The organism is Rhizobium sp. 9140 (assembly GCF_900067135.1).
Taxonomy (GTDB): domain Bacteria; phylum Pseudomonadota; class Alphaproteobacteria; order Rhizobiales; family Rhizobiaceae; genus Ferranicluibacter.
Genome location: NZ_FJUR01000001.1, coordinates 2,212,433 through 2,268,426, shown reverse-complemented (window position 1 = coordinate 2,268,426; position 55,994 = coordinate 2,212,433). Strand labels below are relative to the sequence as shown.

Annotated in this window: 56 protein-coding genes (2 of these 56 running past the window's edge); 13 read left to right on the top strand and 43 right to left on the bottom strand. The window is 62.3% G+C overall.

Features of this window, described 5'->3' with window-relative positions; translation table 11 throughout:
• The 3 genes in view from moaA to mobB are tightly spaced (at most 49 nt apart) and all read left to right on the top strand, a layout consistent with a single transcriptional unit that may run on beyond the window.
• Positions 1-368, top strand: the end of a protein-coding gene (gene moaA / locus GA0004734_RS10705) for a GTP 3',8-cyclase MoaA (protein ID WP_175386485.1). The gene continues 682 nt to the left of window position 1, outside the view; 368 of the gene's 1,050 nt are visible here — the last part of the coding sequence; its start codon lies beyond the left edge, outside the window; the stop codon is at positions 366-368.
• A 49-nt stretch (positions 369-417) separates the two neighbouring features.
• Positions 418-1,071 (top strand): molybdenum cofactor guanylyltransferase MobA, encoded by a 654-nt coding sequence (mobA, locus tag GA0004734_RS10700; protein WP_092933578.1) that lies wholly within the window; start codon positions 418-420, stop codon positions 1,069-1,071.
• Positions 1,068-1,583 carry a molybdopterin-guanine dinucleotide biosynthesis protein B gene (gene mobB, locus GA0004734_RS10695; RefSeq protein WP_092933577.1) on the top strand — a complete coding sequence of 172 codons (516 nt, stop codon included), beginning with the start codon at positions 1,068-1,070 and terminating at the stop codon, positions 1,581-1,583. Before mobA ends, mobB begins: the two co-directional genes overlap by 4 nt.
• A gap of 9 nt (positions 1,584-1,592) precedes the next feature.
• Here mobB and GA0004734_RS10690 read toward each other — a convergent pair whose 3' ends face one another.
• Together GA0004734_RS10690 and GA0004734_RS10685 are read right to left on the bottom strand one after the other, a co-directional pair.
• The gene (locus GA0004734_RS10690; protein WP_092933575.1) at positions 1,593-2,327 is read right to left on the bottom strand and encodes a polysaccharide deacetylase family protein; all 735 of its coding nucleotides are present in this window, start codon (positions 2,325-2,327) and stop codon (positions 1,593-1,595) included.
• A gap of 122 nt (positions 2,328-2,449) precedes the next feature.
• Positions 2,450-4,630 carry an OmpA family protein gene (locus GA0004734_RS10685; RefSeq protein ID WP_092933573.1) on the bottom strand — a complete coding sequence of 727 codons (2,181 nt, stop codon included), beginning with the start codon at positions 4,628-4,630 and terminating at the stop codon, positions 2,450-2,452.
• A 357-nt stretch (positions 4,631-4,987) separates the two neighbouring features.
• On the opposite strand from GA0004734_RS10685, the gene GA0004734_RS10680 reads away from it, so the two are divergent.
• The 6 genes from GA0004734_RS10680 (at position 4,988) to GA0004734_RS10655 (ending at position 9,846) form a co-directional block, all read left to right on the top strand.
• Positions 4,988-5,770, top strand: coding sequence for an ABC transporter substrate-binding protein (locus GA0004734_RS10680; RefSeq protein WP_092933571.1), 783 nt, complete (start codon positions 4,988-4,990; stop codon positions 5,768-5,770).
• A gap of 120 nt (positions 5,771-5,890) precedes the next feature.
• Positions 5,891-6,694, top strand: coding sequence for an ABC transporter permease (locus tag GA0004734_RS10675; protein ID WP_092936174.1), 804 nt, complete (start codon positions 5,891-5,893; stop codon positions 6,692-6,694).
• Between the two features lie 53 nt (positions 6,695-6,747).
• Complete coding sequence (locus GA0004734_RS10670; RefSeq protein WP_092936172.1) at positions 6,748-7,608, top strand: ABC transporter permease; 861 nt, start codon at positions 6,748-6,750, stop codon at positions 7,606-7,608.
• A gap of 149 nt (positions 7,609-7,757) precedes the next feature.
• On the top strand, positions 7,758-8,024 hold the full coding sequence (locus GA0004734_RS10665; protein ID WP_092933569.1) for an usg protein: 267 nt from the start codon (positions 7,758-7,760) through the stop codon (positions 8,022-8,024).
• Between the two features lie 84 nt (positions 8,025-8,108).
• Positions 8,109-8,933 carry a methyltransferase domain-containing protein gene (locus GA0004734_RS10660; RefSeq protein WP_092933567.1) on the top strand — a complete coding sequence of 275 codons (825 nt, stop codon included), beginning with the start codon at positions 8,109-8,111 and terminating at the stop codon, positions 8,931-8,933.
• A gap of 40 nt (positions 8,934-8,973) precedes the next feature.
• Positions 8,974-9,846 carry an NAD(P)-dependent oxidoreductase gene (locus GA0004734_RS10655; protein ID WP_092933565.1) on the top strand — a complete coding sequence of 291 codons (873 nt, stop codon included), beginning with the start codon at positions 8,974-8,976 and terminating at the stop codon, positions 9,844-9,846.
• A 40-nt stretch (positions 9,847-9,886) separates the two neighbouring features.
• On the opposite strand, the gene GA0004734_RS10650 is transcribed toward GA0004734_RS10655, so the two are convergent.
• From GA0004734_RS10650 to GA0004734_RS10640, 3 genes are all read right to left on the bottom strand, one after another.
• Positions 9,887-10,375: an Lrp/AsnC family transcriptional regulator gene (locus tag GA0004734_RS10650; RefSeq protein ID WP_062596499.1), complete on the bottom strand. Its 489-nt coding sequence runs from the start codon at positions 10,373-10,375 to the stop codon at positions 9,887-9,889.
• A gap of 67 nt (positions 10,376-10,442) precedes the next feature.
• A complete protein-coding gene (locus GA0004734_RS10645) occupies positions 10,443-11,084 on the bottom strand; it encodes a uracil-DNA glycosylase family protein (RefSeq protein ID WP_092933563.1) in 642 nt (213 codons plus the stop codon).
• A complete protein-coding gene (locus tag GA0004734_RS10640) occupies positions 11,069-11,611 on the bottom strand; it encodes a thermonuclease family protein (RefSeq protein WP_245292392.1) in 543 nt (180 codons plus the stop codon). The genes GA0004734_RS10645 and GA0004734_RS10640 overlap by 16 nt, the downstream gene beginning before the upstream one ends.
• A gap of 153 nt (positions 11,612-11,764) precedes the next feature.
• On the opposite strand from GA0004734_RS10640, the gene GA0004734_RS10635 reads away from it, so the two are divergent.
• Positions 11,765-13,300: a sensor histidine kinase gene (locus tag GA0004734_RS10635; protein WP_092933561.1), complete on the top strand. Its 1,536-nt coding sequence runs from the start codon at positions 11,765-11,767 to the stop codon at positions 13,298-13,300.
• 19 nt (positions 13,301-13,319) lie between these two features.
• On the opposite strand, the gene GA0004734_RS10630 is transcribed toward GA0004734_RS10635, so the two are convergent.
• The 12 genes from GA0004734_RS10630 to dusB all read right to left on the bottom strand — a co-directional run bounded on the left by GA0004734_RS10630 (position 13,320) and on the right by dusB (position 28,881).
• Positions 13,320-14,396 carry an ABC transporter ATP-binding protein gene (locus GA0004734_RS10630; RefSeq protein WP_092933559.1) on the bottom strand — a complete coding sequence of 359 codons (1,077 nt, stop codon included), beginning with the start codon at positions 14,394-14,396 and terminating at the stop codon, positions 13,320-13,322.
• Positions 14,393-15,937, bottom strand: a complete 1,545-nt coding sequence (locus GA0004734_RS10625) for an ABC transporter permease (RefSeq protein ID WP_245292504.1) — start codon at positions 15,935-15,937, stop codon at positions 14,393-14,395. Before GA0004734_RS10625 ends, GA0004734_RS10630 begins: the two co-directional genes overlap by 4 nt.
• 208 nt (positions 15,938-16,145) lie before the next feature.
• Positions 16,146-17,159, bottom strand: coding sequence for an iron ABC transporter substrate-binding protein (locus GA0004734_RS10620; protein WP_092933555.1), 1,014 nt, complete (start codon positions 17,157-17,159; stop codon positions 16,146-16,148).
• A gap of 141 nt (positions 17,160-17,300) precedes the next feature.
• Complete coding sequence (locus GA0004734_RS10615; protein ID WP_092936168.1) at positions 17,301-17,735, bottom strand: diacylglycerol kinase; 435 nt, start codon at positions 17,733-17,735, stop codon at positions 17,301-17,303.
• Positions 17,736-17,757: 22 nt separating this feature from the next.
• Positions 17,758-19,383: a phosphoethanolamine transferase gene (locus GA0004734_RS10610; protein WP_092933553.1), complete on the bottom strand. Its 1,626-nt coding sequence runs from the start codon at positions 19,381-19,383 to the stop codon at positions 17,758-17,760.
• A 153-nt stretch (positions 19,384-19,536) separates the two neighbouring features.
• Positions 19,537-20,859, bottom strand: coding sequence for a GTPase HflX (gene hflX, locus GA0004734_RS10605; RefSeq protein ID WP_092933551.1), 1,323 nt, complete (start codon positions 20,857-20,859; stop codon positions 19,537-19,539).
• A gap of 79 nt (positions 20,860-20,938) precedes the next feature.
• Positions 20,939-21,181, bottom strand: a complete 243-nt coding sequence (gene hfq, locus GA0004734_RS10600) for an RNA chaperone Hfq (protein WP_018325164.1) — start codon at positions 21,179-21,181, stop codon at positions 20,939-20,941.
• A gap of 190 nt (positions 21,182-21,371) precedes the next feature.
• Positions 21,372-22,736, bottom strand: a complete 1,365-nt coding sequence (locus GA0004734_RS10595) for a nitrogen assimilation response regulator NtrX (protein ID WP_062596507.1) — start codon at positions 22,734-22,736, stop codon at positions 21,372-21,374.
• Positions 22,726-25,086, bottom strand: a complete 2,361-nt coding sequence (locus tag GA0004734_RS10590; protein WP_092933549.1) for a sensor histidine kinase NtrY-like — start codon at positions 25,084-25,086, stop codon at positions 22,726-22,728. Before GA0004734_RS10590 ends, GA0004734_RS10595 begins: the two co-directional genes overlap by 11 nt.
• Positions 25,087-25,262: 176 nt before the next feature.
• On the bottom strand, positions 25,263-26,717 hold the full coding sequence (gene ntrC, locus GA0004734_RS10585; RefSeq protein ID WP_092933547.1) for a nitrogen regulation protein NR(I): 1,455 nt from the start codon (positions 26,715-26,717) through the stop codon (positions 25,263-25,265).
• Complete coding sequence (locus GA0004734_RS10580) at positions 26,714-27,859, bottom strand: two-component system sensor histidine kinase NtrB (protein ID WP_092933545.1); 1,146 nt, start codon at positions 27,857-27,859, stop codon at positions 26,714-26,716. Before GA0004734_RS10580 ends, ntrC begins: the two co-directional genes overlap by 4 nt.
• Positions 27,856-28,881 (bottom strand): tRNA dihydrouridine synthase DusB, encoded by a 1,026-nt coding sequence (gene dusB / locus GA0004734_RS10575; RefSeq protein WP_092933543.1) that lies wholly within the window; start codon positions 28,879-28,881, stop codon positions 27,856-27,858. Before dusB ends, GA0004734_RS10580 begins: the two co-directional genes overlap by 4 nt.
• Here dusB and GA0004734_RS25950 point away from each other — a divergent pair.
• The 3 genes from GA0004734_RS25950 to GA0004734_RS10565 all read left to right on the top strand — a co-directional run bounded on the left by GA0004734_RS25950 (position 28,861) and on the right by GA0004734_RS10565 (position 30,798).
• Positions 28,861-29,001, top strand: a complete 141-nt coding sequence (locus GA0004734_RS25950) for a hypothetical protein (RefSeq protein ID WP_165910534.1) — start codon at positions 28,861-28,863, stop codon at positions 28,999-29,001. The genes dusB and GA0004734_RS25950 overlap by 21 nt on opposite strands.
• 76 nt (positions 29,002-29,077) lie before the next feature.
• On the top strand, positions 29,078-30,286 hold the full coding sequence (locus tag GA0004734_RS10570; protein ID WP_092933541.1) for a bifunctional 2-C-methyl-D-erythritol 4-phosphate cytidylyltransferase/2-C-methyl-D-erythritol 2,4-cyclodiphosphate synthase: 1,209 nt from the start codon (positions 29,078-29,080) through the stop codon (positions 30,284-30,286).
• Positions 30,283-30,798 (top strand): CinA family protein, encoded by a 516-nt coding sequence (locus GA0004734_RS10565; protein ID WP_092933539.1) that lies wholly within the window; start codon positions 30,283-30,285, stop codon positions 30,796-30,798. The genes GA0004734_RS10570 and GA0004734_RS10565 overlap by 4 nt, the downstream gene beginning before the upstream one ends.
• On the opposite strand, the gene GA0004734_RS10560 is transcribed toward GA0004734_RS10565, so the two are convergent.
• From GA0004734_RS10560 to GA0004734_RS10435, 26 genes are all read right to left on the bottom strand, one after another.
• Positions 30,777-31,235 carry a type II toxin-antitoxin system RatA family toxin gene (locus GA0004734_RS10560; RefSeq protein ID WP_092933537.1) on the bottom strand — a complete coding sequence of 153 codons (459 nt, stop codon included), beginning with the start codon at positions 31,233-31,235 and terminating at the stop codon, positions 30,777-30,779. The two genes, GA0004734_RS10565 and GA0004734_RS10560, sit on opposite strands and share 22 nt — an antisense overlap.
• A 9-nt stretch (positions 31,236-31,244) precedes the next feature.
• The gene (locus GA0004734_RS10555; RefSeq protein ID WP_092933535.1) at positions 31,245-31,817 is read right to left on the bottom strand and encodes an AAA family ATPase; all 573 of its coding nucleotides are present in this window, start codon (positions 31,815-31,817) and stop codon (positions 31,245-31,247) included.
• 52 nt (positions 31,818-31,869) lie between these two features.
• Positions 31,870-32,913: a phytanoyl-CoA dioxygenase family protein gene (locus GA0004734_RS10550; protein ID WP_245292391.1), complete on the bottom strand. Its 1,044-nt coding sequence runs from the start codon at positions 32,911-32,913 to the stop codon at positions 31,870-31,872.
• 151 nt (positions 32,914-33,064) lie between these two features.
• Positions 33,065-34,042, bottom strand: coding sequence for a lipoyl synthase (gene lipA / locus GA0004734_RS10545; protein ID WP_092933532.1), 978 nt, complete (start codon positions 34,040-34,042; stop codon positions 33,065-33,067).
• A gap of 216 nt (positions 34,043-34,258) precedes the next feature.
• On the bottom strand, positions 34,259-35,704 hold the full coding sequence (gene lpdA / locus GA0004734_RS10540; RefSeq protein ID WP_092933530.1) for a dihydrolipoyl dehydrogenase: 1,446 nt from the start codon (positions 35,702-35,704) through the stop codon (positions 34,259-34,261).
• Positions 35,705-35,810: 106 nt separating this feature from the next.
• A complete protein-coding gene (locus GA0004734_RS10535) occupies positions 35,811-36,458 on the bottom strand; it encodes an SGNH/GDSL hydrolase family protein (protein WP_092933528.1) in 648 nt (215 codons plus the stop codon).
• A 68-nt stretch (positions 36,459-36,526) separates the two neighbouring features.
• The gene (locus GA0004734_RS10530; protein WP_092933526.1) at positions 36,527-36,781 is read right to left on the bottom strand and encodes a hypothetical protein; all 255 of its coding nucleotides are present in this window, start codon (positions 36,779-36,781) and stop codon (positions 36,527-36,529) included.
• A 133-nt stretch (positions 36,782-36,914) separates the two neighbouring features.
• On the bottom strand, positions 36,915-38,273 hold the full coding sequence (locus tag GA0004734_RS10525; RefSeq protein ID WP_092933524.1) for a pyruvate dehydrogenase complex dihydrolipoamide acetyltransferase: 1,359 nt from the start codon (positions 38,271-38,273) through the stop codon (positions 36,915-36,917).
• 13 nt (positions 38,274-38,286) lie between these two features.
• Positions 38,287-39,708 (bottom strand): pyruvate dehydrogenase complex E1 component subunit beta, encoded by a 1,422-nt coding sequence (locus GA0004734_RS10520; protein WP_092933522.1) that lies wholly within the window; start codon positions 39,706-39,708, stop codon positions 38,287-38,289.
• A gap of 21 nt (positions 39,709-39,729) precedes the next feature.
• Positions 39,730-40,779 (bottom strand): pyruvate dehydrogenase (acetyl-transferring) E1 component subunit alpha, encoded by a 1,050-nt coding sequence (pdhA, locus tag GA0004734_RS10515; protein WP_092933520.1) that lies wholly within the window; start codon positions 40,777-40,779, stop codon positions 39,730-39,732.
• 149 nt (positions 40,780-40,928) lie between these two features.
• Positions 40,929-41,237 (bottom strand): FtsB family cell division protein, encoded by a 309-nt coding sequence (locus GA0004734_RS10510; RefSeq protein WP_092933518.1) that lies wholly within the window; start codon positions 41,235-41,237, stop codon positions 40,929-40,931.
• A gap of 158 nt (positions 41,238-41,395) precedes the next feature.
• The gene (eno, locus tag GA0004734_RS10505) at positions 41,396-42,670 is read right to left on the bottom strand and encodes a phosphopyruvate hydratase (RefSeq protein WP_092933516.1); all 1,275 of its coding nucleotides are present in this window, start codon (positions 42,668-42,670) and stop codon (positions 41,396-41,398) included.
• 86 nt (positions 42,671-42,756) lie between these two features.
• The gene (gene kdsA, locus GA0004734_RS10500) at positions 42,757-43,596 is read right to left on the bottom strand and encodes a 3-deoxy-8-phosphooctulonate synthase (protein ID WP_092933514.1); all 840 of its coding nucleotides are present in this window, start codon (positions 43,594-43,596) and stop codon (positions 42,757-42,759) included.
• A gap of 2 nt (positions 43,597-43,598) precedes the next feature.
• Positions 43,599-44,504: a VOC family protein gene (locus GA0004734_RS10495; protein ID WP_092933512.1), complete on the bottom strand. Its 906-nt coding sequence runs from the start codon at positions 44,502-44,504 to the stop codon at positions 43,599-43,601.
• Positions 44,505-44,620: 116 nt separating this feature from the next.
• Positions 44,621-45,193 carry a transglycosylase SLT domain-containing protein gene (locus tag GA0004734_RS10490; protein ID WP_092933510.1) on the bottom strand — a complete coding sequence of 191 codons (573 nt, stop codon included), beginning with the start codon at positions 45,191-45,193 and terminating at the stop codon, positions 44,621-44,623.
• Positions 45,194-45,278: 85 nt separating this feature from the next.
• Positions 45,279-45,596, bottom strand: a complete 318-nt coding sequence (locus GA0004734_RS10485; RefSeq protein ID WP_092933508.1) for a type II toxin-antitoxin system RelE/ParE family toxin — start codon at positions 45,594-45,596, stop codon at positions 45,279-45,281.
• Entirely contained in the window at positions 45,593-45,868 is a 276-nt protein-coding gene (locus GA0004734_RS10480) for a ribbon-helix-helix domain-containing protein (protein ID WP_092933506.1), read from the bottom strand. The genes GA0004734_RS10485 and GA0004734_RS10480 overlap by 4 nt, the downstream gene beginning before the upstream one ends.
• 107 nt (positions 45,869-45,975) lie before the next feature.
• Positions 45,976-47,604 carry a CTP synthase gene (locus tag GA0004734_RS10475; protein WP_175386310.1) on the bottom strand — a complete coding sequence of 543 codons (1,629 nt, stop codon included), beginning with the start codon at positions 47,602-47,604 and terminating at the stop codon, positions 45,976-45,978.
• 143 nt (positions 47,605-47,747) lie between these two features.
• Positions 47,748-48,350 (bottom strand): preprotein translocase subunit SecG, encoded by a 603-nt coding sequence (gene secG / locus GA0004734_RS10470; protein ID WP_092933502.1) that lies wholly within the window; start codon positions 48,348-48,350, stop codon positions 47,748-47,750.
• Positions 48,351-48,548: 198 nt separating this feature from the next.
• Positions 48,549-49,319: a triose-phosphate isomerase gene (gene tpiA / locus GA0004734_RS10465; protein ID WP_092933500.1), complete on the bottom strand. Its 771-nt coding sequence runs from the start codon at positions 49,317-49,319 to the stop codon at positions 48,549-48,551.
• 140 nt (positions 49,320-49,459) lie between these two features.
• Positions 49,460-50,929, bottom strand: a complete 1,470-nt coding sequence (locus tag GA0004734_RS10460; protein WP_092933498.1) for an aspartate aminotransferase family protein — start codon at positions 50,927-50,929, stop codon at positions 49,460-49,462.
• Between the two features lie 15 nt (positions 50,930-50,944).
• Positions 50,945-51,961 (bottom strand): NAD-dependent epimerase/dehydratase family protein, encoded by a 1,017-nt coding sequence (locus GA0004734_RS10455; RefSeq protein WP_092933496.1) that lies wholly within the window; start codon positions 51,959-51,961, stop codon positions 50,945-50,947.
• A complete protein-coding gene (locus GA0004734_RS10450) occupies positions 51,958-52,398 on the bottom strand; it encodes an EamA family transporter (protein WP_092933494.1) in 441 nt (146 codons plus the stop codon). Before GA0004734_RS10450 ends, GA0004734_RS10455 begins: the two co-directional genes overlap by 4 nt.
• Positions 52,399-52,524: 126 nt before the next feature.
• A complete protein-coding gene (locus GA0004734_RS10445; RefSeq protein ID WP_092933492.1) occupies positions 52,525-53,838 on the bottom strand; it encodes an FAD-binding oxidoreductase in 1,314 nt (437 codons plus the stop codon).
• Positions 53,839-53,858: 20 nt separating this feature from the next.
• Entirely contained in the window at positions 53,859-55,301 is a 1,443-nt protein-coding gene (locus tag GA0004734_RS10440) for a UbiA family prenyltransferase (protein ID WP_092933490.1), read from the bottom strand.
• A gap of 128 nt (positions 55,302-55,429) precedes the next feature.
• Positions 55,430-55,994, bottom strand: partial view of a phospholipase gene (locus GA0004734_RS10435; protein WP_092933488.1) — the 3' portion only. Its footprint extends 332 nt past the window's final position; only the last 565 of its 897 coding nucleotides appear in the window; its start codon lies off the right edge, out of view — the gene reads right to left on this strand; it ends in the stop codon at positions 55,430-55,432.

Sequence of the window (55,994 nt, the reverse complement as noted above, 5' to 3'; positions counted from 1 at the left end):
AGATGCGCGACCGGCTGGCGAAGATCTTCAGCCTGACCGACAACGCTTATGCCACGGGCGGCCCGGCGCGTTATATGACGGTCGCGGAAACCGGCGGGCGGCTCGGCCTCATCACGCCGATGACGCATAATTTCTGCGAAAGCTGCAATCGGGTGCGGCTGACCTGCACGGGCACGCTCTACATGTGCCTCGGGCAGAACGATGCCGCGGATCTTCGGGCCGCCGTTCGCGCATCCCCGGAAGACGCTCTTCTGTCGCAGGTGATCGATGAGGCGATCGGGCGCAAGCCGAAAGGCCACGACTTCATCATCGACCGCACGCAGAACCGTCCGGCCGTCGCGCGGCACATGAGCGTGACGGGCGGCTGACGTGACCGATCCTGCTCGTGCACACGATGACTATTGAGTCTTCCGATCCATGACATCTCCGGCGGCAGATGTACCGCGAACCATCCTCGGCGTCGTGCTCGCTGGCGGTCTGTCGCGCCGCATGGGGCGCGACAAGGCCGCCCTGCGCCTTGGCGGCATACCGCTCGCCATACGCGCCCTTGAGCGGCTGCGGCCGCAGGTGACCGCTCTCGCCTTCAACGGTGCTCCTGCTTTCCCGGGACTGGCCCCGGATATCGAAACCATCCCCGATGCGATGCCGGGGGTGTTCGGTCCGCTTGCGGGCATTCTCGCCGGACTGCGCTTGGCGCAATCTCGCGATATCCCGCTTGTCGCCAGCGTTCCCGTGGATGCTCCATTTTTCCCGTGTGCGTTCGTACGCCGACTTCTGAGCGCTCTCCAAGAGACGAACACCGTGATCGCCGTGGCGGCATCCAGGGATACCCTGCATCCCGTCTTCGCACTCTGGTCCTCTTCGCTTGCCGACGATCTCGAGCGTTTCATCGCAGCGGATGCCAAGCGACGGGTCCGCGGCTTCATCGAGCAGCATCCACATGTCGTCGTTGATTTCACAGAGACGAGCGACGCCTGCGAAGATATTGATCCCTTCACGAACATGAACAGGCCGGGGGATGTCGAGATGATCGAGCGGATGCTTTTCGGCGCGGGTACCATAAAACCATGACCGCACCGAAGATCTTCGGCATTGCCGGCTGGAAGAATTCCGGGAAGACCGGGCTTGCCGTCAGGCTGGTGACGGAACTTACGGCGCGGGGTTACAGGGTTTCCACCGTGAAGCATGCGCACCACGATTTCGACATCGACAAAATTGGCGCCGACAGCTGGCGGCATCGCGAGGCCGGGGCGCATGAGGTGACGATCGTTTCAGGCACCCGCTTTGCCATCATGCATGAGCTTCGCGGCGAGCCGGAACCGTCTTTCGAGGCCATTCTTGCGCGTCTCGCGCCTTGCGATCTCGTTCTCATAGAAGGCTACAAGCGCGAACCGATCCCGAAGATCGAGGCGCGACGGCTGGAGGCGAAGAACCGCGAGCCGTTGGCGCCCGGCGACCCGCACATCCTCGCCATCGCGGCCGATCACGCCGTTCCCGACGCAGGCCTTCCGGTGTTCGATCTTGATGATACCGGCGTCATAGCCGATTTCGTGGAGGCGACCTGCGGGCTCAAGCGGCGATGAAACGACGCGTCAGTTGACGGTCGCGTTGCTGCCTTCCTCATGGACGGCGTCGAGCCGAACGAAATCATATCCCTTCGCCTTCAAGGCGAGGATACCGGCCGCAACGCCTTCGCCGGCTGCATGTGTCGGCTGGTTGATATGCGAGATGATGACGTCGCCATCATGGGCGTTGGCGATCCGCCGCGTGGCCATTTTTGCACCCAGCAGCGATCCATCGTCGCCATTCAGCGAGTAGCCCGCGACATCGAACCCGGCCGCCCGGATCTGCGCGATCGAGGATGCTGTGTACTTCGCCGTAGCGCCGCGAAACCAGTGGGGTTGTGGTGCGCCGCTGGCGACCAACGCCTTCGCTCCGCCCATGACTTCGGCCTCGACAGCCTGCGCAGAGCCGGCTGAGACGATGCCGTAGACGGGTACCGGACGATCGATGGCCGGCACATGCATCGTACCATGGTTTTCCAACTCGAAGAGATCGGCATGCGCCAGGAAGATCGCGAATGCCTCCGGGTTCCGCGTCAGCCAGCGCTGCGTGATGAAGATCGTCGCCCGGATGCGGTTTTCGATGAGGACGGAGATGATGCGCTGGTCTGCCAGCCCCATGCAGGCGTCGAACGTCAGCGCCACGCGCGGTGTCTTGCTGCCTGCGGTAATATGCAGCTTCGGTTCCAGCAGGCCGTCGCGGGCCAAGGCCGGCGCAGCCGAGCCGAGGGCGGCGAGGAGCGGCAGGAGAAGAATTGTTTTCATGAGACGTCCAGACGAAAAGAACCCGGCGCGACGAGCACCGGGTTCTTCATCTTCATGGCCTTGAACGTGGCAAATTCTGGGCGGGCGGCCATGTCTGGCCGTCCGCCTCCCAACTCAAACCCTTACTTCTGGGCGACAGGCCGGACGAGCGGGGTAACGCGTCGAATGGTGACGCGGCGGTTTTCCTGCTCGGCTTCCGACGTGCGGACCTTGAGGAATCGCTCACCATAGCCTTGGGTAACCAGGTTTTCCGGCGGGATCTCGTAGATGTCGGTCAGAAGCGCGGCAACCGATTCGGCCCGTTCGTCGGAGAGAACGAGGTTCGACTGGTCGGAGCCGACCGCATCGGTGTGACCTTCGATCAGGAAGGTCTCGCCAGGATCCTTGTCGATCACCTCGATCATCGCGTCCGCGACCTTGCGCAGGGTCTTTGCCTGAGATGTCGGGACCTCGGCGCTACCCGTGGCGAAGGTGATGGTATCGAGATCGATACGGCGCACCTTGTCGCGGATACGGGCGGAGTTCCGGACCTCGTCCAGAGAATAGGTCCGCTCGACCCGTTCCACCGGCGGCTCGGCCAGGAAATCGTAATAGTCGCGATCCGGCTGCGTCGAGGTATCAATGATGTAGTCGCGCACCGGCACTGTCAGGCGCATGGGCGGCAGGTCCTCCCCGGCGTCATAGAGCGGCGGGCGCTTTTCGTCGCCGACGTCAGGCGCATAGACCATCAGGTACTCTTCGCCATCGCGATCGATACGCGTGCGCTGGATGACATCGCCGTAACGATTGTAGATCGTCACGACACGCATGCCATTCGGACGCTCGATGACCTCGCGGGTTCTCCCACGCGGCAGTTCCTCGTAATAGGTTTCGCGCGCATCGCGACGCAGGCGCGGACGATCGTCGCTGCGCACGACGATCTCGTCGCCGAAGTCGAGCACGGTGCGGTTGTTGCGCTGTTCCTCGATGCGTGGACGTTGACCCGTCAGCGCGTCGATGAGATCGCCGGCATCGAATTCCGGCGCCCGGTCGATGCGGCGGCCGCGTTCGTTGATGGCGGCGTTCAGCTCTTCACGATCCGGCCGGCGTTCGCGGTGGTCCGACTGCGCGTCTGCATCGGTGCGCGGCGGCGGCTGGTTGTCGCGTTCCTGGCGGACCTGTTCACGCTCGCGACGGCGGCGGTCTCGGGTGTCGTCATTACCGCGATTGTCGGCGTCCTTGTCGCTGTCGAGCACGGCGGCACCGTTCTCGACCGGCAGAACGACCGTCTCATCGCTCTTCGACGGGTCGCGCGCCAGCTTCTCGCGCTCTTCGCGCGAACGCTTGTCCACGACGTCCCGCGCGGGACGATCCCGGTTGGCGCCGTTGTCGCCCGCCTGCGCGGGATCCGTGGCGTCCGGCTCGCCGCCCGGACGTGCCGGGTCCTCTGCCTGCTGGCCCTCGGCCTCGCGCTGTTTGCGGCGCTCGGCGCGGATGCGAGCCCGCTCTTCGTCGGTCATGTCGCCGGCAGCCGGCTGACGGTCACCGGCTGCGGGCTGCTCGGCATTGTCGCCATTCTGTTGCCCGTTGAGGCGTTCCGCCTCACGCTTGCGGATGCGCTCTTCGCGCTGGCGCTTGCGTTCGGCGGCATCCGGTGCGTCGGTGTCCTGCCCTGTCTGGCGCGGCCGGGCCGCGTCGAGATCGGATGGCTTGATCTGCTCTTGCGTGTCGGCGCCGTTCTGCTTCTTCTGCTGTTCGGCCTCGCGCTGCTTGCGACGCTCTTCGCGGCTTTGGCGCGGCGCCTGCCCATCGAGGTCCGGCATCGGCTGGCCCTCGGGCTGTGCCTGCTCGCCATTCTGCTTCTGCTGCTCGGCCTCGCGCTGCTTGCGACGTTCCTCGCGGCTCGGGCGCGGCGCGTCCTCGCCGGCCGGTTGGGCATCGGGAGCCGCCTGCTCATTCTTTTGCTGCTGCTCGGCCTCGCGCTGTTTGCGACGCTCCTCGCGGCTCGGGCGGGGCGTGTCGTCGCCCGAGGGCTGGGCCTGCGGCTGCTCTTCACCCGATTGCTGCTCGGCGTCGCGCTGCTTGCGGCGCTCTTCGCGGCTCGGGCGGCCTTCGCCACTCTCGGAAGGCTCCGCCTGCTGTTGCGGCGCCGCTTCCTGCTGTCCTTCGGCAGGCCTACGCTTTCTGGGCAATTCCTCTTCCGGATCGGCCTGCGCCACCTGGAACGGCTTCATCTGCGCGTCGGCCAGGGCCGGCTGCAAGCCTATCGTCATTGTAAGCAACGGCATCGCTACCGTTGCGAAAAGCTTGGATCGAATGGTCATGGTGTCTCCTCCTGAGAGAGATCCCGTTCTTGTTCTTGTCAACCGGCACAGATGATCCGGACCGGTATACGTTTGAACGCCGCGTAACGGACGGTCGCAGCTGCGGCTGCGATCCATGGCCAGAGCGGTAGCAACAGGCGCATGAATTGGCGATGAATGCCGCGTTCACCCGGCGGACATAGGCTTTCCTCCTCTTCCCGCCAGAGCCTGTTCACGCTTTTCTCCCCGCGTGCTTTTCCTGTTGCATTTGCGAACGGGTGACGGAATATCGCAAGCGAAGCGACCGTTCACCGTCGCTTGCGAATGGCTCCGGGACACAAAGAACAAGCCGGGCCTGCGCCAACAGAGAGGATCGACATGCCTATCGCCAAACGTTTCACCATGGCTGCTGCCGCGGCCGTTTTCGCCCTGACCGCTAGCACAGCGCTCGCAGCCGGCGAGAAGATTACCATCGGCACCGAAGGCGCCTATCCGCCCTTCAACGTTCTGGAAGCCGACGGCTCGCTGACGGGCTTTGACATCGACATCGCCAAGGCACTCTGCGTGGAGATGAAAGCGGAATGCACCTTCGTCACCCAGGATTGGGATGGCGCGATTCCTGCCCTGATCGCCAAGAAGTACGACGCCTTCATCGCCTCCATGTCGATCACGGCCGAGCGCAAGCAGCAGGTGGACTTCTCGGAAAAGTACTACAACACCCCGCCGGCCATCGCCGTGCCGAAGGATAGCACCATCACCGAGGCGACCGAAGCCGGTCTCGACGGCAAGACGCTCGGCGCGCAGGGCTCCACGACCCATTCCAACTATGCCGAAGCGCATATGAAGAAGGCCGAACTGAAGCTCTACCCGACCTCCGACGAGTACAAGCTCGACATCGCCAACGGCCGTATCGACGCCGTCATCGATGACGTCGTCGTTCTCTCGGAGTGGCTGAAGACCACCGATGGCGAGTGCTGCAAGCTGCTCGGCACGCTTCCGATCGATCCTGTCATCAATGGCGAAGGCGCCGGCATCGCGCTGCGCAAGGGCGACAACGATCTGCGTGAAAAGTTCAACGCCGCGATCAAGGCCATTCGCGCCAACGGCAAGTACAAGGAAATCAACGACAAGTACTTCGCATTCGACGTCTACGGCGGCTAATTCCAGGGCTTGTTCGAAATCCTGCGGCGGGAGCTTGCCCTCCCGCCGTTTTTGTTTGACAAACGTCGACATAAGAAAGAGGCGCCCATCAAGAAGCACCTCAAGGGGACAAATCAGACGATGAGCGCAATCATGGCCGCGCTTTTTTCCGCCGCGTCGTGGCTCGGCGCCACGCTCGATCCGTGGTGCGGACCGATCGGCATTTTCCGCCTCCTCGCCGGGAACACGCTGCTTGCCTGCGGCGATGCCGGCTGGGGCGACGAGATCGGCTACGGCTTTCTCATCACCGCATCGCTGGCGATATCAACGCTGCCGGTCGGCCTCGCGCTTGGCTTTTGTGTTGCGCTGGGCAAGCAGTCGAGCGAAAAATCGCTCCGCCTGTCCTCCGATATCTACACCACCATCTTCCGTGGCCTGCCGGAACTGCTGACGCTGTTCATTGTCTATTACGGCCTGCAGATCGTGGTGCAGCAGGTTCTCGCAAGCGTCGGCTACTCCGGCCCTGTGGAGATCAATGCTTTCTTCGCGGGTATCGTCGCGCTCGGTGTCGTCTTCTCGGCCTATTGTTCCGAGGTGCTGCAATCCGCTTTCAAGGCCATTCCCAGAGGGCAATACGAAGCAGGCGACGCGCTCGGCTTCAGCCGGGGAAAGACCATGCGACTGATCGTGCTGCCACAGCTTTTCCGCATCGCCCTGCCCGGCCTCGGCAATCTCTGGATGGCGCTCTTGAAGGATACCGCCCTCGTCTCCGTCATCGGCCTGCCGGATATCCTGCGTCAGACCGGCGTTGCCGCGCGCGTGACAAAGCAGGCGTTCGAATTCTTCGGGCTCGCCTGCATCCTGTTCCTGCTGCTCGCCGCAGCATCCTCCGTGGTCTTCTCCGCACTTGAGCGCTGGGCGCGCCGTTCGGAGGTGGCCCGATGAGCGTGACACCGCCTCTTCCGCCCGCCGGCGCGCCGCCGGCGCTCGATACGGATATGCCGTCTCCCGGCGTCCGCCCGGTGCAAGCCTTCGTCTCGACGGACCTGCTTCCGCCGCAGCCTGCGCCCCGCAAAGAAGCGCGTCCCTACACTTTGTCACGTCTGTTCGGTCGCGTCCTTCTCGGCGTCTGGCTCGCGGTCTTCGTCGGCCTCGGCATGCTCATCGTCGGCGGGTTCGATCCGGAGAAATTCCAGCGTTACGGACCCGGCTACATCTCCGGCCTCGGCGTCACACTCGGTCTCGTCTCGACCTCCATCGTGCTCGGCGCGCTTCTCTCGTTGCTGGTCGCTCTCGGACGCATGTCGAAGAACAAGGTCGCGAACTGGATCGCCTACGTCTACGTCTACTTCTTCCGCGGCACGCCGCTCATCATGCAGCTCTTCCTCATCTATTACGGCCTCGGAAGTTTCCGGCCGCAATTGACGGAGATCGGACTCTGGTGGTTCTTCCGCGAGGCCTGGTATTGTGCCCTGCTGACCTTCGTACTCAACACGGCGGCCTATCAGGCGGAAATCCTGCGCGGCGCGATCGAGAGCGTGCCACGGGGCCAGCGCGAAGGTGCGGCCTCGCTCGGCCTGTCTGAGCGCGTTGCCTTCTTCAAGATCATCCTGCCGCAGGCGATGATTGTGGCGCTTCGACCCTACGGCAACGAGATCATCCTCATGATCAAGGCGTCGGCCATCGTCGCCATCGTCACCGTCTTCGACCTCATGGGCGAAACCCGCCGCGCCTTCTCCCGCACCTTCGACTATCAGACCTATCTCTGGGCCGCGATCTTCTACCTCATCATGGTCGAGGCGCTACGCAATCTGTGGGTCTGGCTCGAAAACCGACTGACCCGTCATCTCAAGCGATGAACGCAGAGAGCTGGCAGCACTCTTGATTCCTGGCTGCCAAGCGTCTGTTAAAACACAATATTCTTCGTCACGCAGCTGTCATTAAGACTTGCTTAACCATTCGGGCGCTTCATTCTAGAGACCGTCATTCAGCATAGATGAGGTTTCGCATGGCATCTGACATGGAACTGCAGCTGAAAGGGTACGGCCTCACCACGGCCGAGATCCTCTACCGAATGCCGGATCGCCAAGCGATCCTGCAGAGCTACCTCTGGCAGCATTACGACCTGGCGCCGCATTTCCCCGAAATGAAACGCTTCTTGAAATTCTGGCAGGAAACGCTCGATGGGCCGCTCCACTCAGTGCGCTACGTCCATCGCAAGCTGATATCGGCCGGCGACTGGCGCGCATTGCGAGGGGAATTCATCATCAACTGATGTCTCCATGATGCTGCTCCGCATGGGGGTTTCCGGCGGCGGATCGGGATTGCCATTCGGCAATGCCCATCCTACAAAGCACCCATGCAAAAGAAGATCGACGAAGAAGCTTTGGCCGAGGCCTATAACCGCGCTCTCGCGCTTGAAAAATCCGGCGATGTCGAGGCGGCGGTCTCTGCCTACCGGGACGTTTTGGTCCTCGATCCGGAAGATCATGGTGGCGCTGCCGTACGCATCGCCTCCATGGGACGCGGCGAGACGCCCGACAAGGCGTCGGACGCCTATGTCACGACCCTGTTCGACCAGCATGCCGATGTGTTCGAGGACGTTCTTGTGGAACAGCTCGGCTATTCCGTGCCGATGATGGTGCGCCAGCGGCTGCAGGCGCTTGGGCTTGGACCCTTCGAGAGCCTGCTCGATCTCGGCTGCGGAACCGGCCTCACCGGCGGCGCGCTGCGCGACATGGTCGAGAGCCTGACCGGCGTCGATCTCTCGGAAAACATGATCGAGATCGCCCATGAGAAGGATCTCTACGACGCGCTCTATGTCGGCGAGGCGGTGGATTTTCTCGAGGATAACGACGACGGACCGTTCGATCTCGTGACCGCGACGGATGTCCTGCCCTATCTCGGCGGCCTCGAAGCGCTGTTCTTTGCAGCAGCCGAGACTATGGAGCCGGGCGGGCTGTTCATCTTCTCGAGCGAAACCTTGCCCGACGACGTCTTCGCCGGCCGCCGTTTCATGGTCGGTCCGCACCAGCGATTCGCGCATGCGCGGGAATACGTGCTCGAACGGCTTGAGGCGACAGGATTCGATCTGGTCGATCTCACCGATATCGTCGTACGCATGGAAGACGGTGCGCCGATTGCCGGTCATCTGATCGTGGCGCGGCTGCGCAAACCGTCCTGATCCCGACGCTACAATCTATCTATCGCCTGAGGAGAGCCCCATGGCCAAAGTCGCCTTCATCGGTCTCGGTGTCATGGGATATCCCATGGCCCGTCATCTTGCCGTCAAGGGCGGCCATGACCTGACGGTCTATAACCGCACATCGGCAAAGGCCGAAACTTGGGTGTCGGAAAACGGCGGCACGTCGGCAGCGACCCCGGCCGAAGCTGCACGCGACGCGGACGTCGTGTTCTGCTGCGTCGGCAACGATGACGACCTGCGGTCGGTCACCACGGGAAAGGACGGCGCTTTCGAAACGCTTCGCGCTGGCGCGATCTTCATCGACAATACCACGGCCTCCGCTGAAGTCGCCCGGGAACTGGACGCGGCGGCGCGTGCACGTGACGCGCATTTCATCGACGCGCCGGTCTCCGGTGGGCAGGCGGGTGCGGAGAACGGTGTTCTCACCGTCATGTGCGGGGGCGACCCCGACGTGTTCGAAAGGGCGCGGCCGGTCATCGACGCCTATGCCCGCATGGTCGGCCTGATGGGACCGGCCGGCAGCGGTCAGCTGACCAAGATGGTCAACCAGATCTGCATTGCAGGCCTCGTTCAGGGGCTGGCCGAAGCCGTGCATTTCGGGAAGAGCGCCGGGCTCGACATGGAGGCCGTTGTGGAGGTGATCTCCAAGGGAGCGGCCGGTTCCTGGCAGATGGAAAACCGCCACAAGACCATGATCTCCGGCACATACGACTTCGGCTTTGCTGTGGACTGGATGCGCAAGGATCTGGAGATCGTGCTGACCGAAGCCCGTCGCAACGGCGCCAAGCTTCCAGTCACGGCGCTTGTCGATCAGTTCTACGGCGAGGTGCAGGCGATGGGCGGCAAGCGCTGGGATACCTCGTCGCTGCTGGCTCGGCTGGAGGAGAAGTAGGCGCGCCTACTTCTTCTCCCACGTCCATGTTGACGAGATGTCAGTCCTCCTGGGACTTCGCCTGCTCCAGGATCATGTAGTCGAGCGGCATCTGCGTCGTGTACTTGATCTGCTCCATGGCGAAAGCCGAGGACACGTCGCGAATCTCGATCTTGGCGATCAGACGCTTGTAGAAGGCGTCATAGGCCGCGATATCCGGCACCACCACGCGCAGCAGGTAATCGACGTCGCCGCTCATCCGGTAGAGTTCGACCACTTCGGGAAATTCTCCGACGACTTCCGAGAAGCGCCGAAGCCACTCGATCGAGTGCGCATTGGTGCGGATCGACACGAAGACGGTAACCTTGGTATTGATCTTCGCCGGATCGAGCAGCGCGACGCGGCCACGGATGACGCCTTCTTCTTCCATCTTCTGGATGCGCCGCCAGCATGGCGTCGTCGACAGCCCGACCTTTTTTGCCAGATCGGCAACGGCGAGTGTCGAATCTTCCTGCAGAAGTCGCAGGATTTTGCGATCGAGACGATCCATTTCAATAGCCCCCTTCGAATATTATTTCTTCTATAGCGTCAAAAAGGGCCAATACCAGAGAGAATTCTCAAGATATCCGCAATGCAATTTCAGCGCGGAGCACCGGCAGCAGTTCGGCTTCGAACCAGGGGTTCCGTTTCAGCCATGGCGTATTCCGCCAGCTGGGGTGTGGAAGAGGCAGCAGCTTGGGTCCCTCCGCCCGCTCGAACGTCCGCCGCCAGTCCGCCACCGTCGCCGTCATCGAGGCCTGCCGCTTCGTGCCAAGATGATAGGCCTGCGCATAGGCGCCGATGACGAGGATGAGAGAGGCATTCGGCACGGCGGCGAGCGCCGTCTCTCGCCAGACAGGCGCGCATTCGCGCCTTGGCGGAATGTCGCCGCCGTGTCTGTCGTAACCGGGGAAGCAGAATCCCATGGGAACGATCGCGAACTTGTCCGGATCGTAGAAGGTCGGCCGATCCACGCCAAGCCAGTCTCGCAGCCGGTTGCCCGAGGGATCATCGAAGGGGACGCCGCTGACATGCGCTCGCATGCCCGGGGCCTGACTGGCGATGAGGATGCGGGCCTTCGCGGAGAGGACGAATATCGGCCTCGGCTCATGCGGCAACGGTGCGCCGAAAACCGGCGCATCACGACAGATGCGGCAAGCGGAAATCGTTCGCGAGAGTTGCTCGACGTCGTCTCTGGTCGGTTTCAGCGGGATGTCCATGCGGTCTCGATACGGCGCAGCAGCGCCTTGATCCAATCCATATCGATATGGGGCACCTCAGCGATTCCGCCATGGCGGGCGCGCCAGTCTCTCGGGCGATCGAAGGTGCCGGCCCAGAGACCTGCCCGGCGGGCGCGCGCATCCGCCTCCTCCACCTCGTAATCGCCGAAGGCGACGGCAAAACCGTCCTCGACCATCCGGGCGTTGAGGTCCTCGCCTCCAGCCGCACAGATCGCAAGTCGCCGGCCGTAGCGGTCATCCGCGCGGCCTTCGCACGCGACGGCGGTCTTGCCGATCAGCCGCGCCAGATGCCGTCGGGCCTCCTGCCCGCAATTCCAGTCCCTGCCATCGCGCTCGCAGGTCTGTTCGCTCTCGGGCGCATCGATGCCGATAAGGCGAATGCGATCTCGCCCGATGGCGAGCGTGTCGCCATCCACCACGCGCGGCTGGCCGATAACTGTCTCACCACCACCACCGGCAAGGCGACTGGCGGCAAGCCAGACGAGCCCTAGGAAAAGGATCGTCAACAGACCGTCCCGGACAAGCGACCGTCGCCGGCTTACCATGAAAAACACCTTAGAATTCGACTGTCTGAGGGCGGACCGAACGCGTTCAGGAAGCAAGTTCTTAACAATTCTTACCTAGAATCCGTTGGGTATCCGTCAGACTTTCCGGACAAGATGAATCAGGGCGTCAGCACATCGACCGACAAGATCATTGTCGACAAATCGCGCAGCCATCGCAACAAGGCTGTGTCGAAAACCGTGCGCGCGAATCGCGAACGCCTGCAATCCGGCCCTTCGAATGGCGCTGGCTTCGACAAGGAAATGCTGGCTCTCTACGTCGCCTCCGTCCTGCAGGGCGCAGCAGCGATGCCCATTCTCCTGATGATGATCGCTGCCGGTGGTCTCTACCTGACGGAAAACGTGCAGATCGTCGGTTGGCTCATCGTGGCCCTCGTCATCCATGCCCTCGGCCTCCTTTCAGCACAGCGGGCCAGACGAAAGGATCTGACCCCGGAGGCCGTCGTCTACTGGCGTCGGCGGTTCCTTGCCGTACAGGGGCTAATGGGTGTCGTGTGGGCGCTGTTCCTGCTGCAGGATTGCCAATCCTGCGTGCCGCGCGATTTCGGGCTGTACAAGGGCGTGGCCCTTCTCGTGGCCCTCGCCGCCACGGCCATTGCCACCATCCTGCTCCGCTATGCGCTGATCGTCACGTTTGCGCCCTGCGTCGCCCTTCTCACCGGTACCGCTATCATGGGTGGACGTGGGGATCTCGTCGTGCTCGCCATCGTCCTTTCGACGTCGCTTGCCTTTCTTGTCTACATGACGACGCGGATGCGACGCGCCAATATCCAGATCCTCTCCGTGCAAGCCGAGAAGGACGATCTGATCGCGGAACTGGAAGTCGCGAAATCCATGTCGGACGAGGCGCGCCGGCGAGCGGAAGAAGCGAACCTTGCCAAATCCCGCTTTCTCGCCTCCATGTCGCATGAGTTGCGCACGCCGCTGAATGCCATTCTCGGTTTCTCCGAGGTCATGTTCACCGAGGTCATGGGACCGCTGAACAACCCGATCTACAAGGAGTATACCGGCGATATCCACCGTTCCGGCAAGCACCTGCTCGATCTCATCAATGAAATTCTCGACCTCTCCCGCATCGAGGCAGGCCGCTACGACCTCAATGAGGAAGCGATTCTGCTGGCAGAGATCACCGAGGACTGCATTGGCATGGTGCAGTTGCGTGCCCGCACGAAGAGCATCACGATCACAGAACAGTTCGAGCACGGCATGCCAGCCGTCTGGGTGGACGAGAAGGCCATGCGGCAGGTGACGCTGAACCTGCTGTCGAACGCCGTGAAGTTCACGCCGCAAGGCGGGCAGATCTCGGTCAAGGTCGGGTGGACGGCCGGCGGCGGACAGTATCTCTCCATCAAGGACGACGGCCCCGGTATCCCGGAAGAGGAAATCCCCGTCGTGCTCTCGGCTTTCGGCCAAGGGTCGATCGCCATCAAGAGCGCGGAACAGGGAACCGGCCTCGGCTTGCCGATCGTGCAGGCGATCCTTGCAAAGCACGACGGCGAGTTCATCCTGCGCTCGAAGCTGCGCGAAGGGACGGAGGTCATCGCCATCCTGCCGGCGCGCCGCGTGCTTCAGACGGTCCCGGCCGTGCAGGAAACCGCCGCCGTGGCAAGACGTCGCAAAAGCTTCGCCTGATCAAGAGTCTTGGATAGCATCAGGCGGGCAGGACGTGTCCCTGCCCCACGACCTCAATTGCGACGGTCTCACCCGGTGCAGCGACGTCGAAGCCGGAGACGCGCAGATCGAGAACGGTGCGTGCCGGGCCTTCACCCACCTCCACCGTCAACCGGCAAAGACCGCCGCCGAACTCGCTATCGAGCACGCGTGCCTGCACACCCTTCACCAAATCGGCCCCGCCGAGACCGAGCCAGCGGATGCGCAACTGCTCCGGGCGGAGCATGACGAGCGATTTCGATGCAGCGTCGGAAGAGGCCTTGTCGGTCGATCCGACAGGAATAGGACCGAGAACGGTTTCCGCATGTCCTGCGATCACAGTCGCGTCCAGCAGTACCGCATCCCCCAGAAAGAGCGCGGTCTGCCGATCGGCGGGGCAGCGGTAGAGCGATTGCGGGCTACCGGCCTGAACCAGCCGTCCCTCCCGAAACACCGCGACATGATCGGCGAAAGAGAGTGCCTCGCCCTGATCATGCGTCACGAGAATGGACGTTGTTCCTGACGCCGAGAGGATGCGGGAGACGGTGCGACGCATGGTATCGCGCAGGCCGGTATCGAGGGCGGAGAACGGCTCGTCGAGCAGCATCAGCCGAGGTTCGAGCGCCAGGGCGCGGGCCAGCGCCACGCGTTGCTGCTGGCCGCCGGAGAGCTGGTGCGGACGTCGCGAGAGCATGTCCGCGTCGAGTTCCACTGTCTCCATCAATGCAGCGATACGCCTGTCGCGGCCTTCCTGCCGTTTCGGCAGGCCGAAACCGATATTCTCACCGACAGTCAGATGCGGAAACAGTGCGCCGTCCTGCGAAACGATGCCGATGCCACGCTTGTGGGCGGGTACATGAGTGCCCTCGCCCGCAAGCACCGTTCCCTCCAGCGTGATACGGCCGGCATCGGGCCGCTCGAAGCCGGCGATCAACTTCAGAAGTGTGGTCTTGCCGGAACCGGAGGGACCGACGATCGCCGTTCGCGCACCGGCGGGGACGACGAGGGAGACGTCGATCAGGGCGCGTGCATCGCGGCCGTAGGTCTTGCTGACGGATGAGATGGAGAGAAAGCTCATGCGGCGCTCCCGCTTGCGCGACTGGATTGGCGGTGAAGGACCAGCGTCAGCGGCAGGGACAGAAGGACCATCATCAGCGCATAGGGCGCGGCAGCGACATAATCGATCTCGCTCGTCAGCGACCAGAACTTGGTGGCAAGCGTTTCGACGCCGGTCGGCGAGAGCATGAGGGTGGCGGTGAGTTCGTTGGTGATGCCGAGTGCAACAAGTGCGGTGCTTGCAGCGGCACCGGGCGCAGCAAGGCGCATCGTCGTGACGCGGACGGCCTGCAAGGGTGCCCGCCCAAGCGCCATCGCGGCACGCTCGAGCTCGACGGGGGCCTGCGCGATGCTCGCCCGCAGCGCCACCAGGGCGCGCGGCAGGAACAGGAGGCCATAGGCGAGGAGAAGCGTCGCGAATGTCTGGTAGAGCGGCAGGACCAGCCTGACGGTGATGGTGACCAGCGCCAGCGCCACGACGACGCCCGGCAGGGAGCCGACATAATAGTGGCAGGCTTCCAGCACCCGTTGCAGGCGGCCGGGTGCGCGCACCGAGAGCCAGGCCATGGGCGCGGCGGCAATCGTGGTCAGCATGCCGCCCATGACGGCGAGGAGAACGGTCTGCAATACGGCATTGCCCACCGTCTGCAGCGGCCAGATCTCCAGCCCCCCAATCGCCAGCCACCGCGTCAGCGTCGTGAACGGCACGCCGATGGCGAGCGCTGCTGTCGCAAGGTTCAGCGCCAATGCCGGCCATACCCAGGCCCCGAGCGCGTGGCGCGTGACCATGCGCGGCGCACCGGAACCGACGCGGGCGTATCGCTCGCCGCCGCGCGCCAGCGCTTCCGTACCCAGCAGCGCAAGGCAGCAGAGGACAAGGACGCCGGAGAGCATGTTGGCGGCGGGGCCGTTGAAGGCTGACTGGAACTGATCGACGATGGCCGTCGAAAACGTGTCGAACCGGATCATAACGAAAAGGCCGTACTCGGCCAGAAGATGCAAGCCAACGAGCAAGCTGCCGCCGCAGATTGCGACCCGCAATTGCGGGAGGACCGCCCGGAAGAAGACCCGCCACGGGCTGAGTCCGAGGGACGCCGCGGCATCCTCGATGGCAGGATCCAGCCTTCGCAGCTGTGCGGCAACCGGCAGATAGAGGAATGGAAAGTAGGCCAGTACCGAAACGAGGACGCCGCCGCTGAGGCCTTTCAGGCCGGGAACGAGGCTGATCCAGGCATAGGAATGCACGAAGGCAGGAACCGCGAGCGGCACGACGGAGAACCAGGCCCAGAGCCTTGCGAACGGCAGGTCCGTGCGCTCCGTCAACCAGGCCAGCGCGACAGCCAGCACGATGGTCAGCGGCACGGTCGCCGCTTCGAGAAGCGCCGTATTGATGAGGAGATCGCCGACGCGCCCGCGAAAGACGAGCGCAACCACCTGATCCCACCCTGTCTGAACCGTGACGATGGCGACGAAACCGAGCGGGATGAGGCTGACCAGCGCCACGAGCAAGGCCGGCAGAGTCACCAGGGGATACGCGACACGCGCTCGCCGCCCCGATATCAGACGACCGGGCGTCACGCCCAGAGAGACAGCAAAGGACTTGGCATCGGCATGCGGCACGTTTGGCGCCTCTGTACGGAATGAAAGATGCGCGCCTCCTGCAAGGAAGCGCGCACGGCTCGCGATGACCTATTGCGGTGATTGTGGATGAAATCAATCCAGAATCTTCACGCAAACGTCATGTTGCGTCGACGTGACGCCGGCTCGGAGATCAAAGGATGCCGGCAGCCGTCATCAGGTCGGTGACCGACTTGCTGTTCAACGATTGCGGATCGACCTTCGGGTAGTCCAGCGTGGAAAGTGCCGGAAGCGCCGCGTTAGATTCCGCATCCTTGGAAACGGCATATTCGAAGGAGGTGCCATCGCGCAGGACGGCCTGCCCGCCTTTGCCCGTCAGCCACTTCAGGAAAGCCTGAGCCTCCGTCTTGTGCTGGCTGGAGGCGAGAACGCCGCCGCCGGAGATGCTGACGAAGGCGCCCGGATCCTGATTCTTGAAGAAGTGCAGGGAGACGTTCTTGCTGTTCTCGCCGGTCTTCGCCTGATCGCCGAAGTAGTAGTAGTGGTAGATCACCGCACCTTCGACCTCACCGGCATTCACGGCCTTCATGGCTGTCGAATTGCCCTTGTAGGCGGTGAAGTTCGTCTTCATCGCGGCAAGCCATTCCTTGGTGGCGGCTTCGCCCTTCAGCGCCAGAAGCGCACTGACGATCGCCTGGAAGTCGGCGCCGGCCGGGGACGCGGCCCACCGACCCTTCCACGCGGGATCGGCGAGGTCGAGCAGCGACTTCGGCAGCTTGTCTTCGGTCAGCTTGGTCTTGTCATAGGCGAAGACGGTGGAGCGGGCGGCAACGCCGACCCAATGGCCGTTGGACGGCTGGAAAGTCTCGGAAACCTGCGCAAGTGTGTCCTTGGCAACGGGTTCGAACAGGCCCGCCTGATCAACCAATGACATGGCCGGCGAATTCTCTGTCAGGAAGACGTCGGCGGGGGATGCGGCACCCTCCTGGACGATCTGGTTTGCGAACTCCATGTCGCTGCCCTTGCGCAGGGTCACCTTGATGCCGGTTTCCTTGGTGAAAGCTTCGGCCCAGGCAACGCCGAGGCTCTCGTGCTGGGCATTGTAGATGACGATGCCTGCGGATTCGGACTGGGCGAGCGCGGGGTTCATCCCGGCCAGAAGAGCAGCCGCAGCAACGAAGCCTGCGGCGCGAGCGGAAATTTTCATGACGACCTCCTGAGAGTGCCCGGGCGACGCGCCCGGCAGAGGCGGTATAGATAAGCTGAACCTAAAGGTCAACTTTAGAAGCGCTTGCTTTCAGACACAGTTTCGTAAGAACCGCACCGAACGGTGATCACCTTTGCGCTATCAAAGTCCGGTCAACGGCATGTCGGTCACGATATGCGAGAGGAAGACGACATAGAATGCATAGCCGGCGTTGGCGAGGATCAGGCAGAGGCAGGCCAGCGAGCCAAGATCCTTGGCGTTACGGCCCATTTCCGAGATTTCTGGCGATACACGATCGACGATTTCCTCGATCGCCGTGTTCAGCGCCTCGAACGCGATCATCAGCAGGAAGAGCAGCATCATCGCGACGTATTGAAACAGTGTTGCGCCGCTGATGGCGAAGGCCAGCATCGCCACGGCAAAGCCGATAAGCTCCTGCCGGAAAGCGGCTTCGCCGAGAAGACGCCGTGCGCCCCCCAGCGAGTAAGTCGCGGCGGCGAAGAAGTGTTGGAAGCCTGTGAGCTTTCGCGGCAGCTTCCGGCCATGCAGATTCTGGGTCGGCTCTCGCTCCTGCATGCGCAGCGTATTCCTGTCCATCTCAACTTCTTGCCACGCAGGGCGCGAAAGCGTCCAGTTCGCGATTATAGACATCCGTCTGGATGTTCATCATGCCGAGCACCGTGTGAAACAGGTTATCGTGCGACATGGCCGCATCCGAATAGGCGAGAAGGCACTTCGTATCAAGCCCCATGGTTCGTGCGTAGGACGGCGAGAACCAAGAGATGAAGGGAACATGGGTCTGCTCCTTCGGCGCGATCGCATAAGGCGCGCCATGGAGATAGATGCCGTTTTCCCCGAGCGATTCGCCGTGGTCGGACATGTAGATCATCGCGCCGGACATCGTGTTTTCGTGCTTTGCCAGCAACTTGGCGACACTGGCGAGAATATGGTCGGTGTAGAGGATCGTGTTGTCATAGGCATTGACGATCTCGTCATGCGAGCAATTCATCAGCTCGTCCGTGCGGCAGTCGGGCGTGAAGCGGCGGTATTCCGCGGGGTAACGGCCGAAATATCCCGGGCCGTGGCTGCCCAGCTGGTGGAGCACGATCACCGTATCGTGTTTGATCGTGGCGAGCTTGCTGTCGAGGCCATCGAGGAAAATACCGTCCAGGCATTCGCCTTCGTGACAGAGGGGGCTGTTCTGCCGGCCGTTGATCGCGGCATAGTCGATCAGCTTGGCGATGCCCTTGCTGCCCGTATTGTTGTCCCACCAGGACACGTTCACGCCGGCATGGGTAAGGACATCGACGAGGTTCTGGCGCGTGCGCGCCTTGCTCTCGCTGTATTCGGTCCGCCGGTAGCCGGAGAACATGCAGGGCAAAGACACGGCAGTTGCCGTGCCGCAGCTGGTCGTGTTGGTGAAATTGGCCACGCCGAGCGCTTTGAGTTCGGGATTGGTTTCGCGGACATAGCCATCCAGAGAGAAGCTGGCGGCGCGTGCAGTTTCCCCGGCAACGACCACGACGACGACCGGCTTCTTCTCCGCCGTAAGCCGATCTCCCGCCCGGGCGTCCGTGCCGAAGGGGGCGACCACGGCATCGACCTCCTTATAGGCGGAGAGCGCGAACCGGACGGCCGACGACAGCGGTGCCGCAGGGTTGAAGACGTTCAGCACCTCCTTCCGCTCGCGGGCGACAAAAGCGATGGCCGCATAGTTATAGCCGACGAGAACCAGCGCCACGGCAAAGGCCGGAAGGATCAGTGCGAGGTTTCGCAAGGCTTTTTGCAGGAACGGCCTGTGGCGGATGCGCACGAAGCCAATCAAGACGGCCGGCAGGACGGCGAAGACGAGGATATGAAGCACGAAGTGCGGCGTCAGCAGGTGCCCTGCCTCCGCCCCCGTCGTGACGAAGGCGCTCTCCACCATCTCCTTGTCCACGACGACGCCGTAGGTGTCGGTAAAGTAGGACGCGACGCCGGCGACGAGAACGCAGAGGATCAGGACCGGCTTGGTGACATAGCGGACGGAGAGCGTCACGAGGGCGCAGATGGTCAGGAGCGAGATTGCGACCGAGAAGGCGACGAGGCTTGTTTTGTTTGAGGAGAACGCTGCGGCGGTGCGGCTCCAGAAGGTGATGTTGGTGACGACAAGCAGATAGGCCGACACGATGAGGGTCAGCGGAATGCTGCCGATCTCGGGCCGCAGAGGCTTGGGGATTTTCAAGGGGTTACTCCCGTCAGAACGCCGGCGGGAACCCGTCAGGCTATGCTGAGGGTGTGGTAGTGCCGAAATCCTGTCGGGAAACTGTCAGGTCGCAATGCCCCGATATCGAGGGCAAGAGCGGGCAAGGCGCCACAAGGCATGGCGCCTCTTTTGCTATTCCCAGTCTTCTGCGGCCGGTTTCTGACCCTGACCGAGACGACGGTCGAGTTCCCCCGCCTCCGTTTCCGTCAGGCGCAGATCGAGCCGGATGGAGCCGTCCTCGAGATCTTCGCGATGATCGACGATCGCATGCTCGTAGAGCCAGGGCAGAAGCTGCAGCCGATCGACAGGCAGCGTGACCGTCGTCTCCATCATCACGCCGGAAAGGCGGCGATTGATTTCCTGCATGAGGGCATCGACCCCCTCGCCTGTTACGGCTGACACGGTGATCGTATTGGGCGTATGCACCGCTTTTTCGAGCAAAGCCGCATGCGGCTCTTCGTCCAGCCGGTCAATCTTGTTCCAGACCTCCAGCAGGCGTTCGGTCCGGGCCTTCTCGTCGATGCCGAGATCTTCGAGAATGCGCTCGACATCCTCGGACTGCGCCGCGTGGTCCGGGTCCGAGACATCGCGGACGTGCAGGATAAGATCGGCTTCAAGCACTTCTTCGAGCGTCGCGCGGAATGCCGCCACGAGATGCGTCGGCAGGTCCGAGATGAAGCCGACGGTGTCGGAGAGAATCACGGTGCGGCCCTGCGGCAGCTTCATCCGGCGCAGCGTCGGGTCGAGGGTGGCGAACAGCATATCCTCGGCCAGCACGCCAGCGCCGGTAATGCGGTTGAACAGCGTCGATTTGCCGGCATTGGTGTAACCGACGAGGGCGACGATGGGATGTGGCACCTTGCGGCGCTTGGAGCGGTGCAGCTGTCGTGTGCGACGCACCTGCTCCAGCTCCTTTTCCAGCTTGATGATCTTGTCCTGAAGCTGGCGGCGGTCGGCCTCGATCTGGGTTTCACCCGGACCACCCATGAAGCCCGCGCCGCCGCGCTGGCGTTCAAGGTGGGTCCAGCTGCGAACCAGACGCCCCTTCTGATAGTTCAGATGCGCCAGATCGACCTGCAACGTGCCTTCCTTGGTGGACGCACGACGGCCGAAAATCTCGAGAATGAGGCCCGTGCGGTCGATGACCTTGGCGTTCCATTCCTTCTCGAGATTGCGCTGCTGCACCGGCGTCAGCGGGTGGTCCATGATGACGAGGCCGGCATCCTGGGTATCCAGCAAATGGCCGATCTCTTCGATCTTGCCGCTGCCGAGCAGCGTTCCCGGCTTGGGCTGTGCGACAGGCACGACCAGCCCCTGCACGACGGAGAGATCGATGGCGCGTGCCAGACCGATCGTTTCCTCCAGACGCGCCTCGTCCGTGCGAACCGAATGCGGCTGCTCGGCGTGTTGCCGCCCGGTTTTCTTGACGACCGGGACGATGACCAGCGCCCGCATGTCGTCACGGTGCTTTTCGGTCTCGGGGATGATGCTGTCTGGGGTATCGTTGTGTTTTGTGATGGCTTCAGTCCGGTGTTCAGGAGGCGGATTCTTCGCTCTCGAACATCTGCATGGGCTGGCCCGGCATGATGGTCGAGATGGCATGCTTGTAAACGAGCTGGGAGTGCCCGTCGCGCCGCAGCAGCACGCAGAAATTATCGAACGAGGTAACGACGCCCGTCAGCTTGACGCCATTGATGAGGAAGATGGTGAGAGAGATCTTCTGTTTGCGAACCGTATTGAGAAAAAGGTCCTGCAGGTTCTGAGAACGTTCCGCCATAGCGCCGCTTCTTTCTTTATTGCCGGTTCGAAATCAACCGGTTGATACGTCTGTAAATCGAGAGTTGCCCCGCGCGCCTGCCCCTCAGACGCTGCGGAATCTGGTATCGCATCGAGGTCTCTTCCGCAATGTCGAAAAAGCCTGCGCGACGTTTCCGTGACACCGTGGGGTCCGCAGCGTTCCCTAGCTCTTACACACCGAGCGACTTAAGCTTGCGATGCAGGGCGGAACGCTCCATGCCCACGAACTCCGCCGTGCGCGAGATGTTTCCGCCGAAACGGTTGATCTGCGCGATCAGATAGTCCCGCTCGAACATTTCGCGCGCCTCGCGCAGCGGCAGCGTCATGATGTGCTGGTCGCCTTGGGCGGAGATCTTCGGCAGGCTGTCGCCCACTTCCGTCGGCAGCATGTCGGCCGAGATCACCGTGTCCGGGCCATCGGAACGCGCGAGGATCATCAGGCGCTCGATATTGTTGCGAAGCTGTCGGATATTGCCCGGCCAGCCATGTGCCTGCAGAACGGCCAGCGCATCGTCCCCGATCTTGCGCGAGCGAATGCCCGCCTGTTCGCTGATCTGGCGCATGAACATATCGACCAGGAACGGAATGTCCTCCCGGCGATCGGCAAGTGCCGGCACGCGGACGGGAATGACCGCCAGACGATGGTAGAGATCCTCGCGGAAGGCGCCCTCGGCAATCAGGCTCTCCAGATTATACGCGGTGGAGGAGATGATGCGGACGTCGACCTTGACCCGCTTCGAACCACCAACGCGCTCGAACTGCTGGTCCACGAGCACGCGCAGGATCTTGTTCTGCGTTTCGCGCGGCATTTCGCCGATTTCATCGAGATAGAGCATGCCGCCATGCGCTTCCTCCAGCGCGCCGGTCTTGCGCGGCTGGCCCGGCGTTCCCTCCGTGCCGAACAGGGCGATTTCCATGCGGTCGGGCGTGATCGCCGCAGCATTCAGCGCCACGAAGGGGCCGGCCGCGCGGGCGGACTTCTTGTGAATCATCCGTGCCACGAGTTCCTTGCCCGAGCCGGAGGGGCCGTGGATCATGATGCGGCTGTTGGTCGGCGCGACCTTTTCGATGGTCTGGCGCAGCTGCGAGACGGCGACGGAGGTGCCGATCAGTTCGACCGGATCGCCGGAGCGCTTCTTGAGCTCCGTCACCTCGCGCTTGAGCTTGGAGTTTTCCAGCGCCCGTTCCGCAATCAGGATCAGGCGGTCCGCCTTGAAGGGCTTCTCGATGAAATCATAGGCTCCGCGACGGATCGCCGAAACGGCGGTCTCGATGTTGCCGTGGCCGGAGATCATGACGACCGGCAAGTCCGGGTGCCGGCTCTTGATCTCGTCCAGCAGGGAAAGACCGTCGAGGCGACTGCCCTGCATCCAGATATCGAGGAAGACGAGGCGCGGCACGCGATCGGAAATGGCGGCCAGCGCGCTGTCGCTGTCGAACGCCATGCGCGTCTCGTAACCTTCGTCTGACAGGATGCCGGAGACGATCTCGCGAATGTCCTGTTCGTCGTCTACAACCAGAATATCAGCGGCCATCGGTCAGTTCCTTGCTTTGTCTGTCGTCGTCTTGGTGTTCCGCATCGGCGGAGCCCGTTCGTTTCGGATCGGGGCCGAAGAGTTCTGCGGGCGGGCCAGCGATACCCGAGCGGTTTCGCTCCGCCTCGACAACGATCGCCGGTGGCAGGATGATGCGGATCATCGCGCCGTGACCCTGATCGAAATCGGCCGGTGCGTCGTGCAGTTCGAGGTGTCCGCCATGATCCTCGATGATCTTCTTGACGATGGCGAGCCCGAGGCCGGTGCCTTTCTCGCGCATCGTCATGTAGGGCTCGAGGATCCGGTGACGGTTCTCGGTCGGCAGGCCTTTGCCGTTGTCGATGATATCGACCACGTAAGTGCCGCTCCTCTCGTTCAGACGCGAGCGGATCATGATCTTCGGCTCGTCGCGTTCCGCTTCGGCGGGCAGCGACTCGATCGATTCAACCGCATTTTTGATGATGTTCCCGAAAGCCTGCCCCAGCATGCGCCCGTCGAACGAGCCATCCAGAGCATCGTCGCCGAAATCACGGATGAACTGGATGTCGCTCGTGCCCATTTCCCGCAGGAAAACGGCATCTTTCAGGATCGCGCGGAGGTCGGAGCGCTCCTTCGTCGGCTTCGGCATGCGGGCGAAGGATGAGAATTCATCGACCATGCGGCCGATATCCTCGACTTGGCGAACGATCGTGTCGGTGCACTGGTCAAAAACGGCCCGGTCGTCCGGGTTGATCTGCTTGCCATAGCGGCGCTTCAGGCGCTCGGCAGAGAGCTGGATCGGCGTCAGCGGGTTCTTGATTTCATGCGCGATGCGGCGGGCGACGTCGGCCCAGGCGGTTGAGCGCTGGGCGATGACGAGATCGGTGATGTCATCGAGCGTAATGACGTAGGACTCGGCCGTATCGGTCGCCTCCTCGCGGGTCACCTGAACGTTCAGCGTGCGCTCCTTGCCGTTGCGCATGATGTTGATCTGCTTGCGGAAGTCGTTCCGCGGCCTGGAGATCGCCTCGGTCAGGACATCATCGATCTCAGGCGCCACATCCGCCAGACGCTCGCCGACGATGTCGAAGGTGGGACGGGAGAGGAAAACCTCCGTCGATGGGTTGGCGATGGTGATGCGGCGATCGTCCTCGACGCCGATGACGGCCGCCGTCACGCCCGACAGCACGGCCTCAATGAAGCGACGGCGGTTGTCCATCTCGTCCTTCGCTTCGAGCAACTGATGCTGCTGGGTGCGGATCTCCACGATCATCTTGTTGAAGGTGCGCGAGAGACTGCCGACATCGCCATCGACGGCGTGAACGGGTACGACGACGTTGAGGTTGCCCGAGGCGACGCTGTCGGCGGCACCGATCAACAGGCGGATGGGGCGCACGATCCGGTCCGCGACGGCAATGGCCGCCCAGATCGCCGCAAGCAGAACGATGAGCGCGAAGCCGAGATAGAGAACCCCGAAGGCGACCTGAAGCGAGGTCCGGCCGGCGGCCAGGTTGCGGTATTCCGCAACGTTCTCCTCCATCAGCCGCATCGAGTTCATCACCTTGGGATCGACGGTGCGAACGGTGTAGAGATAGGCCCCGGCGATGTTATCGAGTGGAATGATGGCGCCGACGAGATTGGTTATGCCGGGCGGGATGAGCGTCGGCTGGCCCGAGACGGTGCTGGCCAGAGCATCGACCGGTATAGCCGGCAAGGGCCGGTCGGTCGGGATATTGGCCTGGAGGATCGCCGAGCCATCCGCCCGCACGAGGAACGCACCGAGCATACCGCGTGCCCGCGCCTGCCGGGTCATCAGATCCACGAAACCGGTGCGGTCGAGACTGTAAAGCTGGCGATTGCGCTCGAGGTCGGTTGCCATCGACGCCGTTTGCCCCTGCAGATAGCTCGCGTTCTCCAGAACGTAGGCCTGTGCGACGTCGATCGAGGACCGCACGATCGCCTGCGTTCGCAACGAGAACCAGCGATCAAGCCCGACATCGAGCGTGATCGACGCGAAGATGGCGACGAGAATGGCGGGCGTAATGGCGACGATCGAAAACAGCGCGACAATGCGGACATGCAATCTTGCGGCCGCCCGGCCCTTGTTGCGAGCCCGGAGCAACCGCATGATCTCCCGGCCGATCAGGTAGATAAGGCCGATGACGAACAGGGCGTTGATCGCCGCAGAGGCTATGACGATGTTGGTTTCCGGCTTGATCGGCGTCAGGCCAAGCAGCACCAGCAGCGAGATGATCGCGCATGCAAGCGCACCGGAGGCCAGCACGAGGCCCGGCAGCGCAAAGGCGGCGCGGCGATCCGTGCCGTTGCCCGTCTCGTCGTTTGCCAATGGCAGTATCAGCCCTTCGGCCATGCGTATTCCACCCACTGGCGGTGTCCGGCAAGAACCGGTCCCGCTCGCCCAAGGATCTCAGCGACCCCGGACTTCGCCCGATGACCATGAGGCCAAACCCTGTCTTTCGGACGAGTCGGCTCATGTGTCATCCAAGCAACACAATGTGGCGTAAATGCAACGGTCGGTAAAGGGTGTCAAGCGTTCCGCGAGCTGCGATAGACGGAGACGCCCAGTTCCCGGATCTTCTTGCGCAGCGTATTGCGGTTGAGCCCAAGGAGATCGGCAGCCTTTATCTGGTTTCCCCGTGTCGCCGTGAGGGCAGCGAGGATCAGCGGATACTCCATTTCCGCCAGCACCCGATCGTAGAGGCCGGAAGGCGGCAGACCATCGCCGAAGCCTGCGAAATACTGGCGCATGTTCTCCTCGACCGCCTGCGAGATCGACATCGGCCCGGATCGCCCGCTTGCCTTTTCAATCGGGCTGTCGGGGATGTCGGAGCGAAGTTCACTCTCGATGATCTCGCGGCTGATGACCTCCTGCGGATAGAGCGCCGTCAGGCGTCGGACGACGTTCTCCAGCTCGCGGACATTGCCCGGCCAGGGATGGGACTTCATCAGTTCCAGCGCTTCCTGTTCGAAGCGCTTGACGTCGAGGCCTTCCTTCTCCGCCATCTGCACGAAGTGGCGAACGAGATCGGGAATATCCTCCGCCCGGTCGCGCAGCGGCGGCAGGCGCAGCGGCACGACATTGAGGCGGTAGTAGAGATCCTCGCGGAAGAGCCCTTGGTTGATCGACTGTTTCAGGTCCTTGTTTGTCGCCGCGACGATACGGACGTCCGAGCGGATCGGCGTGCGCCCGCCAACCGTCGTATATTCGCCCTGCTGCAGAACGCGCAAAAGCCGGGTCTGAGCGTCCATCGGCATGTCGCCGATTTCATCAAGGAACAGCGTCCCGCCCTCGGCCTGCTCGAAGCGGCCGGTAGACCGGTTTTGCGCGCCGGTGAAGGCGCCCTTCTCGTGGCCGAAGAGTTCCGACTCGATCAGGTCGCGCGGAATGGCGGCCATGTTGATCGCGACGAAGGGGCCGTTGCGGCGTTTGCCGTAGTCGTGCAGCGCCCGCGCCACCAGCTCCTTGCCGGTACCCGATTCGCCGGTGATCATCAGCGTCAGGTCCGTCTGCATGAGACGGGCGAGCACGCGGTAGATTTCCTGCATGGCGGCAGAGCGGCCGACCAGCGGCATGCCGTCCTGCGTGTCGTCATCCATCTTCGCCGGCTTGCGCTTGGGTTCCGCCAGCGCGCGGCCGATGATGGCGACGAGTTCCGTCAGGTCGAAGGGCTTCGGCAGGTAGTCGTAAGCGCCCTTTTCCGACGCCTTGATGGCGGTCATGAAGGTGTTCTGCGCGCTCATGACGAGCACCGGCAACTCCGGCCTGGCCTTTTTGATGCGCGGCAGCAGGTCGAACGCGTTTTCATCCGGCATGACGACATCGGTCAGCACCAGATCGCCATCGCCCGCCGAAATCCAGCGCCAGAGGGTCGCGGCATTGGAGGTGATACGGACGTCATAGCCGGCGCGGCTGAGCGCCTGGTTCAGCACGGTACGGATGGCTGCGTCGTCGTCGGCAACGAGAATCGTGGCGCCAGTCATCGGGTCTTCCCTTTTACAGCAATGGGTTCGGGGTCCTCGGCGGTCGGTCCCTTCGACGCAGGCATGAGGACGCGGAATGTCGTACGGTTGGTCTGGCTGTCACATTCGACGATACCGCCGTGACCGCCGATGATCTTTGCCACGAGCGCAAGGCCAAGGCCCGAGCCGTTGGTCTTGGTGGTGATGAAGGGGTCGAACAGGTGCGGCACGAGGTCGGACGGCACGCCCGGACCGTTGTCATGCACGCAGAATTCGAGCGGCAGCGAGATCTTCTCCCGTGTACCGGCGACCGACAGGCGGATGCCGGGGCGATAGGCGGTGGTCAGCATGATCTCGCCATCCGGCTTGTCGCCGATCGACTCTGCGGCGTTCTTCACGAGATTGAGGAACACCTGCACCAGCTGGTCGCGATTGGCATAGACCGGCGGCAGTGAGGGGTCGTAATTCTCGGTGATGCGGATGCGGCGCGCGAAACCCGCCCGCGCCACGGCCTTCACATGGTCGAGGATCGAATGGATGTTGACGGGATGGCGGTCCACGGGGCGCTCGTCGGAGAACACTTCCATGCGATCGACCAGCGAGACGATGCGGTCGGTCTCGTCGCAGATCAGCCGCGTCAGCGCCCGGTCCTCGTCATTGACGGAGCTTTCCAGCAACTGGGCGGCGCCGCGAATACCGGAGAGCGGGTTCTTGATCTCATGCGCCAGCATGGAAGCAAGCCCGGTGACCGATCGGGCGGCGGCGCGGTGCGTCAACTGCCGGTCGATCTTGTCGGCCATCGAGCGTTCCTGGAAGACGATGACGACGCAGCCGGGTTCAGACAGCACTGGCGCGACGTAGAGGTCGACAAGCTTGTCGGCCCCCAGTCGCGGCGACGACAGGTCGACCCGGTACTCGTTAACCGCGGCCTTCCGCTCCCGAACCTGATCGATCAGCGTCAGCAGTGGACTGCCGAAGGGAATGAAGGTGCTGATATCGTGACGGGCCAGATAGTTGGCGCTGGCACCGAAGAAAGCTTCGGCTTCCCAATTCGCGAAAGTTACCAGCCCGGCCTCGTTGACGAGGACCACCGGGTTCTGGATCGCGTTCAGCACCGCCATCGGCAACACGCTCTTTGTGTCGTCGGTTATTTTGCCGCTCATGCCGCCATCGTCCTTTCAACCGCTGTCTCGCCATCCCGAAGAAGTTCGAGAAGACGCGATAGCGCCGCCTTGTGATCCGTCGCCGTCAACACGGACGCCTTGCGATGCCCGGGGGCATCGGGCGCGAACCGGTCGATATACCAGCCAAGATGTTTTCGCGCATGCCGAACACCCGTCTCCATGCCGTAGAAGGCGAGCATCATCTCGTAATGTTCAGAAATAACATCAAGACGCGCCTGCCCTTCCGGCGCGGCGCAGGCACCGGCGAGAACGCCTGCATGCCACGGCCGCCCCTGGCAGGCCCGTCCGGTCATAACCGCGTCGGCGCCCGAGCGCTTCAGAATTTCGTTCGCATCGTCCAGCGTCGCGACATCGCCATTGGCAACCAGCGGCAGGGACACCGCATCGCGCACGGCGCGGATCGCGTCCCAATCCGCGCGGCCCTTGTAGAACTGCATACGCGTACGCCCGTGGATCGTCACCATGCGGATGCCGGCCGCTTCCGCACGTCGCGCGATCTCCGGCGCGTTCATCGTCGTCTCGTCCCAGCCGAGCCGCATCTTCAGCGTCACGGGAATATCGACGGCGCGGACCGTCGCCTCGATCAGCGACAGAGCATGGTCGGGATCGCGCATCAGTGCCGAACCGGAGTAGCCTCCGGTGACCTTCTTTGCGGGACATCCCATATTGATGTCGATGACGTCGGCGCCGTTTCCGGCCGCGATCTTCGCGGCCTCCGCCATCCAGTGTGCTTCCCGCCCGGCCAGTTGCACCATATGCGGTGTGATGCCTGCATTTTTCAGCCGCGCCCAGCTCTCGCCCGCATTGCAAGCGAGCTCCCGGCTTGCTACCATCTCGGTCACGACGAGGCCTGCGCCGTAGCGCCATGCCAGTTGCCGGAACGGCAGATCGGTCACGCCCGACATGGGCGCGAGCACGACGCGGTTTCGAAACGACATCCCTTCGATCGCGAAGGGCGATGACAATGTCGGAAGATGCAAGTGATTATCTTTCAGGCACATGAATTTTCTGCACTATTTTTAGACATAGATATCGCTATTGCCAAGCGCTTTCACGCGACATCCGTAAATTTCCTCATTCGCCTGCCGGCTTCGCTGGCAAAGCCCATCGGCGCGGGTTAAACGCGCTCACACGGACCGCGCGGCACCCTCTCGCCGAGCGGCAATTCAGGGCAGGCAGGGAGGCGTCTTACAGCAGATGCAAAGAGAACGCGAACTTTCATGCGGTGTCGTCATCGTTGCGGCCGGACGCGGCGAGCGGGCGGGTGCCTCTGCAGAGGGGCCGAAGCAATATCGCCGCATCGGCGGGCGCCCTGTTATCGCCTGGACCATCGACGCCTTCGCGAACTGGGGCAAGGCCAGTGCCCTTGTCATCGTGATCCATCCTGATGACGCTGCGCTCCTCGATTCCGCGCTTGCTGCCTGTCATCGTCGTCCCGACATCACCATCGTCCATGGCGGCGCGACGCGGCAGGCTTCGGTCCTTGTCGGCCTGAAAGCGCTCGCCGATACGGGTGCCGCCTATGCCCTCATTCAGGATGGGGTGCGGCCCTTCATCGAGCCCGACCTTCTCGACCGCTGTCTCGACAAACTCGCCGCCGGCTTCAATGCCGTTCTTCCGGCCATGCCGGTGACCGATACGCTGAAGCGCGCCTATGCGTCCGGCGACGTGCTGGAAACCGTGTCGCGCGACCGGCTATATGCCGCGCAGACCCCGCAATGCTTCGCGCTTCCCTATATTCTGAAAGCCCATGAAGCGGCGGCCACGTCCAGACGCTCAGACTTTACCGATGACGCCTCGATCGCCGAATGGGCCGGGCTGCCGGTTGCCCTGGTCGAGGGTTCGGCGGACAATGTGAAACTGACGACCCGACAGGACCTTGCAATGGCGGACGAGAAACTGAGCGGACGCACGATCGATGTGCGGACCGGCAACGGCTACGATGTGCACCAGCTGGTGCCCGGCGATGGCGTCACACTCTGCGGCATCTTCCTGCCCCACGACCAATCACTGCTCGGCCATTCGGACGCCGACGTCGCGCTGCATGCACTGACGGATGCACTGCTCGCCACCTGCGGTGCCGGCGATATCGGCGATCACTTCCCGCCCTCCGACAACAGGTGGAAGGGCGCGGCGTCTCGGATCTTTGTCGAACACGCAGTAGGCATCGTGCGGGAACATGGCGGCGTCGTCATGAATGCAGATATCTCCCTCATCGCCGAAGCACCGAAGATCGGTCCGCATCGCGAAGCCATGCGGCAGGCACTTTCCGACATGCTCGGAATCTCGCTCGACCGCTGTTCGGTCAAGGCGACCACGAACGAGAAGATCGGCTTTATCGGCCGGCGTGAGGGGATCGCGGCGATCGCGACCGCTACCGTCAGCTTCCCGGGAGGCTTTCGATGAGCCTCTGGCCCGACGACATCTACCAGTCGGCCGAAAACCTGCTCGAAAGCTTCGTTGCGAAAGGATGGCTGGTTGCTACCGCCGAGTCCTGCACCGGCGGAATGATCGCAGGCGCGCTCACGGAAATTCCCGGCTCGTCCCGTGTGGTCGATCGCGGCTTCGTCACCTATTCGAACGCGGCCAAGATAGACATGCTCGGCGTCAGCCCGGCCACCCTCGATCAGTTCGGGGCCGTCTCGCGGGAAACGGCGCTTGAGATGGTCCGCGGCGTCTTGATGCAGTCGAAAGCGGAAGCAGCCGTGGCTGTGACCGGCGTTGCCGGGCCGGGCGGCGGCTCTGCGGAAAAGCCGGTCGGCCTTGTGCACATCGTCACTGCCACGCGCCGCGGCGTCATCCTGCACCGCGCCATGCAATATGGCGAGATCGGCCGCGACGAGGTGCGTCTAGCCACCGTCAGAACGGCGCTGGAAATGCTTCGGGAACTCGTGGATCAGGCCGTCGCGCCGGCATAGACCGCGTCCGCGCGCTTCTCGAAGGCTTCGGCAAAGAGCCGAAACGCCCGGTCGAACATCGAGCCCATCAGCGCGCCGAGAATACGGTTCTTGAACTCGTAATCGATATAGAAATGGACAGAGCAGCCGCCGTCCGGCGCTGGCTCGAACGTCCATCGATTGTCGAGGTAGCGGAAGGGGCCGTCGATATACTTGACCTCGATTCGATGCTCCGCCTGGTTCAGAAGCACCTGCGTCGTGAAGGTCTCGCGGATCGCCTTGTAACCGACCGTCATGTCGGCCAGAAGCAGCTCCTTGCCATCACGCTCCTTGCGCGTCCGCACGGTGAGCGCCTCGCAGAGCGGCAGAAATTGCGGGTAGGACTCGACGTCGGCAACAAGGTCGAACATCTGGTCGGGAGAGTGCTTCACCAAGCGTCTGGTTTCGAACTTCGGCATGAGACGCAGTTAGTCGGCGGCGGACGCAAGATCAAGGAGGCGCGCGACGTCGCTGCGCCTTTTCAGCGTGAAAATCGCCACGTGCTGCCCATGCAGCGCTATCTCGCGCTCGATGTGCGGAGCGACACGGCTCTCGAAGTTCCAGATATAGGCAAGAAATTCGCGGTCGGGCCACTGCTCGCGGCAACCCGGCGCCAGATCGGGGCGAACGCGGCCGAAGCTCTTGAGAACGCGGCGAAAGACGCTCAGCAGGCAGAGCCAGCGCGGAAGGCGCAGCCAGAGCACGACCTCGGTGCGCGGCATGCGCAGGTCGAAGCTCGACGATCCCGTGCCGTCCATGATCCAGCGCTCGGCCGTGACAGCCTTCTGTATGAGGGCGCGTTCCTCGACCCTGTCACGTTTCTTCCAGCCCGGAAGCCAGAAGAAAACCCTGTCCATCGAGATATGAGGCAGATCGAGCCGCTGGCCGAGCGAGCGCGCAAGCGTCGTCTTGCCACCTCCCGAACAGCCGATGACGCAGATGCGGTTTGCACGGGAGACGGCCGCTGCGGCTTCCGCAACGGTCTTGAGGTCATGCGGCATTTCCTGTCTCCGGCCCTGTCTCCCGGCCTCGCCTCTCGCAACGTGACGGGTGTCAACTGCCGGGCGGTCTCTCCCGGGCCTTGACGGCACCGACAGGGCGCCAGATCAGCCGCTGAAGTTTTAGTTTAACCAGCCAGTCCTCGAAATACCAGGAGATGACCTCTTTGCGACCGCTGACATAGGGAAGCTTCGCGCTGTCGAGGCCGATGAAGGGCAAAAAGGGATTGGGTCGCTGCGAGGCATAGAGTTCGACCCGAATGGAACGGCGTGCAGAATGGCCGCGTGCGTGAAAGCCGAAGGTATCGCCCACCACCAGCGTATTGGCAGGCACCGCAAACCGCGTCGGCTGCGGCAGGCGGAGCCACTTCAGGGCAGCGAGGGGAATACGAAAAGCCCCACCTCCCCGACGCTCCGCTGCCAGCACGCTCTGCCGCTTGTGCCAGGCGAGACGACGCGGCGTCAGCTTATGCGAGCCGGCGACATAGGTGAAAGGACCCTCGTCCTCCGGCACATCGTAGAGGAAGTACCAGGCCTTGGCTGTCGAGTGAAACGTGTCCATGTGAAGATCGGTCTGCGGATCCTTGCCGCCCTTGGAGACGGAGGGTTCGCCGAAGATCGTCTGGATGCTGAGAACGGGTTCGACGTCGAAACCGCCGACATAGCGGATAGGACCGGTCCAGCGCTCGTCTTTGAGGAAGGCAGCAAGGGTGGGCGCGTGCTCGAGAACATCGGGCGTCAGGGGAATGCGCCGTGTTATCGCGCCGCCTTCCCGCATCTCGCGCGCTGGTGCCTGCAAAGCCTCGACCTCAGCCACCAGGGTCCGGAACTGGCTGTCATCCAGTAGATTGCGGCGCTCGATGTAGCCATTCTCCGCGAAGAAATCCCGCTCCATTGGCGTCACGAGGTGGGCCAGCCGCTTACGCCGCCACTCCGTGACCCGCGCTGCAGCCTTCACCCGCCAGACATGCAAGCCTTTGCGGTTCAGGCGTTCGCTGCCGAGGACGTCGTTCTTGAAGTCCTTGCGACCGGTGACGATCTGAAGCGTGTGGAGCGGCGCCAGTGCCATGCCGCCCAGGCGCTGGCCAAGACTCCGCATTCCGCTGGTCCCCGGCTTTCCCTTAACCGACATGTCCATCTGACTGACTCCGTGCCTCAAACGCTTACCGCGTAAGCCTACACGAACAATGTCAGCAGGGAAATGGACGAATGAAGGCTCGTGCCAAACGGCATCTCTGCCGACGCGACCTCTACTCCGCGGCGAGCAGGACCTTCTTTTCGCGTGCGGCCCGCAGGCGGGCGAAATCGTCGCCCGCATGGTGTGAGGAGCGCGTCAGCGGGCTTGAGGCCACCATGAGGAAGCCCTTGGTATAGGCGACGGTCTCGTAGGACTTGAACTCTTCGGGCGTGACGAAGGCCTCGACTTTGTGGTGCTTGCGGGTCGGCTGCAGGTACTGACCGATGGTCAGGAAATCGACATCAGCCGTGCGCAGGTCGTCCATCAATTGCAGGACTTCGTTTCGCTCTTCGCCAAGGCCGACCATGATGCCGGACTTGGTGAACATGGTGGGGTCCAGCTCTTTCACGCGCTGAAGCAGGCGGACGGAGTGGAAGTAACGGGCGCCGGGACGGACGGTCAGGTAATTGCCCGGCACGGTTTCCATGTTGTGATTGAAGACATCGGGCTTGGCCGCGACGACGCGCTCCAGCGCGCCGGGCTTCTTCAGGAAGTCCGGTGTCAGGATCTCGATGGTCGTTTCCGGTGAGGCCGCACGGATCGCCCAGATAACTTTCTCGAAGTGCTCGGCGCCACCATCCGGCAGGTCGTCGCGATCGACTGAGGTGATGACCACGTGCGACAGGCCCATCTGCCGCACCGCCAGTGCAACATTCTCGGGCTCCGCCATGTCGAGCGCATTCGGCTTGCCGGTCGCGACATTGCAAAAGGCACAGGCGCGGGTACAGATCTCGCCCATGATCATGAAGGTCGCGTGCTTCTTCTCCCAGCACTCGCCGATGTTCGGGCAGCCCGCTTCCTCACAGACCGTCACCAGCTTGTGCGAGCGCACGAGATCGCGCGTTTCGTGATAGCCCTTGGAGGTCGGGGCTTTCACGCGAATCCATTCCGGCTTGCGCAGCATCTCCGTGTCGGGCTTGTGGGCCTTTTCGGGATGGCGCACGCGCGGCGCTTCATTCGCGTTCTGGGTCCGGTCGAGAATGGTGACCATAGGTCCGATCTTTCTTCCCGCTTCCGCCCGTCCGTGGGGCCGGACAAGCCATCAGCTTCTCGTGCTCGTCTTCCCGTCCACAAGCTTCCCGCCTGCCCGCAAAGACGTTCGAGCCGGCGACACCGCCCGCTCCTGCTGTCTGCCGGTCCGCCAAAAGCGGACCGTTCATGCGTCCAACCTCAGATGCGACTGCGCGCATCCGACGTCAAGTCACGATCACGCGTTGAGGGCGCGACCATAGGCATCGAGCACACTTTCCTTCATCGTTTCCGAAATGGTCGGATGCGGGAAGATGGTGTGCATCAGGTCTTCCTCGGTCGTTTCGAGGTTCATGGCGACGACGAAGCCCTGAATGAGTTCGGTCACTTCGGCGCCAACCAGATGCGCGCCGATCAGTTCGCCCGTCTTCTTGTCGAAAATGGTCTTGACCATGCCTTGGTCTTCACCGAGAGCGATCGCCTTGCCGTTGGCGACGAAGGGGAAGCGGCCGACGCGGATCTCGCGGCCTTCCGCCTTCGCCCTAGCTTCGGTCAGACCGACGGAGGCGACCTGCGGGTTGCAGTAGGTGCAGCCCGGGATCTTCAGCTTGTCCATCGGGTGTACATTCGGCAGGCCCGCAATCTTCTCGATGCAGATGACCGCTTCATGCTCGGCCTTGTGCGCAAGCATCGGCGGACCGGCAACGTCGCCGATGGCGTAGAGGCCGGGTATGTTGGTCTTGCCGTAGCCGTCGATGACGATACAGCCGCGGTCGGTCTTCACGCCCAGCGCTTCCAGGCCGAGGTTCTCGATATTCCCGACGACGCCGACGGCCGAGATCATCCGATCGGCCGTGATCTTCTCGATCGTGCCATCCTTCTTCTCGACATGCGCGGTGATGCTGTCGGCGCCCTTCTCCACCTTGGAGACCTTGGCTTCGAGCAGGATCTTCATGCCCTGCTTGTCGAACTGCTTCTTGGCGAAGGCCGAGATCTCGGCATCCTCGACCGGCATGACCTGGCCGAGCACCTCGACCACCGTCACATCGACGCCCATGGTGCGATAGAAGGAGGCAAACTCGATACCGATGGCGCCGGAGCCCATGACCAGCAGCGACTTTGGCATCCGCTCGGGCTTCATCGCCTCGAAATAGGTCCAGATGAGATTGCCGTCCGGCTCGATGCCGGGCAGAGCGCGCGGACGGGCGCCGGTGGCGACGATGATATGCTTGGCGGTATAGGTACCCTCGCCCAGCGTGTTCTTCGGGATCGGACCCTGCGGCTGAACGATCGGCTTCGTGATCGGTCCGACGACGATTTCACCAGGCTTCGTCAGCTTGGCCTCACCCCAGATGATGTCGACCTTGTTCTTCTTGAACAGGAAGCCGACGCCGCCGTTCATGCGCTCGGCGATGCCGCGCGAGCGGGCGACGATAGCCTTGATATCCGGCGAGATCGTGCCTTCGAGCGTCAAGCCGTAGTTCTTGGCATGCTGAGCGCTGTGCAGCACATCGGCCGAACGCAACAGAGCCTTGGTAGGAATACAACCCCAGTTGGAGCAGATGCCGGCCAGATGTTCGCGCTCGACGACGGCCACCTTCAAGCCCAGCTGCGCTGCGCGGATCGCCGCGATGTAGCCGCCCGGACCGGAGCCGATGATGATGACGTCGTAGTTCTGAGCCATGCCTTGCGTTTCCTGTTTTCAAGGCGCGCCTTGGGCGCTGCCGTTCTATGTCTTCTACGACCGCATTGTCCCGCAGCGAAGCAAAGAGGCTTCGCCTGGCCATGCTTTAAAGGCCGAGCATCACACGGACGATCGGCTCAAGGCCGCGTCCGATCGCTCTTGTGTTTTCCGCATCGAGATGGATGCCGTCTATCGGCGTCGTCTTCGCCACCGATCCGGCATCGAAAAATCCGCAGCCCGTTTCATCGGCGAGGTCCGCATAAAGCGAGGCGAGCATGGCCGACTGTTCGCGTGCGCCGGCAAACATCGCCGCGAACGCTGCATTTGCTGTTTCGCAAGCCGCTGGAGGCGCGACGATCAAAATCTCCGGCGCCTCGGCCTTAAACGACCATGCGTGGTGCCGGACGAGTTCGATCAGCCGCTCGACACCCTGTACTGCGCCGAAGGCCGTGCCGTGTACGACAGGCTTCATGTCGTTTGTGCCGAGCAGGATGATCACGAGATCGATCGGATCATGACTGTGCAGCACGGTCGGCAGGATGCGCGCGCCATTCCGGTCTGCATCCGCCAGATGATCGTCGTAGGCGGTCGTCCGACCATTCAAACCTTCAGCGATGACATGAACGCCCTCGCCCAGCGCATTGCCGAGCACCGTTGGCCAGCGATCCGCAAGCGCATGCCGCCCGGGTGCTGCCGCATCGTAACCCCAAGTGAGGCTGTCGCCGTAGCAGAGAACTGTTCTGGTGTTACTCATCGTCCGTCATTCCTGCACCGCCAGATGGCCTGTCGAGCCTGAGCGGCAGATATGCCCGCCGCGGCTCCCTATTGGCCGTTTGTCAGTTTCTCGACCTTGCGTTCCAGCTCGAAAATCCGCTCCTCGAAATCACCGGTCACGAATTTCGACATCATCGTATCGGCGGTCAGAGCCTGCCGAATGGTTTTCTGGCCACTCTCAAGCTTGTCCAGATGTTTCTCCACATTCTCCAGACGCTCATGCACCTGACCGAATTGTTCGCGAATCTCCCCACGCATCTCATGCAGCAGAGGTATGATCATGCTTTCCGGTTCATTCGCCATCGACGATCTCCTTCACACCCATCCATTGTACCAGCATGCTCTGATATGGCGAGGCCATAGCCAAATGTCACGGGGATGCACGACGAAACAGGTGAGAAGGTCCTCCCCCTGAAGGGAGGACCAGACGCATGGATTACACCAACATGCCCATCGGGTTCTCGATGTAGCGTTTGAAAGCCCCCAGCAGTTCGGCGCCCAGCGCACCGTCCACCGCGCGGTGGTCGGTGGAAAGGGTGACGGTCATGACGGTCGCAACCTTCATCTCGCCCTTCTTCACGACGACACGCTCCTCGCCTGCACCGATTGCAAGGATCGTCGCATGCGGCGGGTTGACGACGGCGGCGAAGTTCTTGACGCCCATCATACCCATGTTGGAGACCGCCGTGGTGCCGCCCTGATATTCCTCGGGCTTCAGCTTGCGACCCTTGGCGCGGGCGCCGAGGTCCTTCATCTCGTTGGAGATGGCCGACAGGCTCTTCAACTCGGCGGAACGGACGATCGGCGTGATGAGACCGCCGGGGATCGACACGGCCACGCCGACATCGGCATGCTTGTGCTTGACCATACTGGTCTCGGTCCACGAAACGTTCGCATCCGGCACGTCGCGAAGGGCGAGCGCCAGCGCCTTGATGACCATGTCGTTCACGGACAGCTTGTAGGCCGGCTTGCCGTCCCTTTCAGGAGCAGCGGCGTTCAGCTGCGCGCGCAGCGACAGCAGGGCATCCAGTTCGCAATCCACGGAAACGTAGAAATGCGGAATGGTCTGCTTGGACTCTTGCAGGCGCTTGGCAATCGTCTTGCGCATGCCGTCATGCGGCACGAGATCGTAGGAGCCCTCGGCGAAGTTCTTCAGAACCTGCTCGTCGGACATGCCCTTCGGTGCTGCGGTCGTGGCCGGAGCAGTCGCCGTTGCCGGTGCTGCGGATGGCGCGGACGCCGCCTTGCCAGTGCCGCCGGCGACCGCCTTTTCGACGTCGCTCTTGATCACGCGGCCCTTCGGCCCCGTGCCGGTGACGGCGGAGAGGTCGAGGCCGGCTTCCTTGGCGAGGCGTCGGGCAAGCGGAGACGAGAAGACGCGGTTGTCGCCATCCGTTTTCGCAGCAGCCGGAGCCTGTGCCTGCGTTGCGGATGCCGTCTTCCCGGCGGCAGGCGCTTGCGCCGTTGCCGGCTCGGAATCGGCCTTTGCAGGCTGGGGCTCGGCCTTCGGCGCGGAGGCGCCGCCACCCGAAGCCGCAGCGCCGACATCTTCGCCATCAACGGCGAGAATGGCGATCAGAGCGTTGACCTTGACGCCTTCGGTACCGGCGGGAACGACGAGCTTGGCGACGACGCCTTCATCGACGGCCTCGACTTCCATCGTTGCCTTGTCGGTCTCGATTTCAGCAATGACGTCGCCGGACTTGACGGTGTCGCCTTCTTTCACGAGCCATTTTGCAAGGTTGCCTTCCTCCATTGTCGGAGACAGCGCGGGCATGGTGATGTTGATCGGCATGATCCCGCTTCCCTTACTTGTAGCAGACGGTCTTCACCGCCTCGATGACTTCACCGACATTCGGCAGAGCCAGCTTTTCGAGGTTCGCCGCATAAGGCATCGGAACGTCCTTGCCGGCGATCGTCAGGATCGGCGCGTCGAGATAATCGAACGCCTGCTGCATGACGCGGGTCGCGATCTCGGTGCCGACGGAGGACTGCGGATAGCCTTCCTCTACGGTGACTAGACGGCCGGTCTTCTTGACCGATTCGATGATCGTCGGCAGATCCATCGGGCGGATCGTGCGCAGGTCGATCAGTTCGACATCGATGCCGTCCTTCTCAAGTTCGGCAATCGCCTTCAGCGAGTAGGTCATGCCGATGCCGAACGACACGATGGTGACGTCCTTGCCGGTCTTGTGGATGCGCGCCTTGCCGATCGGCAGAACGAAATCATCCATCTTCGGCACGTCGAAGGACTGACCATAGAGGATCTCGTTTTCGAGGAAGATGATCGGGTTCGGATCGCGGATCGCGGCCTTCAGAAGACCCTTGGCATCGGCAGCGGAGTACGGCGCGATGACCTTGAGGCCCGGGATGTGGCTGTACCAGGCTGCGTAATCCTGGCTGTGCTGAGCGCCGACGCGAGCAGCGGCACCGTTCGGGCCGCGGAAGACGATCGGGGCACCCATCTGGCCGCCCGACATGTACAGCGTCTTGGCGGCCGAGTTGATGATCTGGTCGATCGCCTGCATGGCGAAGTTGAACGTCATGAACTCGACGATCGGCTTGAGGCCGGCCATGGCCGCACCGACGCCGACGCCGGCAAAGCCGTGCTCGGTGATCGGGGTATCGACCACGCGACGCGCGCCGAATTCCTGAAGAAGCCCCTGCGTGATCTTGTAGGCGCCCTGATATTCGGCAACCTCTTCACCCATGATGAAGACGTCGCCGTCGCGGCGCATTTCCTCGGCCATGGCGTCGCGCAGCGCTTCGCGCACCGTCGTGGAGACCATTTCCGTGCCGGCCGGGACGTCCGGGTCCGCGGCGACATCGACCTTCGGTGCTGCCGGAACCTTGCTGTCGGCTTTCGACGTCGGCTCGTCGCTCGATTCGCGAGCCTTGCCGCCGGCATCGTTTCCGGTTGCGGTCGGCGTGTCGGCATCGGCCTTCGGCGCAGCAGGCTTGGCGTCCGCAGCCGAATCAGCGCTTTCGCCTTCCTGCAACAGGACGGCAATGGCCGTGTTGACCTTGACGTTTTCAGTGCCGGCTTCGATCAGGATCTTGCCGATCGTGCCTTCATCGACGGCTTCCACTTCCATGGTCGCCTTGTCAGTTTCGATTTCAGCGATCACGTCGCCGGAAGCGACGGTATCGCCTTCCTTCTTCAACCATTTGGAGAGCGTGCCTTCTTCCATGGTCGGGGAAAGGGCGGGCATCAGAATTTCAATAGGCATGGATCAATCCCTCGTCCCGGATCACAGAAGAATATCGGTGTAGAGCTCGGTTACATCCGGCTCCGGATCGTTCTGGGCGAAATCGGCACTGTCGGCCACGATGTCGCGGACGTCTTTATCGATCGCCTTCAGCTCGTCCTCGGTGGCCCAGCCCTTCTCCAGCAGGCGAGCCTTCACCTGCTCGATCGGGTCGTGCTCGGACCGCATCTTCTGAACTTCGTCCTTGGAGCGATACTTCGCCGGGTCGGACATGGAGTGGCCGCGGTAGCGGTACGTCTGCATTTCGAGAATGACCGGACCCTTGCCTTCGCGGCAATGGGCAACGGCTTCCTCACCGGCCGCCAGGACCGCACGAACGTCCATGCCGTCGACCTGATAGCCGGGAATACCGATGGCGGCGCCGCGCTGAGAGAAATCGACGCCGGCGGATGCGCGGGCGACCGAAGTGCCCATGGCGTAACGGTTGTTCTCGATGATGTAGATGCAGGGCAGCTTCCAGAGGGCCGCCATGTTGAAGCTCTCGTAAACCTGGCCCTGGTTGGCTGCGCCGTCGCCGAAATAGGCGAGCGAGACGTTATCATTGCCGCGATAGCTGTTGGCGAAGGCCAGACCGGTGCCGAGCGACACCTGCGCGCCGACGATGCCGTGGCCGCCGTAGAAGTTCTTTTCCTTCGAGAACATGTGCATGGAGCCGCCCTTGCCCCTGGAGTAGCCGCCCTGGCGCCCCGTAAGCTCGGCCATCACGCCGCGCGCGCTCATGCCCGTTGCGAGCATGTGGCCGTGATCGCGGTAACCGGTGATGACCTGATCACCCTGCTTCAGCGCCATCTGCATGCCGACGACGACAGCTTCCTGGCCGATATAGAGATGACAGAAGCCGCCGATGAAGCCCATGCCGTAAAGCTGGCCGGCCTTTTCCTCGAAACGGCGGATGAGGAGCATTTCGCGATAGGCCTTCAGGTCCTGTTCGCGGTCGAATTCTACGATCGTGCCGTTGGCGAAATCCTTGCCTGCGGACTTGCCGGCTGACTTGCCGCGGCTGGATACGGACGCGTTCTGACGCGGAGCCATGCGATCCTCCCTTTGGTTTGCGTTTTGCGGCTACCATAGGGAAAGACTGTGACAACAGCAATGCTATATTTGCATGGCTTATATTCGGCACAAGCAGCTGAAAAAACTGTACAAATCCTGATTAACGTCTTTTCGGTTAACACGCAACCTCAGTGGAAGATGACGATCTCGTCAGCGCGGGACATATTCAGCCCGAAACGCGCTTTTTCGTCCAGCATATCCCGCTCCATCGAGCCGTCGCTGAGCAAAGCAACTTCCTTTTCAAGGATTTGACGCTTCTCCGTCAGCTCTTTCAATGTCGCCTGTCGCTCCACGCGCTGACGGTCGAAGACCTCCGTTGCCCGCAGCCCGAAGTCGCCGTGAATCGAATGGTAAGAGAAATAGGAAAGGAAGGCGACTGTGATGAGCGGCATGGCAAACCGCCCGAGTTTCCGCTTCCGATGATGCTTGGTCCACATACGCTGACGCCCTGCTACGCTACTGGCCATCAAGCTAACAGGCATGTGTTAATCGAGCGTTGACCATAACGAACATTGGAACGTTCCCCGGCCGAAACGGAAAAAGCCCGGGCATCCTTGCGGAAGCCCGGGCTTGCAAAAGAACGGCGTGTGAAGGATCAGCCGCGCAGGATGGAGCGACCCATATACTGCGCCTGGGGGCCGAGCTGTTCTTCGATGCGGATCAGCTGGTTGTACTTCGCGGTCCGGTCGGAACGGGCCAGCGAGCCGGTCTTGATCTGGCCGCAGTTGGTAGCAACGGCAAGGTCCGAGATTGTCGAGTCTTCCGTTTCGCCGGAGCGATGCGACATGACGGCGGAGTAGCGGGCCTTGTGCGCGGTTTCCACGGCGTCGAGCGTTTCGGACAGCGAGCCGATCTGGTTGACCTTGACGAGGATCGAGTTGGCGACACCCATTTTGATGCCATCGCGGAGGCGCTTTGAGTTGGTGACGAAGAGATCGTCGCCCACGAGCTGGACGTTGGAGCCGATCTTGTCGGTCAGGTATTTCCAGCCGTTCCAGTCGTCTTCGCCCATGCCGTCCTCGATCGAGAAGATTGGGTACTTGGCAGCGAGTTCCGCGAGGTAGTCGGCCATGGCTTCCGGCTCAAGCACGCGGCCTTCGCCTTCGAGGTGGTACTTGCCGTCCTTGAAGAACTCGGTCGAGGCGCAATCGAGCGCGATGTACATGTCTTCGCCGGGCTTGTAGCCGGCCTTTTCGATCGAGCTCATAATGAAGTCGAGCGCTGCCGGTGCCGATGCGAGACCGGGGGCAAAGCCGCCTTCATCGCCGACATTCGTGTTATGGCCGTCGGCCGAGAGCTGCTTCTTCAGCGTATGGAAAACTTCCGAGCCCATGCGCACGGCGTCGCGGATCGAGTCTGCGCCGACGGGAACGATCATGAACTCCTGGAAGTCGATCGGATTGTCGGCATGCGCGCCGCCGTTGATGATGTTCATCATCGGTACCGGCAGGTAATGCGCGTTCGGGCCGCCGATATAGCGGTAGAGCGGCAGGCCGGCCGACTCGGCAGCAGCCTTGGCAACGGCGAGGGAAACACCGAGAATGGCGTTGGCACCGAGGCGCGACTTGTTCTCGGTGCCGTCGAGCTCGATCATGACCTGATCGATCTGGATCTGGTTCTCGGCATCAAGTCCACCTATGGCTTCATAGATTTCGCCGTTGACGAATTCGACGGCGCGCTCGACGCCCTTGCCGAGGTAGCGCGAACCGCCATCGCGAAGTTCCACCGCCTCATGCGCACCCGTGGACGCGCCGGAGGGAACGGCAGCACGGCCGAAGCTTCCGTCTTCGAGATGCACGTCGACTTCGACCGTCGGATTGCCGCGGCTGTCCAGAATTTCTCGGCCGATGATGTCGATGATGGTTGTCATGGTCTCTTCCCTGTCCTTGGGTTTTGGGCGGATGGCCTGTCTTAATCGACGGCTATGAAATTACAATGGCAGCGTCGATCGGCTGTTTAGCGCTTCGCGATAGAATCGAAGGCGAGCAGCGTTTCGAGAAGACGCGGCATGGCGTCGATATTGACCATGTTCGGCCCATCCGATGGCGCATTGTCGGGATCCTCATGGGTTTCGATGAAGACACCGGCGACGCCGACCGCAACGGCAGCCCGCGCCAGTGTCTCCACAAACTCGCGCTGACCGCCTGAGGATGTACCCTGCCCGCCCGGCTGCTGCACGGAATGCGTCGCATCGAATACCACGGGCGCACCGAGCCCTGCCATGATCGGCAGCGAGCGCATGTCGGAAACGAGCGTATTATAGCCGAAGGAGGCGCCGCGTTCGCAGAGAAGAACGTTCGGATTTCCGCTCTCGGTGAATTTCGAGAGCACGTTCTTCATGTCCCAAGGCGCAAGGAACTGGCCCTTCTTCACGTTGATCGTGCGACCAGTCTTTGCGGCGGCAACCAGCAGGTCCGTCTGGCGGCAGAGAAAGGCCGGGATCTGGAGAATATCGACCGTCGGCGCGACGAGCGCGCAATGCTCTTCGGTATGGATGTCGGTGAGAACGGGAAAGCCGTATTCCGCCTTCAGATCGGCGAAGATCTCCATTGCCTTTTCGAGCCCGATTCCGCGCTTGCCGGACAGCGACGTCCGGTTGGCCTTGTCGAAGGACGACTTGTAAACGAGGCCGAGGCCGAGCTTGTCGCAGAGTTCGACCATGCGGCCGGCGATCATGAAGGCGTGGTCGCGGCTCTCCATCTGGCAGGGGCCGGCGATAAGCGACAGCTTCGAGCCTTGCGAAAAGGTCACTGCGCGAGCGCCCTCGCCGACGATGACGGATTCATTGGTTTTCATGGTCATTCTCCAAATACGAAGATGGCGCCCTGTCCGGGTGCCGGAGGCACGATCAGGCGGCCGTCCCGTTTGACATGGTCGATGCGGTTGCCGGCCAGCAGGGTTTCGGCGGCAGCGACATCGCCGACGGTGAAGACGATGGCGCGGGCTTGCAGCCCCCGCTCCTCCAGAGGCGCATCGACACCGAGGAAACCGCGCATTCCCGCCTCGTTCAGAACGGAGATGTGGGCATTGGCGGCCTGAATGTCCATGCCGAACGAATGCGCCTCCGTTTCGCGTTCATCGACGACCTGTTGAAGAAAATACTGGAAGTCGGTCGGGTTAGGCTCCGACAGGATCACCTGCCGGATGCCGGTCACGCCATTTGCGTGCGTTTCGAGCGCCGTGCGGTCGGACGGCAGTGGCAGGACGCGCTGGCAGGTGAAGCAGAACAGATCCGGCGCGCGCAGGTCGCTCGCAAAGGCCAGACGAAACTTTCCGATCGCCTCCTCTCCGTCCGGCCGTTTCATCGGCCGGGCGAATTCGAGCATGTCGCCGCCGGACAGACCATGGTCCTGAAACCGGGCATGATCAGCGACAGCATCGTCTGTGGAAAAGACGAGCGCGGAGAAACCATCCTGGCCACGGCGAAAGCGATAGGCGAGGTCTCGCGCGACGAAGGCATTGCCCTGAATGGCCGCGGCTTCGCAGTCTTCCCGCTGCGCAATGGCAAGCGGTTCCAGATAGGTCTTGTCGGCTAGGAAGACGCAGGCATTCTCGGTACCGAACGGGTGCAGCGCGTCTCCGGCGACGGTGAAACCAAGACCGGACAAGCGCTCGCGTGCGGTGGCAAGCGCACCGACTGGAAGGACGAGATGATCGAGACGGCGGCGGACATGGCCTGCGATTGCCGGTCGGTCGTCTCTCATCGTCCGCTTCTCCTCGTCACGCCGGCAGGAACCCAACGTTCACCGGTGCTTGGCATCTTCGGGCCGACAATTCAAGGCTGGAGTTGGTGCGGCAGGACTGACCTGATGCTTCGAGCCTAATTGCAGTTTCGCAACTGGCTGGCATAGGAGGAGGCAAGCGCTGCCGAACGTCGCGCCGTTGCCTGCAGGCCGGCATTGCCGCGCCAGGAGCCGCGTGCATATCCTGCGTCACCCGAATAATAGGCGAGGTAGAGATTGTAGGCATCGTTCAGGCCGATGCCGTTCTTGCGGTGATTGCGGGCGTGATACCAACCCACGAAGTGGATGGCATCGGAGAAGTTGGAGCGCTTGGCCATCCAGCGTCCCGTCGAGGCGCGGTACTCGTTCCATGTGCCATCGAGCGCCTGCGAATAGCCATATGCGCTGGAGACCCGCTTCCACGGGATAAAGCCCAGGAGCTTCGTGCGCGGCGGCTTGGCATGCGGGCGAAAATTTGACTCGGTCTGGATCGTTGCCATCAGGATGGGCACGGGTACGCCATACTGCTTCTCGGCGTGCCGTGCGGCTCGTTGCCAATTGTTGAACAATCCGTCGCGCTGCTCGAAGATCGCGCAGGCGTTCCGGGTGTTCTTGGGCGCCGTTGCACAACCGGCAAGCGCCATCAGGGCGACGAAAATCAATACACGCATCGCTCTCGATCCAAGGTTCGAAAGAGATGAATGACAGGTAAATGTTAAAAGAAGGTTTTGATCTAATCGGATAGGACGCCAGCAGTCAGCTATCCGGCTGGTCATCGTCTTGCTGGGAAGCAAAACTGCGACCTCTGTATAGGATCCGCAAAATCATGACGTCTTCACCCAATACGGAAAAAGCCACCGTTGCGCTTTTTTCAAAACCGACCGTTCTGAGGTAAATGCCGTATCGGCGCCGAGCGGTGCCACGCTTCGGAAACGTTTCGAAACCAAAACAAAACCGCTCAAGGCGATCAATATATGCAAAGGCGATGCGCTCACCGGCTGCTATCAAGATATGGTCAAGAAGGTCTTCAAGATCGCGTCGCGCATCGTCACTGAAGCGAACGCGATACGTCATACTTTTAGGCGGGCTGCCGTTTCATGTACATGCCGACGGAAGCCATCGAAGGCTTCTTCGAGAGATACGGACTTTTCGGGATTGGCCTTCACCTCATGAGCGGTCGGAACAACGTCATCTCTCAGCCAGCAATCGAGCGCTTCATCCTCTGCGGCAAGCGTTAGCAGACCGTCTCGGACGACGTCGCTCTCGTTCAGGTACTCTCCGGATGCGACCTTTGCTTCGACCAGTGCGACGATGTCGTCTGGAAGATTGACCGTCATAGAGCCCATAAGCACACCTCTCCTTAAGCCCTGAATGAACCCAAGCTAAGATATCTCGCCATCGTGCGCAATGATCGTCGGCCTGCCGGAAAAACGACAGGCCGACGCATCAATGTTCATACCAGCCGCGTCTGCTCCACCGCCGCTTCGATGAAGCTTGCGAAGAGCGGATGGGGATCGAGCGGACGGGACTTCAGTTCCGGATGGTACTGGACACCGATGAACCAAGGGTGATCCGCATATTCGATCGTTTCCGGCAGCACGCCATCCGGCGACATGCCTGAGAAGACGAGACCGCAGTTTTCAAGCCGGTCTTTGTAGTCGATGTTCACTTCGTAGCGGTGGCGATGACGCTCGGAGATATCGGCGGAGCCGTAGATATCCGCGATCTTCGTGCCCTTCTTCAGCGAAGCCTTGTAGGCCCCGAGGCGCATGGTGCCGCCGAGGTCGCCGGAGGCCGTGCGCTTCTGAAGCTCGTTGCCCTTGATCCACTCCGTCATCAGGCCGACCACAGGCTCGGCCGTGGGACCGAACTCCGTCGAAGAGGCCGTCTCGATACCGGCAAGGTTCCGCGCCGCTTCGACGACGGCCATCTGCATGCCGAAGCAGATGCCGAAATACGGCACCTTACGTTCGCGGGCGAAACGGGCTGCCAGGATCTTGCCTTCAGAACCGCGCTCGCCGAAACCGCCGGGCACGAGAATGCCGTTGACCTTTTCGAGGTAGGGCGCCGGATCTTCCTTCTCGAAGACCTCCGACTCGATCCATTCGAGCTTGACCTTCACCCGGTTGGCGATGCCGCCGTGGTAGAGGGCTTCGATCAGCGATTTATAGGCATCCTTGAGACCGGTATATTTACCGACGATAGCAATCGTAACCTCGCCCTCCGGCGTGCGAATCCGGTCGTAGACATCTTCCCAGCTATCGAGGCGCGGCTTCGGCGCGGGCTCGATGCCGAAGGCGGCGAGCACTTCCGAATCGAGGCCTTCTTTGTGATAGGCGATCGGCACGTCGTAGATGCTGGCCACGTCGAGCGCCTGGATGACGGCGGACGGACGGACGTTGCAGAACAGCGAGAGCTTGCGGCGCTCGGCTTCGGGAATCTCGCGGTCGGCGCGCACGAGCAGGATGTCCGGATGGATGCCCAGCGCCTGCAATTCCTTGACGGAATGCTGCGTCGGCTTGGTCTTTAGCTCGCCGGCTGCTGAAATATAGGGCATCAGCGTCAGGTGGACGTAGATAGCGGCGCCGCGCGGCAGGTCGTTCTTCAGCTGGCGGATCGCCTCCATGAACGGCATGGCCTCGATGTCGCCGACCGTGCCGCCGATCTCGCAGATGACGAAGTCGTATTCCTCATTGCCCTCGGTGACGAAATTCTTGATCTCGTTCGTCACGTGCGGGATCACCTGCACGGTCGCGCCGAGGTAGTCGCCGCGGCGTTCCTTGTCGATGATGTTCTTGTAGATACGACCGGTGGTGATGTTGTCGGTCTTGGTGGCCGAGCGGCCGGTGAAGCGCTCGTAATGGCCAAGATCGAGGTCGGTCTCAGCGCCGTCGTCGGTGACGAACACCTCGCCGTGCTGCGTCGGGCTCATGGTACCCGGATCGACGTTCAGATAGGGGTCGAGTTTGCGAAGCCGCACCCGATAACCACGGGCCTGCAGCAACGCGCCGAGAGCGGCTGCGGCAATCCCTTTTCCAAGGGACGAAACCACGCCGCCGGTGATGAATACATATCGCGCCATGGGCTTGACCGGATACCTTTTCGAGATCGATTCCGCCATCGAAAAATGCCGCACTCCCCAGATTTCGAGGCGCTGGCATCGATGACGCACAAAAGAAAACCGGCGGAAACAGGTTCCGCCGGTCGGATTTGGCTGCGCTCGGCTTACTGCGCGGTCGGTGCGCCCGTACCCGTTGCCGCAGGCGGCGTGGCAGGTGTCGCTGCGGGTGCAGCCGGTGCCGGTGCGGCAGGAGCCGCCGGCGCCGTCGTGCTGGACGGAGCGGAGGGCGTCGTTGCAGCAGGTGCAGTCGTCGTGGGCGCCGGCGTTGCCGGGGCTGTAGCCGCCGGTGCCGGGGCTGCAGGCGTCGTGCTGGCGGGTGCCGTGCTGGCGGGTGCATCGCCGCCGGTCGGAACGCCATTGCTCGGGACGACCGGTGCAGGGGCTGCCGGTGCCGAAGGCGTCGTCTGGCCACCGCCGAGCGAATCAAGGACACCGTTGCCATTGTTGGTCGTTCCGGGAATACGGTCGAGGACGTCGGTCGCGTTCGGCTGATAACGAGCGTAGATGCTCATGGCCAGAGCAAGGACGAAGAAGAGCGTTGCCAGGATTGCCGTCGTGCGCGTCAGCGCATTGGCCGTGCCACGGGCAGACATGAAGCCCGAACCGCCGCCGACGCCGAGACCGCCGCCTTCCGAGCGCTGGATCAGGACGACGCCGATCAGCGCCAGCACGACCATGAGATAGATGACAAGCAATACTTCCTGCATTTCGTCCAGTCCTGGCTTGAAGCGCGCCGGACCCGGCGATGTCGCCGTTCGTCACCCGCGCTTGACGTCTCTTTTGCCGCAAATCTTCACGAAAAGCCGGGCACGGAACGGCCGCGTGTTCCCGGCCGCGTCCTCGCAGCGAATTTCGGTTTCGTGGGCTCAATATACCAAGCAGCCCGCTATTCCAAGCCCCGATGATCAGCCAAGCAACTGCTCGTACGCACCATAGATGGCGAGGAAGTCCTGCGCCTTCAAGCTCGCGCCGCCGATCAGCGCGCCGTCGACATTTGCGATACCCATCAGCTCGACGGCATTGCCGGGCTTGACCGAGCCGCCGTAGAGGATGCGCATCGCCGCGCCTTCGTCGCCGAACCGGGCCTTGAGCTCGCTACGCATGAAGGCATGAGCCTCCTCGATGTCGGTCACGGTCGGTGTCAGGCCGGTCCCAATCGCCCAGACGGGCTCGTAGGCGATGACGGTATTGTCAGCCGTGATGCCATCCGGCAGCGAGCCGTCGAGCTGGCGCTTGAGGACATCCAACGTCTGGCCTGCCTTGCGCTCATCACCGGTTTCACCGATGCAGACGATGGCGGTAAGGCCGGCTGCCAGAACGGCTTGCGTCTTCGCGAGCACAATTGCATCCGTCTCGGCATGATCGGTGCGGCGCTCGGAATGGCCGACGATGACGTAGGTGCCGAAGCAGTCGGCGATCATTTCGGCAGAGATATCGCCCGTATGCACGCCGGACACGGCGACGTGGCAATCCTGCGCGCCGATGGCGAGCGGGCTATCCGTGCAAAGCGCCGTGGCAACGTAGAGCAGTGTTGCCGGCGGGCAGATGAGCGCCTCGACCTTTTCGGACAGCGGGCCTGTGACCCCCTCGGCCATCGCCTTGATCTGGTCGAGAGAGGCGCGCAGCCCGTTCATCTTCCAGTTCCCCGCAACAAGCGGACGCACATCAGGTGTCATTCGGCTTCTCTCCCGTTTTCCGACGATGGATCGGCCGTAGCAAATCCGCCCGGTCGTGGAAAGCATTCATCACGCATGGAACATCGGAATCAGAAACGCGGGCGGTTCCCCGCCCGCGCGCCATATTCTCAGTCTTGGCCTCAGCCCATCTGACTGCCGACGAAATCCTTGACGATCCGAATGATGCCGCGGCCGAGGAGATCGTCGAGCGCATCGACGAACTGATCGACATGGGCGCGCTCGCAGATCAGCGGCGGCTCCAGGCGGATAACGTTGCGGTTGTATTCGGTGAAGGCGACGAGCGTGTCGTAGTCCCGCAGGAGCAGCGCGCCGATGAAACCGGAGAGCGAGCCCTTGAGCTTGTCGTCGAGCATGCCGATGACGGGTCGCAGCACTAGCGGCATCGTCTGGCTGAAGTCCTGGAACTCGAGCCCGACCATGAGGCCCTGCCCCCGGACCTCCTTGATGATCTTTGGATATTTCTCGCGCAGTGCGTCGAGCCGGGCCAGCAGGTAGGCGCCCTGCTCCGCCGCATTGTCGATCAAGCCGTCGTCATACAGAATGTTCAGCGCTTCGATGGCGGTGACGCAGGCCTCGCCCATACCGCCGAAGGTCGCCATCGCGTGGATCATCGCCGTCTTCGGCGTGCCATAGGCTTTCATATAGATCTCGCGCCGGGCGATCATGGCGCCCACGGCCGCCTTACCGCCGCCGAGCGACTTGGCGAGCGCGGTGATGTCCGGCACCACATTCTCATGCTCGAAGGCGAAGAACCGGCCCGAACGGCCGTAACCGCACTGGACCTCGTCCGCGACCCAGATGACGCCGTAGCGGTCGCAGAGCGCGCGGAGTTCCGTCCAGAAACCATCGGGTGCGCGTATGATGCCACCGCCGCCCTGGATGGTTTCCAGAACGATCGCTCCGATCTGGGGATCGGCGCGGAAGGCGTTCTCGATTGCCTGGATATTGCCGAAGGGTACGCGGACAGTATTCCCGGAGACCGCGAAATCGGCGCGGTAGAGCGCGCCGTCGGTGATGTTCAGCACGCCCTTCGTCTTGCCGTGGAACGAATTCTCGGCATAGACCACCTTCGGCCGCTTCGGGCCGGCTGCGCGTTCGGCAAGCTTGACGGCGGCTTCCATGACCTCGGAACCGGACGAACCGAGGAAGACCATGTCGAGTTCGCCGGGCGATACGGTCGCGAGATTCTTCGCAAAGGCCGCCGCGTATTGCGACATGAAGGCAATGGCGATCTCGTGGCGGTTCTCATCCTGAAAACGCTTGCGGGCTTCGAGCAGACGCGGATGGTTGTGACCGAAGGCGAGCGAGCCGAAACCGCCGAAGAAATCGAGGATCTTCCGGCCGTTCTGGTCGGTGTAATACATCCCCTCGGCGCTCTCGATCTTCACCTTGTGGAAGCCTAGCAGCTTCATGAAGTGGAGCTGGCCGGGATTGACGTGATCCTTGAAGAGGGTCGTCATTTCCGGAACGGTCAGGGCCTTGGCGTCCTCGACCGTCAGGAGATCGGGCTTGGCAACCGGTTTGCGCACGGGCTGGGGGGCGTCGATGGCGGTGGAGTCAACGAGGACACGGGCGGGCGTATCGAGCATCTTGATCGTTCCCTCTTATTCGGCCGGCAGGGCGGCGGGCGTGCCGACGGTGCCTTTGGATTTCTTCGCGCGATATTCGTCATAGGCGGCGATCAGCATGGCGCCGTCGTTGAACTGGGCCTTCCAGCCGAGTTCCTGCTTCAACTTGCCGGTCTCGCGAACGCACATCTCGTCGGCGATCAGGTACTGTTCCGGGTCCATGATCGGCAGGTTGATCGCATCGAAGGCAGCAAGCGTTGCCTTGACGGCAAAGCCTGGCGTGGGAATCAGGATGGATTTGGAGCCGGCATGCTGGATCAGACCGCCCAGAAGCTGGCGCACGGAGGGCGGATTGTCGGAGCCGAGATTATAGGCTTCGTTCGGCACGCCGCCCTTCCAGGCGAGACGCGCGGCTTCGGCGCAATCGAACACGGAGATGAACTGGTAAGGCGCCTTGCCCGAGCCGATCATCGGCACCGGCAGGTTGGCGTCGATCAGCTTGAACAGCTTTTCCAGGATGCCGAGGCGGCCCGGACCGATGATCAGACGCGGACGGAAGATCGAGATCCGCATGCCCTTCTCGCGATAGGCGTGGCAGAGTTGCTCCGTCGCCCACTTCGACTTGCCGTACTCGCCGAGCGGCTTGACCGGATGGTCCTCCGCCTGCGGCGATTGCACCGTGTGGCCGTAGATCATGTCGGTCGTGAACTGGACGAGACGATTGGCGCCCGAAGCCGCCGTCGCCTTCATGATATTTTCGGCACCGTAATAGTTGACCGGCCAGAAGAACTTCCAGCGTTTGGCGCGCACCTGCAGCGGCGACAGCATCTTGGCCGCCATGTTGTAGACCATATCGTCGGGGCCGATATCGACCTTCATCACCTGATCGAGATCCGTCACGTCGCAATGGACGAAGCGGACACGGCCATGGGCGTAATGCGGCAGGTCGGACTTGACGATGTCGGCAATCAGAACCTGTTCGCCTTCGTTGACGAGGCGCTCGGCGAGATGGCGACCGACGAAGCCGTCGCCTCCGAAAATGACGTGTTTCATGTCGGGCTCCCAATATGGATGGATTTTGTGGCCGGGGTATCGATCGCTGCGGCTTCCGCGGGCGTCGTGCGGCCGGACTGTGCGATGAGGACGGTTCCCACGCAGATGAAGCCGATACCGGCGATGCGCCAGGCATTCAGGTCCTCGCGGAAGATGAAGTAGGCGAAAACGGCGACGGCCACATAGGCAAGACTGAGGAAGGGGTAGGCGAAGGACAACTCGACCTTCGACAGCACGTAGAGATGCGACACCATCGAGATGGCGAAGGTGGCAAGCCCGGCAAAGACCCAGGGGTTGAACAGGATCTGAAAGAACCGCGCGATCGCGGTATCGGGCGTGAACGTCAAAGGACCGAGGCTCAGCATGCCCTGCTTCAGCATCAGCTGTGCCGCCGCATTGGTCAGCACGGTAAACAATATGAAGGCCAAATATTTCATGTCGTATTCCCTTTTCGGGCACCCTGTCCGGGCTCGTTCTTGGCTGGATTTCACCTTACGGAAGAGAATCCACTATTCGGTGAAACTTGCTGATTTCTTTTATTAAAATTGATCGTATCCCGTGCTTTAGACAGCCATAGCGGTGCGCCGCCAGAAGTCCGACATCATCGCGGGATCCCGCATCGACTCGAGCTTTCGCCATTCCGGGAAAGACGCCTCGAAGGTCTGCGGGCTCATACGCGCATCCTTGTAGGGGTTGACCGCACCGCCAGCAGACACAACGATCCGGTCGAGCCTATCGAGGAGCTTCAGGGTGCCCTCGCCCTGGTTGGCGAAATCGAGGGTGAGCGTGAAACCGGGGCGCGGGAAGGAAAACAGGCCGCGCGAACGGTGCTCGCCAAAGCGTTTCAGAACCGTCAGGAAGGAGCCATGTCCGGCGTCTCGGGCCGCTTCCATCAGCCGCGCGGTGACCGCAGGTGCGACATCGGCGGGATAAACGCTCTGGTGCTGGTATAGGCCCTTCGGCCCGTAAAGACGGTTCCAGTTCCTGATCGCATCGAGAGGATAGAAATAGCCGGACCATTTCACCGTCTCGACCGTCTCGCCGGGTTTCGCCTTGCGGATATAGGCGGCATTGAAGGCCGTAAGGGTCAAGCGGTTGAGAAGGCTGAAGGGCGGCGTGACCGGGACCGCGAGCGTGCGTCCGCGCGGCAGATCGGGGAATTCGCAGGAGGCGTCGGCATGGTCGCCGGCCAGGAGTATGCCCCTGCCCGCCTTGCGGCCCGTGGCCAGTTGATCGATCCAGGCGACGGAATATTCATGCTCGGCATCGACGCGGTCGATCATGCCGAAATAGTCTTCGAGGCTGTCGAAGCGGATGGCGTGCTGCTGGATGTGGGCTGAGGGCACCTTCATCATCTGGAGGTCGACATCAAGGATAAGGCCGGTCAGGCCCATGCCGCCGATCGTGGCGCTGAACATCTCCGGGTTCTCGGTCTCCGAGCATGTGAGAGTGCCACCGTCGGAGCGCAGCAGCGTCAGCCGCCGGATATGGTTTCCGAAGGTCCCGCGGGCGTGGTGGTTCTTGCCATGTACATCGTTGGCGATCGCGCCGCCAAGCGTGACATGGGCCGTGCCGGGGGTGACCGGCAGGAAGAAGCGATGCGGCACGGCGCGCGCGAGAATGGCCGACAGAGTGACGCCGGCTTCGGCGGAGAGAATGCCGGTACCCGGGTCGAAGGCGTGGATGCGACCGCGCTTGCGGTTGTCGATCAGGAGGCCCCGATCATTATGGCAGCTATCGCCATAGGAGCGGCCGTTGCCAAAAGGCAGATATCCGCCCGGTGCGGCCGTATGGATATCGTCCTCGAAGGCATCCGGGCTGATGGTATGGCGCCCGCGCGTGTCGAGGCGGCCCCAGCTGTCGAAATTCACGGCCATCGGTGTTTTCGTCGCGCCCGTCATTGAATACCGACCGCGCCGATCATCACCAGCACACCGCCTGCGGCCATGGTGGCGATGCTGCGCCAGTCGCGCATGATGAAAACGACCGGATCCTCATGCAGCGCGCCACGTCGGGCGAGCATCCAGATGCGCAGCAGCATGTAGAGGACCATGGGGCAGAGCGGCCAGAGCGCGGCGGGCATGCTGTACATCTGCTGCATCTCGACGCTGTGGATGTAGAGCGCGAGAACGAGCGCGGAGGCGAAGGCCGAGGAAACGCCGGCCTGGCCGACCATCTCGAAATCGACCTGCATATAGCCGCGCCCCGGAACCTGCGCACCGGCTTCGCCGCCATGCTCGTCCAGCTCGACATAGCGTTTCACCAGCGCAAGGCTGAGGAAGAAGAAGATCGAGAAGGCGAGAAGCCAGAAGGAAAGCTCCGTTCCCGTCGCCGTCGCACCTGCGACGATGCGGATCGTGTAAAGGCCCGCCAGCGTGAAGACGTCTACCAGCAGTTTCCGCTTTAGGAAAAATGTGTACGCCGTGGTAATTGCGAGGTAAATTCCAAGTGTCAGAATGAAGTTTCCTGGCATCGTCATCGTCAGCGCGCCGGAGGCGATGAGGAGACTTGCAGCGAGTGCCAGGCCGGTCGGGACGGACATGCGCCCGCTCGCCAGCGGCCGGAACCGCTTCTTCGGATGGCGGCGGTCATTCGTCAGGTCCGAGATGTCGTTGATGACATAGACCGCAGAGGCGAGGAAGCTGAAGGCAAAGAAGGCGAGGATCGTGTTGATCAGCGCTTCTTGCTGGAGGATGTCATGATCCAGCGCCATCGGCACGGCGATCAGAATATTCTTCGCCCATTGATGGATACGAATGGACTTCAGCGTGTCCTTGATACCGATCGTGCCGGTCTCAAGACGCTCGGCACCATGTCGGCGGCGCCATGTTTCCGCTGCGCGATCCGGTGCGACGACGATGGCCGTGCGGGCGGCATCGAACACGGCCACGTCATCCCGGCTGTTGCCCATGTAGTCGAACCCGGCCTCGCCATAGCGTGCGACCAGTTCCTCGCGCTTGCGATGGCTTGTGAGGTTGTGGGTGGATGAGGAATGCAGCACGCCGGTGAAGATGCCTGCATGGGCTGCGACATCCAGCGCCACCCGTTCGGCGGCGCCGGTGACGAGGACGATGTCGCGGCCGCTCGCCCGCTCCCGCTGCAGCCGCTCCATCACCTCGGGGCGATAGGGCCAGTCGCCACCCGTGCGTCCGGATCGGGCTGCGACCTCGTGTTTGAGATGCGCTTTGCCCCGCAACGCCCAGACGACGAGCGCGAACAGCATCAGCGGATTGCGAAACAGGACGACGGCGACGCCTTCCCACAGCGTATCGGCTGCGACAAGCGTACCATCCAAATCGACGCAAAGCGGAACAAGCCGTGTGTCGGTTCGCGCATCCATGATTGCACCCCGGTTTTTTCAACTGCCGGGAGACTGTCACGCCGTGCTTTCCGAAAGACGAACACGACCTGCAAAAGGGTTGGGACTTCAATCGGTGGTTAATGAAGGGAAAATCGCTCAGGTTGCATCTATCGCGAAAGGATCCAATTGATGGCATCCCGCCAGTCTGTCATCCTCACCGGCGTTCCGTGCGTGCCTGTCTGGAACAGGACGAAGCGCGTGGGGTAGCCGCCCTTCCTCAGACGCCCGTAGAGTGCAGCCTGATCCTCCGCTTTGTACGTGCCATCCGCGCTGCCATGGCTGAAGAACATGGGCATCTTGCGAGCGAAGGCCGCGCTCTTGCCGAAGTCGGGATCGGTCGCCCCGCCCATGATCATCATCCCCGAGAGTTGCTTGACCGCCGCGGCATTTCGCGTGACGCCCCAGCAGAGGAAGCTGCCCATCGACGCGCAGGACAGGATGATCGGGCGACCGGGAGAACGACGCGCCAGCGCATCGATCAGCCCGGCAATATCCGCAGCGCCATCCGTATCGAAAGAGCGGGCACTTGGCGCGTAATAGGCGCCGCCGTTTTCCACGGCGAGGTTCTTTAGCCGATTGAAGTTGCCGCCAAAGGAGTAGTCGTTTGCGCCCAGCCGCCGGTCGCCGCCGCGACCGTGAATGAAGATCACCGTGAAGGCGGCATTCTCCGGT

Bases quoted from the DNA above. Each gene is read 5' to 3' on its own strand.
- mobA (WP_092933578.1), top strand. From the start codon at position 418: ATGACATCTCCGGCGGCAGATGTACCGCGAACCATCCTCGGCGTCGTG.
- mobB (WP_092933577.1), top strand. From the start codon at position 1,068: ATGACCGCACCGAAGATCTTCGGCATTGCCGGCTGGAAGAATTCCGGG.
- GA0004734_RS10690 (WP_092933575.1), bottom strand. From the start codon at position 2,327: ATGAAAACAATTCTTCTCCTGCCGCTCCTCGCCGCCCTCGGCTCGGCT.
- GA0004734_RS10685 (WP_092933573.1), bottom strand. From the start codon at position 4,630: ATGACCATTCGATCCAAGCTTTTCGCAACGGTAGCGATGCCGTTGCTT.
- GA0004734_RS10680 (WP_092933571.1), top strand. From the start codon at position 4,988: ATGCCTATCGCCAAACGTTTCACCATGGCTGCTGCCGCGGCCGTTTTC.
- GA0004734_RS10675 (WP_092936174.1), top strand. From the start codon at position 5,891: ATGAGCGCAATCATGGCCGCGCTTTTTTCCGCCGCGTCGTGGCTCGGC.
- GA0004734_RS10670 (WP_092936172.1), top strand. From the start codon at position 6,748: ATGCCGTCTCCCGGCGTCCGCCCGGTGCAAGCCTTCGTCTCGACGGAC.
- GA0004734_RS10665 (WP_092933569.1), top strand. From the start codon at position 7,758: ATGGCATCTGACATGGAACTGCAGCTGAAAGGGTACGGCCTCACCACG.
- GA0004734_RS10660 (WP_092933567.1), top strand. From the start codon at position 8,109: ATGCAAAAGAAGATCGACGAAGAAGCTTTGGCCGAGGCCTATAACCGC.
- GA0004734_RS10655 (WP_092933565.1), top strand. From the start codon at position 8,974: ATGGCCAAAGTCGCCTTCATCGGTCTCGGTGTCATGGGATATCCCATG.
- GA0004734_RS10650 (WP_062596499.1), bottom strand. From the start codon at position 10,375: ATGGATCGTCTCGATCGCAAAATCCTGCGACTTCTGCAGGAAGATTCG.
- GA0004734_RS10645 (WP_092933563.1), bottom strand. From the start codon at position 11,084: ATGGACATCCCGCTGAAACCGACCAGAGACGACGTCGAGCAACTCTCG.
- GA0004734_RS10635 (WP_092933561.1), top strand. From the start codon at position 11,765: ATGAATCAGGGCGTCAGCACATCGACCGACAAGATCATTGTCGACAAA.
- GA0004734_RS10630 (WP_092933559.1), bottom strand. From the start codon at position 14,396: ATGAGCTTTCTCTCCATCTCATCCGTCAGCAAGACCTACGGCCGCGAT.
- GA0004734_RS10620 (WP_092933555.1), bottom strand. From the start codon at position 17,159: ATGAAAATTTCCGCTCGCGCCGCAGGCTTCGTTGCTGCGGCTGCTCTT.
- GA0004734_RS10615 (WP_092936168.1), bottom strand. From the start codon at position 17,735: ATGCAGGAGCGAGAGCCGACCCAGAATCTGCATGGCCGGAAGCTGCCG.
- hflX (WP_092933551.1), bottom strand. From the start codon at position 20,859: ATGCGGGCGCTGGTCATCGTCCCGGTCGTCAAGAAAACCGGGCGGCAA.
- hfq (WP_018325164.1), bottom strand. From the start codon at position 21,181: ATGGCGGAACGTTCTCAGAACCTGCAGGACCTTTTTCTCAATACGGTT.
- GA0004734_RS10595 (WP_062596507.1), bottom strand. From the start codon at position 22,736: ATGGCCGCTGATATTCTGGTTGTAGACGACGAACAGGACATTCGCGAG.
- GA0004734_RS10590 (WP_092933549.1), bottom strand. From the start codon at position 25,086: ATGGCCGAAGGGCTGATACTGCCATTGGCAAACGACGAGACGGGCAAC.
- ntrC (WP_092933547.1), bottom strand. From the start codon at position 26,717: ATGACTGGCGCCACGATTCTCGTTGCCGACGACGACGCAGCCATCCGT.
- GA0004734_RS10580 (WP_092933545.1), bottom strand. From the start codon at position 27,859: ATGAGCGGCAAAATAACCGACGACACAAAGAGCGTGTTGCCGATGGCG.
- dusB (WP_092933543.1), bottom strand. From the start codon at position 28,881: ATGTGCCTGAAAGATAATCACTTGCATCTTCCGACATTGTCATCGCCC.
- GA0004734_RS10570 (WP_092933541.1), top strand. From the start codon at position 29,078: ATGCAAAGAGAACGCGAACTTTCATGCGGTGTCGTCATCGTTGCGGCC.
- GA0004734_RS10565 (WP_092933539.1), top strand. From the start codon at position 30,283: ATGAGCCTCTGGCCCGACGACATCTACCAGTCGGCCGAAAACCTGCTC.
- GA0004734_RS10560 (WP_092933537.1), bottom strand. From the start codon at position 31,235: ATGCCGAAGTTCGAAACCAGACGCTTGGTGAAGCACTCTCCCGACCAG.
- GA0004734_RS10555 (WP_092933535.1), bottom strand. From the start codon at position 31,817: ATGCCGCATGACCTCAAGACCGTTGCGGAAGCCGCAGCGGCCGTCTCC.
- GA0004734_RS10550 (WP_245292391.1), bottom strand. From the start codon at position 32,913: ATGCGGAGTCTTGGCCAGCGCCTGGGCGGCATGGCACTGGCGCCGCTC.
- lipA (WP_092933532.1), bottom strand. From the start codon at position 34,042: ATGGTCACCATTCTCGACCGGACCCAGAACGCGAATGAAGCGCCGCGC.
- lpdA (WP_092933530.1), bottom strand. From the start codon at position 35,704: ATGGCTCAGAACTACGACGTCATCATCATCGGCTCCGGTCCGGGCGGC.
- GA0004734_RS10535 (WP_092933528.1), bottom strand. From the start codon at position 36,458: ATGAGTAACACCAGAACAGTTCTCTGCTACGGCGACAGCCTCACTTGG.
- GA0004734_RS10530 (WP_092933526.1), bottom strand. From the start codon at position 36,781: ATGGCGAATGAACCGGAAAGCATGATCATACCTCTGCTGCATGAGATG.
- GA0004734_RS10525 (WP_092933524.1), bottom strand. From the start codon at position 38,273: ATGCCGATCAACATCACCATGCCCGCGCTGTCTCCGACAATGGAGGAA.
- GA0004734_RS10520 (WP_092933522.1), bottom strand. From the start codon at position 39,708: ATGCCTATTGAAATTCTGATGCCCGCCCTTTCCCCGACCATGGAAGAA.
- pdhA (WP_092933520.1), bottom strand. From the start codon at position 40,779: ATGGCTCCGCGTCAGAACGCGTCCGTATCCAGCCGCGGCAAGTCAGCC.
- GA0004734_RS10510 (WP_092933518.1), bottom strand. From the start codon at position 41,237: ATGTGGACCAAGCATCATCGGAAGCGGAAACTCGGGCGGTTTGCCATG.
- eno (WP_092933516.1), bottom strand. From the start codon at position 42,670: ATGACAACCATCATCGACATCATCGGCCGAGAAATTCTGGACAGCCGC.
- kdsA (WP_092933514.1), bottom strand. From the start codon at position 43,596: ATGAAAACCAATGAATCCGTCATCGTCGGCGAGGGCGCTCGCGCAGTG.
- GA0004734_RS10495 (WP_092933512.1), bottom strand. From the start codon at position 44,504: ATGAGAGACGACCGACCGGCAATCGCAGGCCATGTCCGCCGCCGTCTC.
- GA0004734_RS10490 (WP_092933510.1), bottom strand. From the start codon at position 45,193: ATGCGTGTATTGATTTTCGTCGCCCTGATGGCGCTTGCCGGTTGTGCA.
- GA0004734_RS10485 (WP_092933508.1), bottom strand. From the start codon at position 45,596: ATGACGTATCGCGTTCGCTTCAGTGACGATGCGCGACGCGATCTTGAA.
- GA0004734_RS10480 (WP_092933506.1), bottom strand. From the start codon at position 45,868: ATGGGCTCTATGACGGTCAATCTTCCAGACGACATCGTCGCACTGGTC.
- GA0004734_RS10475 (WP_175386310.1), bottom strand. From the start codon at position 47,604: ATGGCGCGATATGTATTCATCACCGGCGGCGTGGTTTCGTCCCTTGGA.
- secG (WP_092933502.1), bottom strand. From the start codon at position 48,350: ATGCAGGAAGTATTGCTTGTCATCTATCTCATGGTCGTGCTGGCGCTG.
- tpiA (WP_092933500.1), bottom strand. From the start codon at position 49,319: ATGACACCTGATGTGCGTCCGCTTGTTGCGGGGAACTGGAAGATGAAC.
- GA0004734_RS10460 (WP_092933498.1), bottom strand. From the start codon at position 50,929: ATGCTCGATACGCCCGCCCGTGTCCTCGTTGACTCCACCGCCATCGAC.
- GA0004734_RS10455 (WP_092933496.1), bottom strand. From the start codon at position 51,961: ATGAAACACGTCATTTTCGGAGGCGACGGCTTCGTCGGTCGCCATCTC.
- GA0004734_RS10450 (WP_092933494.1), bottom strand. From the start codon at position 52,398: ATGAAATATTTGGCCTTCATATTGTTTACCGTGCTGACCAATGCGGCG.
- GA0004734_RS10445 (WP_092933492.1), bottom strand. From the start codon at position 53,838: ATGGCCGTGAATTTCGACAGCTGGGGCCGCCTCGACACGCGCGGGCGC.
- GA0004734_RS10440 (WP_092933490.1), bottom strand. From the start codon at position 55,301: ATGGATGCGCGAACCGACACACGGCTTGTTCCGCTTTGCGTCGATTTG.